Source organism: Novosphingobium album (ex Hu et al. 2023) (assembly GCF_022832385.1).
Taxonomy (GTDB): Bacteria; Pseudomonadota; Alphaproteobacteria; order Sphingomonadales; family Sphingomonadaceae; genus Novosphingobium; species Novosphingobium album.
In genome coordinates, this window is sequence record NZ_JALHLE010000011.1 from 1 (window position 1) to 57,671 (window position 57,671).

The 57,671-nt window shown below is 61.3% G+C and carries 50 protein-coding genes (1 of these 50 running past the window's edge); 23 read left to right on the forward strand and 27 right to left on the reverse strand.

Annotated elements, in window-relative coordinates:
- The first annotated feature begins 254 nt into the window (after positions 1-254).
- The 9 genes from MTR64_RS08945 to MTR64_RS08985 all read left to right on the forward strand — a co-directional run bounded on the left by MTR64_RS08945 (position 255) and on the right by MTR64_RS08985 (position 10,670).
- The gene (locus tag MTR64_RS08945; protein ID WP_243992975.1) at positions 255-917 is read left to right on the forward strand and encodes a TetR/AcrR family transcriptional regulator; all 663 of its coding nucleotides are present in this window, start codon (positions 255-257) and stop codon (positions 915-917) included.
- A 184-nt stretch (positions 918-1,101) separates the two neighbouring features.
- Positions 1,102-2,175: an MFS transporter gene (locus MTR64_RS08950; RefSeq protein ID WP_243992977.1), complete on the forward strand. Its 1,074-nt coding sequence runs from the start codon at positions 1,102-1,104 to the stop codon at positions 2,173-2,175.
- 438 nt (positions 2,176-2,613) lie between these two features.
- Positions 2,614-4,329, forward strand: coding sequence for a quinohemoprotein amine dehydrogenase subunit alpha (peaA, locus tag MTR64_RS08955; RefSeq protein ID WP_243993290.1), 1,716 nt, complete (start codon positions 2,614-2,616; stop codon positions 4,327-4,329).
- Entirely contained in the window at positions 4,326-5,792 is a 1,467-nt protein-coding gene (gene peaB, locus MTR64_RS08960; protein ID WP_243992979.1) for a quinohemoprotein amine dehydrogenase maturation protein, read from the forward strand. Before peaA ends, peaB begins: the two co-directional genes overlap by 4 nt.
- Entirely contained in the window at positions 5,789-6,121 is a 333-nt protein-coding gene (qhpC, locus tag MTR64_RS08965; protein ID WP_243992981.1) for a quinohemoprotein amine dehydrogenase subunit gamma, read from the forward strand. Before peaB ends, qhpC begins: the two co-directional genes overlap by 4 nt.
- A 50-nt stretch (positions 6,122-6,171) precedes the next feature.
- On the forward strand, positions 6,172-7,257 hold the full coding sequence (locus MTR64_RS08970; protein ID WP_243992983.1) for a hypothetical protein: 1,086 nt from the start codon (positions 6,172-6,174) through the stop codon (positions 7,255-7,257).
- Positions 7,258-7,259: 2 nt separating this feature from the next.
- Positions 7,260-8,255, forward strand: coding sequence for an NAD(P)/FAD-dependent oxidoreductase (locus tag MTR64_RS08975; RefSeq protein WP_243992985.1), 996 nt, complete (start codon positions 7,260-7,262; stop codon positions 8,253-8,255).
- A complete protein-coding gene (locus tag MTR64_RS08980) occupies positions 8,255-9,961 on the forward strand; it encodes an ABC transporter ATP-binding protein (protein ID WP_243993292.1) in 1,707 nt (568 codons plus the stop codon). Before MTR64_RS08975 ends, MTR64_RS08980 begins: the two co-directional genes overlap by 1 nt.
- 1 nt (position 9,962) lies before the next feature.
- Positions 9,963-10,670 carry a S8 family peptidase gene (locus tag MTR64_RS08985; RefSeq protein ID WP_243992987.1) on the forward strand — a complete coding sequence of 236 codons (708 nt, stop codon included), beginning with the start codon at positions 9,963-9,965 and terminating at the stop codon, positions 10,668-10,670.
- Positions 10,671-10,748: 78 nt separating this feature from the next.
- Here the strand turns inward: MTR64_RS08985 and MTR64_RS08990 are convergent, their stop codons facing one another.
- The gene (locus MTR64_RS08990) at positions 10,749-13,361 is read right to left on the reverse strand and encodes a TonB-dependent receptor (RefSeq protein WP_243992988.1); all 2,613 of its coding nucleotides are present in this window, start codon (positions 13,359-13,361) and stop codon (positions 10,749-10,751) included.
- Positions 13,362-13,968: 607 nt separating this feature from the next.
- Between MTR64_RS08990 and MTR64_RS08995 the strand changes: the two genes are divergently transcribed.
- Positions 13,969-16,002, forward strand: coding sequence for a tetratricopeptide repeat-containing sulfotransferase family protein (locus tag MTR64_RS08995; protein ID WP_243992989.1), 2,034 nt, complete (start codon positions 13,969-13,971; stop codon positions 16,000-16,002).
- Between the two features lie 124 nt (positions 16,003-16,126).
- On the opposite strand, the gene MTR64_RS09000 is transcribed toward MTR64_RS08995, so the two are convergent.
- Both MTR64_RS09000 and MTR64_RS09005 read right to left on the reverse strand, forming a co-directional pair.
- Entirely contained in the window at positions 16,127-17,857 is a 1,731-nt protein-coding gene (locus tag MTR64_RS09000; RefSeq protein WP_243992990.1) for a sensor histidine kinase, read from the reverse strand.
- 304 nt (positions 17,858-18,161) lie between these two features.
- Positions 18,162-18,785: a response regulator gene (locus MTR64_RS09005; protein WP_243992992.1), complete on the reverse strand. Its 624-nt coding sequence runs from the start codon at positions 18,783-18,785 to the stop codon at positions 18,162-18,164.
- A 334-nt stretch (positions 18,786-19,119) separates the two neighbouring features.
- On the opposite strand from MTR64_RS09005, the gene MTR64_RS09010 reads away from it, so the two are divergent.
- Positions 19,120-19,833: a helix-turn-helix transcriptional regulator gene (locus tag MTR64_RS09010; RefSeq protein WP_243992994.1), complete on the forward strand. Its 714-nt coding sequence runs from the start codon at positions 19,120-19,122 to the stop codon at positions 19,831-19,833.
- Positions 19,834-20,304: 471 nt separating this feature from the next.
- Complete coding sequence (locus MTR64_RS09015) at positions 20,305-21,210, forward strand: hypothetical protein (RefSeq protein WP_243992996.1); 906 nt, start codon at positions 20,305-20,307, stop codon at positions 21,208-21,210.
- A 255-nt stretch (positions 21,211-21,465) separates the two neighbouring features.
- On the opposite strand, the gene MTR64_RS09020 is transcribed toward MTR64_RS09015, so the two are convergent.
- From MTR64_RS09020 to MTR64_RS09070, 11 genes are all read right to left on the reverse strand, one after another.
- On the reverse strand, positions 21,466-23,103 hold the full coding sequence (locus MTR64_RS09020; RefSeq protein WP_243992998.1) for a helicase HerA domain-containing protein: 1,638 nt from the start codon (positions 23,101-23,103) through the stop codon (positions 21,466-21,468).
- 356 nt (positions 23,104-23,459) lie between these two features.
- On the reverse strand, positions 23,460-23,930 hold the full coding sequence (locus MTR64_RS09025; protein ID WP_243993000.1) for an A24 family peptidase: 471 nt from the start codon (positions 23,928-23,930) through the stop codon (positions 23,460-23,462).
- Positions 23,931-23,969: 39 nt separating this feature from the next.
- Positions 23,970-24,713, reverse strand: coding sequence for a tetratricopeptide repeat protein (locus MTR64_RS09030; RefSeq protein WP_243993002.1), 744 nt, complete (start codon positions 24,711-24,713; stop codon positions 23,970-23,972).
- A gap of 37 nt (positions 24,714-24,750) precedes the next feature.
- Complete coding sequence (locus tag MTR64_RS09035) at positions 24,751-25,722, reverse strand: type II secretion system F family protein (protein ID WP_243993005.1); 972 nt, start codon at positions 25,720-25,722, stop codon at positions 24,751-24,753.
- A 1-nt stretch (position 25,723) separates the two neighbouring features.
- Complete coding sequence (locus MTR64_RS09040; RefSeq protein ID WP_243993007.1) at positions 25,724-26,725, reverse strand: type II secretion system F family protein; 1,002 nt, start codon at positions 26,723-26,725, stop codon at positions 25,724-25,726.
- Positions 26,722-28,107, reverse strand: a complete 1,386-nt coding sequence (locus tag MTR64_RS09045) for a CpaF family protein (protein ID WP_243993008.1) — start codon at positions 28,105-28,107, stop codon at positions 26,722-26,724. Before MTR64_RS09045 ends, MTR64_RS09040 begins: the two co-directional genes overlap by 4 nt.
- A 2-nt stretch (positions 28,108-28,109) precedes the next feature.
- Positions 28,110-29,177, reverse strand: a complete 1,068-nt coding sequence (locus MTR64_RS09050) for an AAA family ATPase (protein WP_243993010.1) — start codon at positions 29,175-29,177, stop codon at positions 28,110-28,112.
- Positions 29,178-29,318: 141 nt separating this feature from the next.
- Positions 29,319-29,639: a hypothetical protein gene (locus tag MTR64_RS09055; RefSeq protein ID WP_243993012.1), complete on the reverse strand. Its 321-nt coding sequence runs from the start codon at positions 29,637-29,639 to the stop codon at positions 29,319-29,321.
- The gene (locus MTR64_RS09060; RefSeq protein ID WP_243993014.1) at positions 29,629-31,176 is read right to left on the reverse strand and encodes a type II and III secretion system protein family protein; all 1,548 of its coding nucleotides are present in this window, start codon (positions 31,174-31,176) and stop codon (positions 29,629-29,631) included. The genes MTR64_RS09055 and MTR64_RS09060 overlap by 11 nt, the downstream gene beginning before the upstream one ends.
- A 1-nt stretch (position 31,177) precedes the next feature.
- A complete protein-coding gene (cpaB, locus tag MTR64_RS09065) occupies positions 31,178-32,059 on the reverse strand; it encodes a Flp pilus assembly protein CpaB (RefSeq protein WP_268740831.1) in 882 nt (293 codons plus the stop codon).
- Between the two features lie 82 nt (positions 32,060-32,141).
- Entirely contained in the window at positions 32,142-32,321 is a 180-nt protein-coding gene (locus MTR64_RS09070) for a Flp family type IVb pilin (RefSeq protein WP_243993018.1), read from the reverse strand.
- A 551-nt stretch (positions 32,322-32,872) separates the two neighbouring features.
- On the opposite strand from MTR64_RS09070, the gene MTR64_RS09075 reads away from it, so the two are divergent.
- The 4 genes from MTR64_RS09075 to MTR64_RS09090 all read left to right on the forward strand — a co-directional run bounded on the left by MTR64_RS09075 (position 32,873) and on the right by MTR64_RS09090 (position 36,172).
- Entirely contained in the window at positions 32,873-33,694 is an 822-nt protein-coding gene (locus tag MTR64_RS09075; RefSeq protein ID WP_243993020.1) for a DUF2569 domain-containing protein, read from the forward strand.
- Between the two features lie 163 nt (positions 33,695-33,857).
- Positions 33,858-35,255 (forward strand): pilus assembly protein TadG-related protein, encoded by a 1,398-nt coding sequence (locus MTR64_RS09080; RefSeq protein ID WP_243993022.1) that lies wholly within the window; start codon positions 33,858-33,860, stop codon positions 35,253-35,255.
- 59 nt (positions 35,256-35,314) lie between these two features.
- Positions 35,315-35,773: a hypothetical protein gene (locus tag MTR64_RS09085; RefSeq protein WP_243993024.1), complete on the forward strand. Its 459-nt coding sequence runs from the start codon at positions 35,315-35,317 to the stop codon at positions 35,771-35,773.
- 3 nt (positions 35,774-35,776) lie between these two features.
- Positions 35,777-36,172, forward strand: coding sequence for a TadE/TadG family type IV pilus assembly protein (locus tag MTR64_RS09090; RefSeq protein ID WP_243993026.1), 396 nt, complete (start codon positions 35,777-35,779; stop codon positions 36,170-36,172).
- A 13-nt stretch (positions 36,173-36,185) separates the two neighbouring features.
- Here MTR64_RS09090 and MTR64_RS09095 read toward each other — a convergent pair whose 3' ends face one another.
- The gene (locus MTR64_RS09095) at positions 36,186-36,923 is read right to left on the reverse strand and encodes a M23 family metallopeptidase (RefSeq protein WP_243993028.1); all 738 of its coding nucleotides are present in this window, start codon (positions 36,921-36,923) and stop codon (positions 36,186-36,188) included.
- A gap of 440 nt (positions 36,924-37,363) precedes the next feature.
- Here MTR64_RS09095 and MTR64_RS09100 point away from each other — a divergent pair, with 440 nt between their 5' ends.
- Together MTR64_RS09100 and MTR64_RS09105 are read left to right on the forward strand one after the other, a co-directional pair.
- Positions 37,364-39,016, forward strand: a complete 1,653-nt coding sequence (locus tag MTR64_RS09100; protein WP_243993030.1) for an FAD-binding protein — start codon at positions 37,364-37,366, stop codon at positions 39,014-39,016.
- A gap of 32 nt (positions 39,017-39,048) precedes the next feature.
- Positions 39,049-40,392, forward strand: coding sequence for an aromatic ring-hydroxylating oxygenase subunit alpha (locus MTR64_RS09105; RefSeq protein ID WP_243993032.1), 1,344 nt, complete (start codon positions 39,049-39,051; stop codon positions 40,390-40,392).
- 30 nt (positions 40,393-40,422) lie between these two features.
- Here the strand turns inward: MTR64_RS09105 and MTR64_RS09110 are convergent, their stop codons facing one another.
- The 9 genes from MTR64_RS09110 to MTR64_RS09150 are packed head-to-tail and all read right to left on the reverse strand — an operon-like array spanning position 40,423 to position 49,569.
- Positions 40,423-41,487, reverse strand: coding sequence for a phosphotransferase (locus tag MTR64_RS09110; protein WP_243993034.1), 1,065 nt, complete (start codon positions 41,485-41,487; stop codon positions 40,423-40,425).
- Positions 41,484-42,722, reverse strand: a complete 1,239-nt coding sequence (locus MTR64_RS09115) for an acyl-CoA dehydrogenase family protein (protein WP_243993037.1) — start codon at positions 42,720-42,722, stop codon at positions 41,484-41,486. Before MTR64_RS09115 ends, MTR64_RS09110 begins: the two co-directional genes overlap by 4 nt.
- Positions 42,722-43,288, reverse strand: a complete 567-nt coding sequence (locus tag MTR64_RS09120; protein ID WP_243993039.1) for a VOC family protein — start codon at positions 43,286-43,288, stop codon at positions 42,722-42,724. The genes MTR64_RS09115 and MTR64_RS09120 overlap by 1 nt, the downstream gene beginning before the upstream one ends.
- Positions 43,285-44,718: a 2-oxo acid dehydrogenase subunit E2 gene (locus MTR64_RS09125; RefSeq protein ID WP_243993041.1), complete on the reverse strand. Its 1,434-nt coding sequence runs from the start codon at positions 44,716-44,718 to the stop codon at positions 43,285-43,287. The genes MTR64_RS09120 and MTR64_RS09125 overlap by 4 nt, the downstream gene beginning before the upstream one ends.
- Before the next feature lie 13 nt (positions 44,719-44,731).
- Complete coding sequence (locus MTR64_RS09130) at positions 44,732-45,745, reverse strand: alpha-ketoacid dehydrogenase subunit beta (RefSeq protein WP_243993043.1); 1,014 nt, start codon at positions 45,743-45,745, stop codon at positions 44,732-44,734.
- A 17-nt stretch (positions 45,746-45,762) separates the two neighbouring features.
- On the reverse strand, positions 45,763-46,752 hold the full coding sequence (locus MTR64_RS09135; RefSeq protein WP_243993045.1) for a thiamine pyrophosphate-dependent dehydrogenase E1 component subunit alpha: 990 nt from the start codon (positions 46,750-46,752) through the stop codon (positions 45,763-45,765).
- 50 nt (positions 46,753-46,802) lie between these two features.
- The gene (locus MTR64_RS09140) at positions 46,803-48,011 is read right to left on the reverse strand and encodes an acyl-CoA dehydrogenase family protein (RefSeq protein WP_243993047.1); all 1,209 of its coding nucleotides are present in this window, start codon (positions 48,009-48,011) and stop codon (positions 46,803-46,805) included.
- 5 nt (positions 48,012-48,016) lie between these two features.
- Positions 48,017-49,177, reverse strand: coding sequence for a thiolase family protein (locus MTR64_RS09145; protein ID WP_243993049.1), 1,161 nt, complete (start codon positions 49,175-49,177; stop codon positions 48,017-48,019).
- On the reverse strand, positions 49,174-49,569 hold the full coding sequence (locus MTR64_RS09150) for a Zn-ribbon domain-containing OB-fold protein (protein WP_243993051.1): 396 nt from the start codon (positions 49,567-49,569) through the stop codon (positions 49,174-49,176). The genes MTR64_RS09145 and MTR64_RS09150 overlap by 4 nt, the downstream gene beginning before the upstream one ends.
- A 139-nt stretch (positions 49,570-49,708) precedes the next feature.
- Between MTR64_RS09150 and MTR64_RS09155 the strand changes: the two genes are divergently transcribed.
- Positions 49,709-51,334 (forward strand): GMC family oxidoreductase, encoded by a 1,626-nt coding sequence (locus MTR64_RS09155; RefSeq protein WP_243993052.1) that lies wholly within the window; start codon positions 49,709-49,711, stop codon positions 51,332-51,334.
- 8 nt (positions 51,335-51,342) lie between these two features.
- Here the strand turns inward: MTR64_RS09155 and MTR64_RS09160 are convergent, their stop codons facing one another.
- Positions 51,343-52,110, reverse strand: coding sequence for a helix-turn-helix transcriptional regulator (locus tag MTR64_RS09160; protein WP_243993053.1), 768 nt, complete (start codon positions 52,108-52,110; stop codon positions 51,343-51,345).
- Positions 52,111-52,257: 147 nt separating this feature from the next.
- On the opposite strand from MTR64_RS09160, the gene MTR64_RS09165 reads away from it, so the two are divergent.
- Entirely contained in the window at positions 52,258-53,376 is a 1,119-nt protein-coding gene (locus tag MTR64_RS09165; protein ID WP_243993054.1) for an acyl-CoA dehydrogenase family protein, read from the forward strand.
- An 80-nt stretch (positions 53,377-53,456) separates the two neighbouring features.
- On the opposite strand, the gene MTR64_RS09170 is transcribed toward MTR64_RS09165, so the two are convergent.
- Together MTR64_RS09170 and MTR64_RS09175 are read right to left on the reverse strand one after the other, a co-directional pair.
- Entirely contained in the window at positions 53,457-54,152 is a 696-nt protein-coding gene (locus tag MTR64_RS09170) for a ThuA domain-containing protein (protein ID WP_243993294.1), read from the reverse strand.
- 104 nt (positions 54,153-54,256) lie between these two features.
- Positions 54,257-55,690 carry an aromatic ring-hydroxylating oxygenase subunit alpha gene (locus tag MTR64_RS09175; RefSeq protein ID WP_243993055.1) on the reverse strand — a complete coding sequence of 478 codons (1,434 nt, stop codon included), beginning with the start codon at positions 55,688-55,690 and terminating at the stop codon, positions 54,257-54,259.
- A gap of 147 nt (positions 55,691-55,837) precedes the next feature.
- On the opposite strand from MTR64_RS09175, the gene MTR64_RS09180 reads away from it, so the two are divergent.
- The 3 genes in view from MTR64_RS09180 to MTR64_RS09190 are tightly spaced (at most 25 nt apart) and all read left to right on the forward strand, a layout consistent with a single transcriptional unit that may run on beyond the window.
- Complete coding sequence (locus MTR64_RS09180) at positions 55,838-56,620, forward strand: SDR family NAD(P)-dependent oxidoreductase (protein WP_243993056.1); 783 nt, start codon at positions 55,838-55,840, stop codon at positions 56,618-56,620.
- A 4-nt stretch (positions 56,621-56,624) separates the two neighbouring features.
- A complete protein-coding gene (locus MTR64_RS09185; RefSeq protein WP_243993057.1) occupies positions 56,625-57,443 on the forward strand; it encodes an SDR family NAD(P)-dependent oxidoreductase in 819 nt (272 codons plus the stop codon).
- 25 nt (positions 57,444-57,468) lie between these two features.
- On the forward strand, positions 57,469-57,671 hold the 5' end (the start) of the coding sequence (locus MTR64_RS09190) for an SDR family oxidoreductase (protein WP_243993059.1). The gene runs 577 nt beyond the window's last position; only the first 203 of its 780 coding nucleotides appear in the window; its start codon is at positions 57,469-57,471; its stop codon lies off the right edge, out of view.

Here is a 57,671-nt window from a genome sequence, read left to right on the forward strand (position 1 = left end):
GCCTCTAGTCCGCCAACTTATCGTTCAGAACATCTGCAGGCCACCGACGTGGCGCGGCTCAACCTTGACCTCTTGCCTGGCATTGCCGCTCCTCAAGGATGGGGGCTGAACGCAATGCAAAAATAGGACGATCATCAAGATTTGGTCAAGACGCAATTGTCAAAGGCCGCCCCATCCATACGGAACGTCATGGTAGGGTGTGTGTGTGTGGGGGGGGGGGTGGTCCGGGAGAGGAATAGAGAGTAGTAGGCGTTATGGCCGATACCGAACTTGCGCCGACGCGCCCGGGGATCTACTCGCGCGGCACCGAAACAGTCGATGCCATTCTGAAGGCAGCGCACGATGTCCTGATCGAGGAAGGCGCCGAGGCTTTTACCGTCAGGCGCATCGCGACCGAATGCGGGCTTCGTGTCGGAAACGTCAGCTATCACTTTCCGAAAAAGGAAATGCTCGTTCAGGTTCTGCTGGACGATATCATGGAGAACTACAACACCAAGCTGGACGTCAACGTACGCCAGCCGGACCTCTCCGACGAAGAACGCCTCCGGCTCGTCATTGTCATTTGCCTGGACGACATCTGCTCAAAGCGAACCACGCACCTGTTCACGGAACTGTGGGCGCTGGCCAATCACAACGACTTCATCGCGGAACGGGTTCGAGGTTTCTACGCCAAGGTCCACGACGTCATCGGCGAATATGTCCAGCGGATCAATCCCGCCCTGAGCCCCGACGAAGTCCACACGCTTTCGCTCTTCATCAGCGCCTCCATGGAAGGCACGACCCCCTTCCTCGGCTACAAGAAGCCCTGGAACGACAAGATGGCGGCCATCACAGCAATTTCAGCATCGTGGTTCATCGACCTTGTCAAATCGACAAAGCCGGGTGACATTGCCGACATGACAAGGCGTTCATCCTGAACGAATCGGAGGGGAGTCCTGCAGGGTCCGCGCCTTGAGCGCGACTGATCTGCTGTGGGGGTGTCCAGTGTTTCGATCGTCTGGGGAACGTCTCGTCCTTTCTGCCGTAGTTCTGGCCTGTGTCGGATGCCTGCAACCAGGCATAGACCCCGTCTTCCTCACGCTGCTGTCTTCGGTTCACGGCATGGCTCCGGAATTTCACGGCTGGATCGTCAGCGCCACGCAGTCCGGCATGGCCATCGGCTCGCTGCTGACATGGCGCTGGGGGACACACATTCCCCGTGCCGGATTTACACTTGCAGCCGGATTCGCAGTGATTGCAGCGCTGGCAACACCTCATGCCACGCCGTTCGCAGCCCTACTGGCAGTGCGCGCCATCTACGGGGCCGCGATGGGCATGCTTTACACCCAGGCTATGAGCAATGCGGCGACGAATCGCCCGCACGGTGCCTATGGCGCAGTCTTCCTCTGCCAGTTGATGCTCTCGACCGGCATAGCCGTGGGTCTCCCGGCCATAGCGAGTGTTTTCGGCCCGGCCATGGCACTGACGACATTGGCGGCAGCTCCTCTTGGCGCCCTGATGCTTGTCGTATTCTCGGAGTCCACGGCTCAGTACCAGCATCACGCCGAGCCCGCTGACCTGCTGGAACGAGAGGAAACGACGTTCCGGGCCTGGGCAACAGCAGGCGCGACCCTGCTTTTCATCTGTTCCACGATGATGGTCTGGACTTTTTCCGGCGCGCTGGCCGTAGAGGCCGGCATTTCGGAAGCCGTCATCGGCCAGGCGGTGGCACTTGGATCGCTGGCGGGCGCAGGCACGGCGTTTCTCGTCATGCGGGAGCGGTCCATTGTGCCTCCGCCGATCACCGGGCTGCTGGCAGGCCTTTCACTTCTCACTCCGATCGCCGCGACCCATAGCGGTGGCGCCACGGCGTTCATTGCAGCCATCGTGCTGCTCAACATCGGATCAACCGCCATCATCGTGCGCAGTTCGGGTCTCGCGAGCGCCGCCAGCCGCGACAGCCTGTTCCGCCGCTTCGTCGCCTGCACGCATGCGCTTGGCATGATCATGGGCCCGCTCACGGGATCGCTGGCGTCGGGAATCTTCGGTCGCACCGGCTTGCTGGCAGCCGCCGTTCTGGCGATTGCGGCCGCGTGCCTGATGCTTCTGTTTGCGGAGGCAGGATCGCTGAAGCCACGTCTTTGGCCGATACGCCGGGAAGCCCGGGACGGCTTCCTGATAAACGCGCAGTTCTGACTGCAAGCGCCTCTTGCAAGTGGCCCAGGACACCCACCTGAGGATAGAGGCCCGATACAAGACGGCGCCAAGAATCGACGGATGGCAGTCCATTCCATTGCCCCCCGAAAGAACGGCTCACAGGTACACCTGCCGGACCACGGAAATTCGCGCATCAAACAGTTGCAAGCAGTCGAAAAACAAGCCCGTCCAGCATTTCGCACTCGCACAAAAATTGTCGCTTGACCTAATTTTGACAATCGTCCTATATTTCGATTCACCGGATCGAAAGTCCGCAGATTTCTGGTCTTTGGGGGCATTTCAAACATGACCGCTGCACACGACGATGGTAACGGAAAAACGTGCGGCGGCACAGCATACAAGCAACCTGCCCCAACTTCTCGGCAAGCACTTCTGCACGGTGCCCGGCACTATGCGAGCAAGCGCAAACTCTTGCTCATGCCATTGCTCGCCTCGACCATTTTTTCCGCATCGATCGTCGTCGCGCAAGTCAACACGGACAATGAGCTGGACCTCGATCCGGCGGACTGGTCCGAGAAGGATGCGGGTATCCCGGTGACCGATCCTTTGACCCTCGAGAAGTGCGGTTCGTGCCATGCCCCCGACGAAAAGGGTAATCTCTCGCGCATTTCCTGGATCCGCGCGACGCCTGAAGGGTGGTCGCAGGCAATCAAGCGCATGATCAAGCTCAACGGCCTGTCCATCACGCCCGAGGAAGCACGATCCGTGGTCAAATACCTCGGCACCTGGCATGGTCTGGCACCGGAAGAGGCCAAGCCGGTCATGTACTTTGCCGAGCGCCGGATCCTGGATGAGACAATCATCCCCAACGAAACCATTCACCAAGGCTGCGCTTCCTGCCATGCCTTTGCCCAGCCGATGTCGTCGCGCCGCAGCCACCGTGAATGGGGCCTGCTGCAGAACATGCACAAAGCGCTCTACTCTCAGGCCGAAGTTCAGATCGATCATGCGGCGGAAGGTGAAGCTGCCAGCGCAGACTCTTCGAAAAAGCCCGCCACCCGGGGCCAGGTCGCCCTTGCTTGGCTCACCAAGGAAGCCGGTCTTCACAGCAAGGCATGGGCGGACTGGCGCCCGCGTATCCGCACCCCGAAACTGGCAGGTAAATGGCTGATTTCCGGCAAGCTGCGCGGACAGGGCCGTTTTGTGGGCGAGATGACGATCGCACCTGCTGGCGACGACTTCACGACCACCACGACGCTGCGCTCGCTCGAAACCGGAAAGACCATGACGCGCTCTGGTAAGGGCCTCGTCTATTCGGGGTATTCCTGGCGCGGCACCTCCGCCGGCGGCACCCAGCCCGCAACGCCCGCCGACATGACGGGCACCTTGCGCGAAACGATGTGGTTTGCCCCCGACCAGTCCAGCGCCGAAGGCCGCTGGTACTGGGGCGAATATCACGAGTTCGGTCTGGATGTGAAAATGACCCGCGTCACCGGTGGTCCGGTGCTGGCTGCAGTTTCACCCCTGGGCGTCAAGACCGGCACCAAGGCCATGGGCCTGCACATCTACGGGGCGTCGCTTCCCGCGGACCTGTCCGCAGCAGATCTGGACTTCGGCGGCGGCGTCACGGTGCGCAAGGTTGCCGTCCTCTCCCCAAGCGAAGCGGTGGCGACCATCGACGTTTCGGCAGAAGCCATCGTCGGTCTCCATGACGTCGCTCTCAACGGCGTCGTCCTGCCCAAGGCTTTACCGGTCTATGGCTCCGTCGATTACATGAAGGTCACGCCCGAGACCGCTCTCGCCCACCTCGGCGGCATCAAGTACGGCAAAGGGTACGAACAGTTCGAAGCCACGGCCTGGTCCGCCGGACCGGATGGCAAGACCGGCACTGACGACGATTTCCCCATCATGACGGTCGACGCCGACTGGGCCATGAAGGAATTCCCGACCGTCACTTACGACAATGACGTCAAATACGTCGGCCAGCTCGACAAGGTGGGCTTCTTCACGCCGAACGTCGAAGGGCCGAACCCGGAACGGCGGTTCAGCCGCAACAACTATGGCGAAGTCTGGATTGTTGCGACCGCCAAGACGCTGAAGGATAAGGAAGGCAAGCCGATGAGCGCGCAGGCCTACCTCGTCACGACCGTGCCTGCCTACAAGCGTTGGGACCAGCCGGAGGTTTCGCAATGAACGATATGACCGTTATCCCTTCGGGTCGCTACCGTCTGGGTGAAATGCATGAATTCAGCGCGGCCGATCAGCCATTCATGTATCTGGTTTCAGCAGGTGCCATCTTCGCGCTCGACGAAGGCGCCCATGCCGTCCTGCGCAGGCTCGAAACCGAAGAGCTGAGCCACGGCGAACTCGTCGAGGCGCTGCTGGAAAGCGGCTATACCCGCCAGGATGCCGAGGAGCTGATCCGCGAACTGCTGTTCGTGCAGGGTATCGTTTCGGACAAGGCGCGCCTTTCGCCCGCCCCCGCGCCGAGCGCTCCTCCGGCCGATTTCCCGTTGCAGGCGCTGGTGCTCAACATCACCAACCAGTGCAACCTCGCCTGCACCTACTGCTATGAGTTCGGCGCGGACAAGATCGCCACGCCGCAGGGCAAGCCCAAGTTCATGTCGCTGGAAACGGCCAAGACCTCGGTCGATTTCCTGCTGCGCAAGTCCGGCGGCAGGCAGGCCGTCCACATCACCTTCTTCGGCGGCGAGACGCTAATGAACTTTCCCCTGCTTCGCGAGGTCGTTCTCTACGCCCGCGAACAGGCGAAAGCTCAGGATCGCGGCATCGGTTTCAGCCTGACGACCAATGCCACGCTCCTGACCGACGAGATCATCGCATTCCTTTCGGACAACGAGATCGGCGTCACCGTCAGCATGGACGGCCCGCCCGATCTTCAGGACAAGCGTCGCGTCTACAAATCGGGCAAGGGCAGCTACGCCGTCATCGAGCCGCGCCTGCGCAAGCTGATCGCCAACCACAAGACCCGCGCCATTACCGCCCGCGTGACGCTGACCGATGGCGTGACCGACGTGATCCGTATCTACCGCCACCTCAAGGAAGACCTGGGCTTTCACGAGGTCGGCTTCGCGCCCGTCACCAACTCGGGCGAGCGCGACTACATGATCGACGACAACGGCATGGACGAAGTCCTGCGCCAGTTCCACGAACTGGCCGACGAATGGCTCGAACATGCGCTGCGCGGCGAGATGCACGGCTTCTCGAACGTCAGCGAGACGATCGGCGAACTGATCCAGGGCGTGAACAAGTCCCATCCCTGCGGTGCCGGGCTCGGCCTGCTCGGTGTCAGCCCCTCGGGGGATCTTTCACCCTGCCACCGCTTCACCGATGCCGATACCCATACTCTGGGCCATATCTCTACCGATATCGACATGGAGAAACGCGAGGACTTCCTGTCGCGTGGGCACGTCGGTGCCAAGTACGAGTGCCAGAGCTGCTGGGCGCGCCCGCTGTGCGCCGGAGGATGCCATCACGAGGCCTTCGTGCGCTATGGCGACACCGGCCACGCCAACCTCCATTATTGCGACTGGATCCGCGAATGGACCGACACCTGCCTGCGCATCTACGGCGCGGTCAGCGTGCTCAATCCCGAATTCCTGGAACGCTTTGCAGCACGAAAGGGCCTGTCATGAAGCATCTTCGCCCCGTCAACCGGAAGGCAGCCCGGATCGATGAAACCGCATCGCTGATGGAAGAGGACGTCGTCGCCCTCCAGCAGCCGACTCCCAAGCCGCACGTCCCGATGGGCTGCACCCTGTCCTTCTCGCCCGGCTGGGAAGTCGATGCGGGCGGCGGCACGGCAGGCCTGTGCCAGCCCGTCGAGCGCGACATCTACGACTGCTACGTCACCTGCTTCTGGCCGGTGCAGGTTCCCGACCACGTCAACTACTCGCCCGACTGGGCCAGCAACTGCGCCGTTGCCACCAAGGACTGGCGCAATCTGGATCTCGTCTTCCCCTGACCGGCACGCCCCGCCCGCCCAGACGCATTTCTCGAGGAAGAGCCCTCAGCATGAAGATGTTTCGCCTTGCACTCGCGGCCCTTTGCGCCACCACCGCCGCAGCGTCCGTTCAGGCCTCCACGATCGTGCTTGGTGGCTATCCCGACCAGATCCAGATGGTGGACGATGTCAGCGGCAAAGTTGTCCAGAAGGTGGATCTCAAGTCCGGCCTTCCCACGAACCTCCAGTTCTCGGCCGACGGCAAGCGGATCTACATCACCACGCTGACGACGAGTGGCATCGAAGTGATGGATGCGGCGTCACGCAAGATCATCTCGAGCCTGAGCCTCAACACGCCCGTGACGCGTTACCGCTTCAGCGGCGGCGTCCCCGATCCGAGCGGCCGCTACTTCTACATTGTCGGCACCCGCATGGACAAGGAAGCGGACCTCTACCGCTTCAGCAAGCCGCGCTTCATGAAGGTCGATCTCAAGACCGGCCAGATCGTCAAGTCTGTGGATTTCGATCCCAAGGATGAAGGGCCCGGCTATCGGACCCGGTTTGCCATGGCACCCGACGGCAAGTCGCTCTACATCTTCCAGAAGAAGATCCTGATCGTCGACACAGCCTCGTTGAAAGTCGTCGACCGGATCGACCTCCAGAAGCCGGATTTCCCTGGCATGCAGGACGTCGGCATTGGCGGGGGACTGGAAACGCTCAAGGAACCCGGGGTCTATGTTTCGGTGTTCAATTCCGAAGACCCCTACATCCACAACAAGGTGTTCGGCATCGCAAGGTTCGACCTGACGGCACGCACTTTCAATTTCACACCGATCGGCCCTGCCCCCGAGCAGATGGCGGGGCTGGAAGTGACGCCCGACGGCAAGCACGGCTACACCGTCGCCGTCAACGGCAAGCTCGGTGCCAAGCGCTGCGAGTTCTGGCATTTCGACCTGACGACCAATGCCGCACTCGACAAGGCGGAGTTCCCCTGCCGCTCCCGCTTCTATTTCGGCATGTCGCGTGACGGGCAGAAGCTGTATATTTACGGCGCCGGCTATGACATAGCCGTCTACGACGCGAAAACACTGAAGTTCGAGCAAGATTGGGAACTGACGAACGACATCACCATGGCCGGGCTGCTGACCCTGCCCTGAGCGTGCGCTGGACGGTAGAGATCACCGGAGGCGGCGTCGCGGCGGCGTGTTGCGATCATCTGCTGACACAGGAAGGTGCCGCTATCCGCCGCACAGCCAATGCGCGCAATGCCGTACCCGCACTCATGCTGAGCGATCCCGCGCGCGCGCTCGTCAGGGATTGCCTTGGCCAGCCTTCGCTCTTCTCCGGCAAGCCCCGCATAACCCGCCGCATCGTCGCCTGGGCGGGACAGGATCCCGTCCCCCTGCCCCATCAGGCGGTAATGCTCGGAGCTGGCGATCTGGACTTCGCGCCATCGACCAACACCCCTGCCGCCGACGATCCCGCATTCACCATCACCACCATGCGCCCTGAACGGGACGATCAGACATGGCGCATTGGCGACCGTGTTGGCGAGACAGCCCCGGTTCGCCTGACCCAAGCGGACGATGCCGATGCTTGCTGGATCGAAGCCGTGGAAGACGGCTGGCTGTTCATGATCCCCTCCAGCGCGGAGAGCGGCTGGTTGCTTGCCATCGGCGCACCTTGCAGCCAACTGCTGGCCCAGAGCCGCTTCCTCGCCCCTCGTATCGAGTTTGACGCTGACAAGACCGCGCAGTTCGACACCACCCCGCGCATGTTGCGCACCATGGCGCGCGATGGCCTGCTCGCCTGCGGCTCGGCCTCGATGGCGTTCGACCCGATCTGCGGCGACGGCACCGCGCTGGCCGTGAGGCAGGCGATCCTGGTCTCGGCGATCGCAGTGGCCATCCATGACGGAGAAGACCCGGAACCGCTCCTTGGCCATTACCGGGCCATGATGATGGCATCCATGCGGCGCCATTTGCGCCTCTGCTCCGAATTCTATGCTTCGGGTGGGAACGGGCCCTGGTGGCGTGCCCAGCAGGAAGCGCTGACCGAGGGCTTCGCCGCCTGCAGCGCGCATCTCGAGCGCGAGCCACCTCCCCGCTACGAGTTGCACGGTTTCCGCCTTGTGCGGCGGGAGCTGGCGGCGTGATGCAGCCCGCGGACGAAATCCCGGGCTGGTCGAGCTATCGCAGGCTGCTACCGTTCCTGAGGCCCTATTACCGGCAGCTGGCGCTGGTTCTGCTACTCAGCCTGCTATCGACCTCGCTCAACCTGATGCAGCCCTATCTGTCGAAGCTGATGATCGACAAGGCGCTGCTGCGCGGAGACATGCAGGCGCTCATCCAGATCGCGGGCGCCATGGTCGCCGTCTCGCTGGGCGGATTTGCCCTGAACATGCTGGCAAGCTACCGCTATGTCTCGGCGTCAGCCGACATGCTGTTCGATATCCGCGCGGCGCTGCTCCAGCATCTCCAGCGGCTCTCCCCGCGCTTCTACGCACGCTTCCGGCTTGGCGACCTCATGTCGCGGATCAACAGCGACGTCAGCGATATCCAGCGCGTAACTGCGGACTCCCTGCTTTCGGTGCTCAGCAACGTATTGATGCTCGTCGGCTGCGTGGTGATGATGCTGTGGCTCGATCCGGTGATGTTCGTGATCGGCGTCGTCATCATTCCGGTCTGCATCGGCCTTTTCCTCCACTACCAGCGCAAGCTGACCGCCCTGACCCGGGTGATGCGAGAAAGGGGCGCGGATCTGGGCAGCCTGCTCGTCGATACCGTCATGGGTATGCGAACCGTGACTTCGCTCAACGCCGAGGCCCACGAGATCGGCCGGTTCCGCAAGCGCAACGATGCTTTTGTTTCAGCGATGCTGAAGATGCAACTCACCTCGTTCACCGCAGGCGCCTTGCCCGGCACCCTGCTGACTGCCTCGACGTCCGCGATCATTCTCTACGGCGGCGCACAGATCTTCGCGGGCAAGATGACGATCGGCACGCTGGTGGCGTTCATGACGTACCAGTCCCGCCTGTTTTCTCCGATCCAGGTGCTGATGGGGCTGGTTTCGGGGTTGGCATCCGCGCGCGTCTCGCTCGGCAGAATCTTCACCCTGTTCGACACTCGCCCCGACGTTATCGAAAGCGCCGATGCGCTGCCCTTCGACGGCCTTCATCAGGGCCTTCATTTCGAACAGGTCTTCTTTAGCCACGACGACCGGACAATTCTCGACGGGATCGACCTGTTCATCCCCGCAGGCCGGTTCTGCGCCATTCTGGGGCCCAGCGGCACAGGCAAGTCCAGCATGGCCGATCTGATTGTCCGTCACCTTGACCCCGACGCAGGCAGGATCACGGCGGACGGCATGGATCTGTGCACCTTGAAGCTGAACGACCTGCGCCGTGCGATCCTGCTTGTCGATCAGGCACCGCACCTGTTCAACGACACATTGGCCAACAACATCGCCTTTGCCTGTCCTGAAGCAAACGACGATGCCATTGCCGAAGCCGCGCGGCTCGCCGGCCTTGCGCCGCTGATCGCCCGCCTTCCGGAAGGTCTGGCGACACGCGCCGGCGAACGGGGCCTGGCCCTGTCCGCCGGCGAGCGGCACCGCGTTGCCCTCGCCCGCGCACTGCTGCGCAGGCCTTCGGTGCTCATACTCGACGAGCCGACCGCAGCGCTCGACAGCGACACCGAGCGTCTGGTTGCAGAAGGCCTGAGGCAGGCCTTGCCATCCGCCACCATCATCGTGATCACACACAAGCCGGCTCTGGCCGAACTGGCCGACATGACGATCACTCTGACCGACGGGAAAGCGGAAGTCCGGCAGGCCGCAGACTTGATCGGCCTGCCCCTGTAACATGAGCGATCCGGCAACAGGGCGCGGCATTCGCATCGCCGTTATCGACAGCGGCGTCCATCCGCAGCACGATCACATCGATGCATCCCGGCTGCTCCCCGGCGCATCAATCGGCGGCAACGGAACGATTGGCACGGCTCCGGAAGACACGCTCGACCGGCTGGGGCACGGCACAGCGGTCACTGCGGCGATTCAGGAAAAGGCGCCGGAAGCCTTCTGCATGCCTATTCGCGTCTTCCATGACGGGCTGAAGACCACCGGCTATGCCCTGATTACGGCGATAGACTGGGCCATCGCGCAAGGCGCAGACATCATCAACCTGAGCCTGGGATCGACCAACCCCGCTCACGCCCCGGCCTTCGCCGCCACAGTTGAACGGGCATGCCATGCAGGCTCGATAGTCGTGGCCCCGCGTGCTGTCGAAGACACTCCCTGCTATCCCGGAGCGCTGGATGGCGTGCTTTCCGTCTGCCTTGACTGGGATTGCCCCCGCGCAACCTACCGCCCGGCACCGGATGGCTCCGGGCAGTTTTTCGCCTCCGGCTTTCCGCGGCCCATTCCCGGTGTCCCGCTTCGCCGCAACATCCACGGGATCAGCTTCGCGACCGCGCAGATGGCCGGCTTTGCGGCATGCGCGCTCGAAGGCCTCGACACGACGGATCGCAGCCACGGACGGATCGAGGCGGTACGGGCAGCACTCTGCGGTTAGCCCGCTTTTCAAGCTCCCCAAAAAAGAGACCCGCTGCGGAACATCCGCAGCGGGTCGAAGGGTCTTTCCGTCAGGAACTTAGAATTTCTGTCCGAACTTGATGCCCATGAACTGCGGCTTGACCGGGAACGTGCGCGACGAGCCCGAGCAGAACGTGATCGAACAGAACGTGTTCATCGTCAGAGGCCCGCGCTTGTCGAACGCATTCTGGATAAACACATCGAGATGCCAGTTGTCCTTCTTGATGCCAGCCGAGAAGTCGAAGGTGACAAATCCCTTCGTGGCACAGGCCGTCGTGCGGGTATCCGCCTCGTCCGGACATACCAGCAGGTTGTTGTTGTAGACGTTCAGATTCTGTGTCGCTCCGGTCTGATAGAGCGCGGCGCCCTGGAAATAGGCATCCATGTCGCCGAGCATCGTCTCGTAGCGGATCGAGGTCGTGCCTTTGAACTTCGGCTGACGAGGCAAACGCGTGCCGTCAACTGCCGCCACCTGCGCAACCGCCGGGCTGCCGAACGTCTCACCGACCGTACAACTGCTCAACTGGCTGATCGCCAGTGTCGAGGTATCAACCGCAAAGTTGCAGAAGTTACCGGACAGCGCGGCATCGTTGTAGGCGCCGGACGAGGAGATGGTGACGTTGCCGAGCTTGAGATCGGCATCGTATTCCACGCCCTTGACCTTGGCCTTGCCAGCATTGCCAGTCATGCCCGCACCCTGTGTGCCTGAGATCACGACGGAATACTGAATGTTGTCCCAGGTTTCGTAATAGACCGCCGCGTTGAAGCGGAAGATGTTGTTCCAGGTGGTCTTCACGCCCAGTTCGAAATTGGTCAGCGTTTCCGAATCATAGGCCGGAGCAGCCGCAATGCCGACACCACGGATACGCAGCGGACGATTGAACCCGCCCGGGCGGAAGCCGGTCGAATAGTTGAAATAGACCATTTTGGTCGGCGAGAACTGCCAGTCCAACGCGACTTTGTGCGTTTCTCCGTCTTCCTTGTAACGCCCGACCTGATCCGCTGCCGTCACGTTGGTGTTCAGGCACTGCAGGCGCTTGTCAGGCAGAGGCACCGGGCAACCGAATTCGCCGGTCGGAACATAGAGCGAAGTGGAAGTGCTCCTGGCAGAGGCCATCACGCCGCTGAAGCCTACGGTCGCAAACTCCGTCCAGAAATAGCGGATACCACCGGTGATCTTCAGTGTCGGGGTAATGTTGTAATGGCCCTCGGCGAAGATCGCCTTGTCTTTCCAGGTGTTGTTCCGCTCACTCAGGTAGAATGCGTCACGTTTCACGGCCGGTGAGCCAAGAACCATCGTGCCGCCATATTCGACCGGCACGCCATAGCCGTCGGGATAGTTGGTGTCTCCGCCACCCGCCATCGTGTAGCCCGCAATCGTATCAAGACCATGGATGGCGTAGTCGCTGTTGGTTTCCTGCTTGCGGTACTGGTAGAAACCGCCGGCGGTTATATCGAACGGCCAGCTTTTCGGCGTGGACAGGCGCAGTTCCTGGGTGAACTGCTTGTCCCTGGTCCAGCCCTCATAGTACTGCTGCGGATTGATCAATGTGGTGCAGTGATAGTCTGCACCTGTGCCTGAACAGCCACTGGCATCGAAGAACTGCAGGTAGTTTTCGTAACCCGGCCCGAAGCCATCATACGTCACGGTGTAGTAGGTGTAGTCGTTACGCAGGTGGACCTTGCGCTGGTAATAGCCGGTCGCCGAGACCAGATCCCAGTCGCCGATATGGCCGTGGATCGCCAATTGCGCCTGGTACCACTTATCGTCCTGACGCGTCAGGTCGTAGTCATGAACCTCAAGGTCGCCGACGCGCGGGTCATAGCCGAAGTACCCGTAGGCGATCTGCCGCTGCGCGGTAAGTTCGGGCTTGATTTCCCAGTCCGGTGCCGGCTCCCACAAGAGCTGCACGCGGCCGCCATATTCGTAGATCGGGTTGTAGTCGTCCTTGGCGATGTCCGAGTTGTCCAGGGTGTAGGACGTAGCCGGATTGTCGTCACCGAGGCTGAGCGTCGATGAAGAACCATTGGTGAACGTGCCATTGTTCGGCTTGTTATCGACGTAGCCTCCATCGCGCCGGTAATACCCCATCGCGCGGATCGCCACGGTATCGCTCACCGGAACGTTGACGTAGGATTCGAACTGACCGCCGAAAGCGCCGTCGCCGTACTTGTTGCCCTCTACGTCATAACCGAATTCGAACTCGCCGATCTTCGGCTTGTTCGAAATGAAACGGATCGTGCCTGCTAGCGAGCCGGCGCCATACAGCGTCCCCTGAGGGCCGGAAAGCGCCTCGATGCGTTCAACGTCGTAGACGTGAATGTCGGGCAGGCCGGTGCCGGCAATGGGGATGTCGTCAAGATAGTAGCCGACCGATGCATAACTGCCACCGGCCGGGACAATGCCGCGAAAATAGGGAGTTTGGCGGCCTGGCCCGAGCCCGGCGATACTGACCGAGGGCAACAGGGTGCTGAAGTCGGACAAGCCTTTCACCTGCCGCTCGTCCAGCTTCGCAGAAGCCAGTGCCTGCATCGAGATCGGCACCTTCTGCACGCTTTCCGACGTACGGGTCGCCGTCACGACAATGTCGCCAAGGCCGCCCTGGCTGCTGTCCGCATCGCTCGCTTCAGCCGCTGCTTCAGCTTCGTCCGCGAGCGCCGATGCCGGCATCAGCAGAGGGGTAATGATCGCGGTCGTTGCAAGCAGAGAAATCAAGCACGATTTTCGTGACCCGTCGGAAATTCTCATGATCTGAATGCCCCTAAATTACCTGTTGACCCCCTCCCTTCCCCGACCGTCCGCCAGTTGCGGATCAGCTCCGATCAACGCCCCGTCGCCCGTTTTCGGGCTCTCGAAGACGCACACCTCCTGCCCCGAAGGAACACCCTCAGGACCGCCGCCAACAGAACGGGCGACGCCGAACAATCAAACTTCGAATCAGACGGTTTTTCGCAGATGCAGCATCCAGAACGACCGTCCTAAATTGGATAGTGCCATTCGAAACGGCGCTGTCAAGCGCCTTATTCCTGTGATTTTGAAACTTTCACGACAAGCCGACTCGACGAAACCTAACGACCGTCCTAAGTTGTGTGTGCACTGCAAAAAGGAATCTCATGGGGATCGCACCGGCAGTTTCAAAACCAGTCCCGGCCCGGAACGCGCTGGCGCAAGCAGCGCGGCCATGGGGTCCTTCACCTGAATTCGCGCAAATGACCGCCGGTGCAATTCAGGTCGGGAACGCGCGCTGCATTCCATGGTCATGAAGGTTCATTTCGGGATGAGCGGTTCCACTGTCAAAACACAAAAATCACCTGCGCAATCCTCTGCGCTGGCTGCGGCGGCCTCCTTGCTCGACGGCCAGCCGGAAGCGGCTCTCGCGCAAGCCGAAACCATGCTGCAACGCATGCCCGGCTTTCCGGCTGCGGAATTTCTGGCCTGTCAGGCGTTGCGGAGAATGGGCAAAACCGCTGAAGCCTTGGCGCGTCTTGCCGCATTGGCCCGCACCCAGCCCCGCGTCCCTGCCGTGCTATGGGAACTGGCGCAGACCGCAAGCGAAGCGGGCGACACCGGCGCCGCCATCAGTGCACTCCAAAACCTGACCCGGCTTCAGCCCGCCGTGGCAAGTGGCTGGTTCCTGCTTGCAAGAGAGCTGCGCAAGTCTGGCCGCGACGACGAGGCCTGGCGCACCGACCTGTCGGGCGTTCATGCATCGGCCGGCGATCCCGAATTGCTCAATGCCGCCATGGCAATGAACGAAGGCCGTCTGGACGACAGCTCCTCCGCCCTGCAGGCACGCCTCAAGCGGCAACCCGAAGACCCGGCCGCTTGCCGCCTGCTGGGGGAAGTAAACTGGCGGCGTGGCGACATGACCGAAGCCTTGGCATGGGTAGAACGAGCTCTGGAAATCGCCCCCGGTTTCGACCTGGCCCGCGATTTCCTTATTCGCCTCCTGCTCCAGAACAACCGCTTGCCCGAAGCGTTGGAACATGCCGATTTGCTTGGTGCATCTCCGGTCAAGAGCCCCGGCCACGACCTCATCAAGGCGTCGGTTCTGGTCAGGCTGGGGCAGCAGGATGAGGCGAAAGAAATCTACGAACGGTTGCTGGCACAGCAGCCGAACCAGCCTCAGGTATGGCAAAACCTTGGCCATGTCCTGAAGACGCAGGGCAAGCAAGCCGATGCCGTTCACGCATACCGTCAGGCGGTGTCACACCAGCCGACGATGGGCGAAGCGTGGTGGAGCCTCGCCAACCTCAAGACAGTAAAGCTCGGGCCTGACGATATCTCGTCGATGACGCAGGCTCTCGCCTCTCTGGAGCAGAACGAAGCCGACAGGCAGGAAGATATCTTTCACCTCCATTTCTCGCTGGGCAAGGCCCTGGAGGATGCCCGGGACTACGCGGCCTCTTTCCGTCATTACGATCAGGGCAACCGCCTGCGTCGCGGCCTGATCCGCCACGACGCCGACGATTTTTCCGCCGAAGCAGCAGCCACAGCGGACACGTTCACTGCAGCGTTTGTCGCCGGGCTGGGCAAAGGCGGCTGCACAGATCCCGATCCCATCTTCATTGTCGGCCTGCCGCGCTCCGGTTCAACTCTCGTCGAACAGATCCTCGCCAGCCACAGCCAGATCGAAGGAACGATGGAACTGCCGGAAATGATGATCATTGCCGGCCGCCTTCAATCGCGACTGGATGACGGCGAATTTCCCGATTTCAGGACCATGATCGCATCCCTATCGCCCGCTGACCGCAGGCGTCTTGGCGAGGAATATCTCGAGCGCACGCGCGTCCATCGCCAGACGGACAAACCACGCTTCATCGACAAGATGCCCAACAACTGGCAGCATGTCGGCCTGATCAGACTGATCCTGCCGAATGCGAAGATCATCGACGCCCGGCGCCATCCGGTCTCGTGCTGCTTTTCAGGCTGGAAACAGCACTTCGCCCGAGGGCAGACCTTCTCCTACGACCTCTCCGACATCGGCCGTTATTACAACGACTATGTAGGACTGATGGCAGCTTATGATGCGGCCGTGCCCGGTGCAGTGCACCGGGTCATCTATGAAGATATGGTCAAAGACACCGAACGTCAGGTGCAGCGCATGCTGCACTATCTCGACCTGCCGTTCGAACCGGCATGCCTCGAATTCTACAACAACGACCGAGCCGTAAGGACGGCAAGTTCCGAACAGGTCCGCCAACCCATTTTCACCGATGGCATCGATCACTGGAAAAACTATTCGGAATGGCTGGGCCCGTTGGTGAACGCCTTGGGTCCAGTAGTCGACAGCACAACAGCGACGTCTTGAAGGCGCATTAAGCAGGCATAGCGACTGCGCATATGTACCGTCGCCAAGGGTTCAGCCTGGCGACGTGCTGCAAACGGGAAACGCGTCGCTTTTCAGGCAAGCACAGTTGTTCTCACACCGCAGCTCACAATCTGGGATCCGCGTGCGACGGAAGACTCATCTTCAACGTTGTCGAGCCGAATGCTGTCACAATTTCCAGGCGCCCCCCCAGTTGCTCGAGCCGTTCGCTGATTGACCGCGGGAGGGACGGACTTTGCGGATCAGCAAACCCCTCCCCGTTGTCCGTCACCTCGATCTGGATCTCGCGGGCACGCTTCCTGCATTTGATCGAGATCTGCGAGGCCTTCCCGTGACGAACGCCATTGGAAATGGCTTCGCGCACGATTTGCTGGACTTCCAGCGATAGCCACAAGGGCAGCATGACGCGAAAATCGGAATCGACGAGACCGACCTCTATTTGCCATCGCGACGCCAGTGTCGGACAGATAGCTTCAATATCCCCGATGAGGTTGTGGAATTCCGCATCAGAAGCGGTCTGCCGCAGTTGCTCGATCAGGCCCCGAACATGAAGGTATTCCGCTTCCAGCGCATCCTTGATGGCATTGATATCTTCACCAATCTCGGATTCTGCGCCCGCCTTCGCTGCCAGAGCTGCGAGCAGAAACTTTGCGCCCGCCAGCGAGTGCGCCACGCTATCGTGCAAATCGCACGCCAATGTTTGGCGCAGACGGGATATTGCCTGACTCACCGCATTTGCCGATTCCTCCTGCCTGGCAAGGCCCTGCGCCACCTCGCTGCATATCTCATCGGCCAGTCGCAAGTGGCCCCAGCCAAGCATCGGGATCCCGGTCAGGATTATCCAGTTGCGCCCTTCACCGCTGTCCACGGGAAGGCAAATTCCAGCGGTGACTTCCAACTCCTTCAGCAACGCCTGCCCGGGCAAGGCGGAAGCTGAATGGGCGGCCAGTTTTCCGTCTTTTAGAACGACAGCCCAATTCCGATCACTATCGAACACCATCGGCACGAACTGTTTATATGCGTCAGCGCCCGCAAAGCTCAATTTGATCGGCGGCAGCTCATCGTCGATGGCAGCGGCACTGCAAGCGAAACTGCCCCTTCCATCGCCATCCATCCAGCAAAGAACCGCGTCAGAGGCTCCGGCGACCTCCATCGCGTAGCTGACAGTGGACGCCGCCATCGGCAATCCCTGCCCTGGCGCTTCACCGACGTATCGTGGCAATCCAGTCCTGGTAGCCTGTACGCAAGCCCAAAGGACAATCATGGTGCCGAGCATGGCGAAAACGCTCCAGCGCAGCACCCATGACTCGCCGGGACTTCCGTGTAACAGGTGGAACAGGACAAGATTGGCGGTCCACACGACATTCAGGATAACAGCAGTCACCACGCCCCAGCGCAGTTGCCAGCGCATGACACTGCTGAACACGATATGTGCGCCCAAGCTCAGTGCCATGACAACAAATGCAGCATCCAGAAATCGACTGAAAGCCAGAAACACTAGGAATGCAAATATGTCGGCAACGATGCAAATCTGGGAAAGGGTGTAGTGCAGGTACCAGTTCGCCAGAGACACAATCAGAGTCGCAATCGCAAAGCCGGTATAAACGATCGCGAATATATCGTTGAAATCGCCCCTGAATGCGGGGGGCGTCGTCTCCGTCATCGCAAAGAGCAGCAGGACAAGTGAAAAGAACGACCGGCTGACCGGAACCAGATGATTGGCGTGCGCAGCATACGGTCGCGGCCAGAGTATTCTTCGAGCGGTGACCGCCGACCGAACCATCCCTCCGTCAGCCATGCCTCGCACCAGCCCGGCAACAGAAATCTGGCGCGTCATGACCGGAACTGCAGCCAGCATGCCCCCATGCAGGCAATCTGGCCCCCTGCACCACCCGTAGAGATCGCCCGGGGCATGATCTCGCTACCGGCAGACGGCATCGCCAACGAGGCCCGAAAGGCATGTCTCATGCACTTTGACTTAGACATTTCCGAAAACCGCCCCAGCGCAACCACACAAACAGGTTAACGGCTACCCATCGTGCAAGCCAGTTAACTAACTTGCAATATCTATCGTAAGTTGGTGCGGTTCGTCAGTCAACTTTGCGACTTTTGCCAGACCGGCATCATAAAATCATGATCACCTAATCACCGGCCTCATTCAGCCGAATTGCCAGTTCCGTCCGGTTGGAAAGCCCCATCTTGGTGTAAATGCTGTGAAGATAAACTTTAACAGTCCCCTCCGTCGTTCCCAGCAATGTTGCGATTTCCCGGTTGCGCAGACCACGCGCCACGTGCTGGGCGACTTCCCGTTCCTTCGCTGAAAGTGCCATCAACCGCGTGGGAGGCCTCACTGCGCTGGCCAGCGTAATAGCCTTGTCGATCAATTCATCGTCAATGTAGCGCCTGCCGTTGTTGACGGCGTCAATCGCCTTCAGCAGCCTGTCCTCTGCATCATGCTTGAAAACGATGCCACTGACCTTGGCCCGGATCGCGGCCAACAGTTGATCGTCGGTCATTTCCACGGTGAGAATGATAACAGGGCGGTTGTCGCCACGTTCACGCATGGTTCTAAGTGTCGAAATCCCATCGCCATCCGGCATCCGAACATCGAGCAGCACAATTTCCGGATCATCGCGCTCTAGGGCCGCCAGCGCCGCTTCGCCATTGCCTGCCATGGCCACCACTTCGTGGCCGCCCATCTTGAGCACGGCATCGACACCTAAACGAAAGAAGGGGTGATCATCAGCAACAAGAATTCGCGACACAGCCCATACCCCCGCCCGAATTACAAACGAAACGCCCCCATCTGCGCTCCTGCAAGCCCCACGTACAAGCAAGCAATATTCAATTCTTTCAGAAAGGGTTATCGGTGAATGGCCCATCTGGCAACCTGCTATGTTACCATGTTAACCTGCACGCGAGGCAAAACCACCCAGCCTGGCATAGATTCACGAAAGCAAACTTCACACCACTTGCGTGACACTTATATATCGAAGGATATTGACATTAACGCATCATTAAGCAACTTTAGATATTGAGCAGCAGTAAGCATAACGTACCACTGTTAACCACCCCGCTGACTGCAGATGGAGTTGCCCAATGACCGTCATGAGGCGGATCAATGCCCGCAGCAGCGTGGACCGTCTGCATGACAGGCCGATCAGGCAGCTGAATCTTGACGGCTCCAACGCGTCTTTCGGAGACGAGGACCACACGGTGCACGTCGTCAGACTGTCGACAACCGGCATGTTGCTGGAAACACACGCCCAGTTGGCGGTCGGCGATCTCCTCCAGGTACGGTTGCCAGGCACCACCCCCCTTGCAGCGATCGTTGTATGGGCCAGTGAAGCCCTGTTCGCGTGCGAATTCGAACGGTCACTATCCGCTGCAACGTTCGGCAAGATCAAACTTGCCGACACACCCGAAGGCCGATCCGGACAATTGTTGTCCGCAATAGGCCCGGAAGACGGAACTTCAGAAACCCTCGGTGAACGCATCAGACGCCTGCGACGCGAACGTGAAATAGGTATGGAGCATTTTGCCAGCCGCATAGGCGTCAGCAGACCCACACTGTGGAAGTGGGAAAAGGGTACTGCATTTCCGCGAGCAAAGAAGCTGCAGGCCATTGCCCGGGCCCTCGGGGTGTCCGAAAGGGAACTCCTCCATGGAAACGAGCAGCCAGGCAGCCGTGGCGATCAAACCCGATCGATCAGCTTTCAAAAGCGAGACGCAGCAGTTGCCGCCAAGAAGGAAGAGCTCGCCCAACTCTTTGGCGTCAGTTCGTCAAACATCGAAGTGTCGATCAAGGCCTGATTGCTATTAGAGGAACTGGCCTGCCACACCCGCGAGGCCGCACGTGGACGCCGTCATCATGAACTTTTCCAAAATCATGTCGAACACTGTTCGGCACAGCCGCGCGCTCTCTGAACCACCCGAGATTCCTGCACGCCCCTAGGGTCAGGACCTATCATTTACGCCATCGAGGTTTGATGGCAAAATGACTTAGCGCGAGGAGAGAAGGCAATGGAATATTCGATATTTCAAGACTTCTCGACGCGGCGCTGGGCCATTTTGGTCAAATCCCTGCGGGACGCCCGATGGCGTTAATAATGGGTCCTGAGCCTAGTCCTGACATTGTGGACTGGAGGCGATTTGATGGCGGAAAGCATCTGGAATACCAGCCTCTATTCATGCAATAAATGCACGACACTTGATGCGCTGAAATATCACATGCCTTCTCGTGGTAAAATCATGGCTCGTTAATCATATATCGCTACAGGATCCATGTTGGCTCAGTTCCTGCTTCAGGAAAGTCCGAGACTTGAGCACAAGCGCATATCAGGAGGTGTTGCCATTCACTGCTTTGTCATCAAGGCGATGGAGCTACCTGCACTAAACTACTTGGCATCGGGTTATCCAAAGCCAGTCACACTCGAATGGATCAATCGCGGCACCGACGTGAAGCTGAAGCCTTCGAAGGTGGAGCAATTGCTCCGCACCATGTTCAAGCCCAACATTTCGGATAGCATCGCCAAGGATCAAGCAAATGCCGGCCTCAGGGTCGGCTTCGATTCCGAAAGCGACCGCAACAGATTTGCGGCGGAATTCAGGAAGGCACTTATCCTTCAGGACAACTCTACGGCCAACGTCGTCTCGGGCGTATTTCCGGATCGGACCAGTGCGGAAGAGGCCGTGCTCTGCCTGCAGGCGAACGGGGTCCCCGGGAATGCGATCTCCCTGATGTGGCGAGCCGGACAATTCATGGAACCCGACGGCGAATTCCCCAAAGGACACAGCAAGATGAGCATCGCTGGCGCGACGATGGGCGGTGGTATCGCAGGGGCTCTAGTTGGCATAACGTTGCTGGCTGTTCCTGGCGTAGGCGTCCTTGCCACGGCAGGAGCAGTGGCTGCTTCTGCGGTTAGCAGCATCGGCGCAATCGGCGGCGCTATCGGGGCTACGGGCGGAGCCATCGCTCGCCTGTTGACGGATATCGATATCGAAGGCCGCGAGGCGGAATATTACGCCGAACGCGTCGTGAAGGGCATGGTATTCGTTGCGGTGGACTTGCCCGAAGCCGGACTGGACCGTGCATTCATTCAGGACGTGCTTCAAAAACAGGGCGCCAGCCGGCCGTTTATTGCACCTTGGACGCAGCTCGAGCCCGTTGAAACAGCGGTTGGACACTGAGAAAGCAGGGTCGCCGGCCACCCCACGCGTTCACGAATACATCAGCGAGCGCTTGTTCTGAGCAGGAGTTTGGCCTGCCAGATCTATGGCAATCCTTCTGGAAGTACATACAGGAGACTACACTTCGGTGAGCGGCTGCTTTTTCACCGCCTTCGGGACCAAAACCGATATCGCGATCATCGGGCACCTGCCCCGCGCGTGCCCGCCAGCACGCCTTCAACGCCCCCTGCTCCAACGGCGTCGAAGGAAAATGTCTCAGCGCCCTGCCCTCCAGCGTTGCACGACCTCCTCAAGTGCCTCATCCCCTTCGATCGGGTGGCGCCAAAGTTTGCTGAATTGCGGGTCATTTGATGCGGGCCGAATTCCCAAATCGACATCATCGATGCGTATGCGGGCAGGCACGCGAGCCCCTTCCCCCGCAATGATGCATTCACGGTTCTTCAGAGCGGGAAGGACTTGCGCAAGACTGCGCGAGGCTTCCGGGAGTGTAGCCTGCACCTGCGCCTGATCGTAGGAATTGGTCAGACGCAGCGAAATAATCGTACCACATTGCGATAGTGCCGTTGTCGACAGCTCCGATGGGCGCTGCGTAATAATGCCGAGCGCCACGCCATATTTGCGCCCTTCGCGCGCAATGCGCTCAAGCTGGCGCTCCGCCGACATCGCCTTGTCGGGATGAACTGCAGGTAAATAGCGCTGCGCCTCTTCACAGACGAACAGCATGGGGGCTCGACTATGCGATGGCGTCCAGATCGCAAAATCGAGAATGATGCGCGACAGCAGCGACACCACGACCTTGACAATCTGCGAGGGCGCCCCGGAAAGGTCTAAAATGGAAATGGGTTTTCCATCCCCCGGCATCCGAAGCAACGTCTTCAAAAATTCGGTCATCGACTTTTGCCGCAGGCTATCGTCGAACATGAACCGGTAACGGGGATCGGAAAAGTACTGCTCGATATTGAGCTTCAGCCGCATGTAAGTCTGCAGTTCCGCCTGTCGTTCGAGCCTGCCCATTTCATCGACAAGCGCATCGACGAGGTCCCCCTCGGAATAGGGAACAGGGCTGTCCACCGTGATTTCGCCAAACCCCTCAACCACGGATGTTCGCAAACGCGCCGCGAGCAGGCACTTTGCCATGACATTGATGTCGACCTCCCGGTTTGCTTCCGTTTCCGGGATGAAAGCCTCGCAATGTTCCTCGAGGTTCATCATCCAATACGGCAGTTCCAGGTTGTCTACATTGTACACCTGGCCTGTCTCGGCGAATGCCGCTGCATACTCGCCGTGAGGATCGATTACGACGATGTGTCCTTCCGGTGCGGCCTCCATGATCCGGTGCAGGATGAGCGAAACCAGCGTCGATTTGCCGCTGCCCGTGGATCCGAGCACTGCGAAATGGCGGCTGAGCATCTTGTCGTAGAGCAGCGATGCCCGAACGTCCGTCGTGGGATGAACCGTTCCGATCTCGATGTGCGGCTCGTTGTTTGTGGAGAAAATGCACGCAAGATCTTTGTTCGATGCGGGATAGATGTCATCACCGGCAAGCGGGAAATTCGTCACCCCCCTCTGGAAGTCTGACAGTCCGCCGTCCGCGCCTCGATGACCTTCTCCCAGCAAATCGACAACGACCGAAACAAGATGAGAATTGCTCCGAATTGCAGACATGTCGCTAATTGATCCGATCAGCCACTGCTCCCCCACGCCAATCTTGACGTAACAGCCGATCGACGCGGGCTGAACCTGAGCCCCACCTTCCCCACGCAATTGCCGCAACACATCGATTTTAAGAACGCACGTTGCGCACTCGCCGTTAACATCCAGTACTGTTCCCAGAACGGTCTGCTCTACACTGGCATTGGGCATAACGTCTCCCAGCTTGCCTTCTCCGTTCATTCCATTCGGAAAAGAAATTGCTTCCAAAGACTTTCCCCGGATCAACGAATTTCAAAAATCCGGAAAAAGATCCAGGTTATCAAAGTCAAGACACCGAATATCGGCCAGGACCAATCAAAATTGAAATACAACAAGTTCAGCGGTTCTACGCGCAGGAATACAGCATAGGGCCCATAGGGGCTGATATTGAGAGCAGCAATAAGTGTTAATGCAACACTAAGCGGAAGTGCCTTGGCTAACGCTATCACACCAAACCCCCAACACACTAAATATAGTCAACAACACCCCTGAATTTTAAAATAAATCTATAATTCAATATAACTTATCCACAATTTTCAGTAAAATATAACAATATTCTACAAAACCATTACGAAATACTGCAGCACGCCACCAACGGCGATCGCTATCCCGTAGGGCAACTTGTCACTGTCCGACGCCGAAGCGGATCCACGGATGGGCTTCTTCGTCATTCGTCTCCACGCGAACCAGCCAAGGAAAATCCCTATGCCGGAAAGGGATACCGCCAGCAAAAGGCCAGCGGCCTGCGACCAGCCGAACCATGATGCGATTGCTGCGTAAAACTTGGCATCGCCGCCGCCCACAACGCCGAACCGGAACAATATCATGCCCACCAGCAGCGCGGCCGCAGCATGAGCCATATGACCGCCGATCGCACTCACCCCGGCGCTGAAACCCGTTACGAGCAATCCAGCTGCAAGCGTCAGCAGACTCAGCCAGTTAGGCAATCGCCGGCTGGTGATATCAAGCCAACTCGCGATCACCCCCAGGGCAACAATGGCCAACTTGCCAGCGAGAGCGAACGTCACGAGTATTGATCCAACCATGAGCGTGGGAGCGGGCTTACGTCAGTCATTTTGCTCCGACGACTGCGGCCCCTTGAGGTTGAAACGAACGATCGGTTTGAAAGACGGATCGACAGCTGCGGCCGCCCGGTTCAGATGCGGATTGGAGACCACGGACTTGCCCGACGAATTGGCCTTGAATGCATCCGGCTTGCTGAATTCAATGCGGACGAGCGGTTTGAACCGGGAATCCAGAGTCTTCCGATCAATCAGTGGTGCCGCCGACGGCGCAACCGTGCGAACCTGATATTCGTTACGCGATACGCGTGAAAGCCTGGAAGGCGGTGGAGCCACTGCAGCGACCGCCTGGGTTGTTTCGGCAACGGGATCTGCTGCGGTACCGCTCACTACTGCCGCCGCCAGGTCCCCTTCGTGTCGCATCGCAAAAGCCGGCGAACGGGTAAGGCGAGTCAGGTTCGCGGCATAGCGCTCGTTCGCAGGATCGAGTGCGGCAGCCTGCGAAAAATAGTGGCGAGCCAATTCATATCGGCCAAGGCGCGCGAAGGCGACGCCCATGCCATTTAGCGTCGTTGCAGTCGGGGCCCCAAGCGACAATGCCCGGCGGAACGATTCCACGGCGAGCCCCGTTTCGCCACGATCCAGATGTTGACGCCCTTCCTCTTCCGCCTGCGCCATCGCAGTCTGAGGCTCTGCGCTGCCCGCCATGCGCACTTCGGGCATTCGCTGCGAATGGATGCCGAGGATGGACTGCATCGTGCCGCATCCCGAAAGAGCGATGGTGGACACTGCAAGCAACGTCACACGCGGGTACATATTCGTCATGTCATCCTCCTCCGGACATGGCTGGCATCAACTGGCGAACGATGAGAATTATGGCGGGCAGCATGAGCACCCCGATCATGACCGGGAGCATGCAGACCACGAGCGGGATCGAAATGAGAACCGGAATGCGATGCGCTTTCTCTTCGGCGCGCATCCTGCGTTTTTCGCGCATTTCCGCGGCATAGGTGCGAAGCGCGGTGCCAATGCTTGTGCCCAGTTTGTCTGTCTGGATCATGAGCGTCGAAAAAGCACGTATCTCGTCCACGCCCGCCTCGTGGGCCATGTTACGCAAGGCATCCTCACGCGTGGCGCCGGCCCGGATACGCAATGTCGCGGACGTAAGCAGTTCCGCCACGAGCGGGTGCGAAATCGTCATTTCCTTGCCTACGCGATTGAGCGCCGCTTCAAGCCCAAGCCCTGCCTCGACGCAGACCAGCAGGAGATCAAGACAATCGGGAAAGCCGCGAACGATGGCCTCGCGGCGCCGGTCCGCCTTGGCGCGTACGAACAGAGACGGCACATACAATCCCACAACCGCGGCGATCGACCCGAACAGGTAGAGCCGCATGAAGGAGATCTCTTTTCCGCCTCCGAGGGACAACAGGACAAACAGGCTCGGCAGGGCAATGACGAGCAACAGCCGGATCAGGGTATATATCCTGGGGGCGGCCGGCGACGTATAGCCTGCGGCCTTCAACCGATCTCTCAGGACATCGGCCTTCGTGTCCCCCAGATTGAGCCCGGCCTTCTCGATGCGGTCCACCAGGCGGGTCCAGGCATCGTTGCGGCGCTTCGTCAGACTCTCGACCGGCAGGTCCCTGCTATAGGCTGAAATGCTCTTCAATTCGCTGCGAACCGAAGCGCGACGGCCAATCAGCGTCAGTACCAAAAGAACCAGGCCCGCGACCGCGGCAAATGCTGCTAGGAGCACCAGCACCCTCAAATACGGACTGGAGGCGATGATCTCTTCCAAGTCAGACCTCCAGATCGATGATGCGGCGGATGATATACACGCCGATGAAGTACAATACGATCAGGCCGGTGAACCCGTATGTGAACATCGGGTCCCCGGCCACGTTGAGGTAAAACCGGGGACTGAGGAGGAACACGCCAACGAAGGTGAGAATAGGCAGGACAGTGAGCATCCAGCCACTCATTCGGCCTTCGGAACTGAGCGCCCGCACTTTCATGTAGAGCGACTCCCGATCACGGATGACCTTGTTCAGGTTTTCCAGCACTTCGGCGAGATTCCCGCCCGTCTCGCTTTGCACGGACAGCGAAATGACGAACATCCTGATATCGTCGAGGTCCCATCGCTCTGCAAGGTCGAGCAGTGCGTCATTGAGTTCGGCGCCGTAGGAAACCTCGTCCGAGACCATGCCGAATTCGCTCCCGAGCGGGTCCTCGACTTCCTTGGTCACAAGATCGAGAGCGGATGCGATCGGGTGGCCGGCCCTGAGTGCGCGCGTAAAGATTTCAAGCGCTAGCGGAAACTGGCGTTCCATCCGGGTTCGGCGCTTCTCGGCCATGCGGCTGATCACCAGAAGGGGCACGCCGACCGCAATCGCGATCGCCAGCCCAAGGATCAGTTCGATGACCCCCGCCGTGACCGGGATGGGAGAGTGCCAAACGAGGAACAAAAGCAACAGCCCCACGCCCACGGCACCGAAGCCCATGTACAAAACCGCCGTTTTCGGTCCCAGGGTGATCCCCGCCATGACGACCGACTGCTGGAAACGAAAATACGCTCTCCCGAGCGGGCCCGCTCCTTCAGGCAGGCGCGGCGGGGTCCCGCGCCGCAGGATTGAAAGAACCTCATCGGTGTCGCGCCCCGAGCGCAACAGGCTGAGGCGCTTGTTGACCGCGCGTTGTTCGGCGCGGCGATTTACCATGAAACCTATGACAATCTGGGAAACCAGGAATACCGATGCAAAAATTCCAATGAGGATCAGCAGCCTGGCGAAGAGCGGTGTCATGACGCGTCGAACTTCGCGTTGGGCCTGAACAATTCCGCATCAAGGTGAATGCCGTGTGCGGCCAATGCATTCGCGAACTTGGGCCGGATCCCCGTCGCCTCGAAATGGCCGAGGACGTTGCCATCGGCATCGCGTCCGGTCATGACGAAGCGATAGATCTCCTGCATCGTGATCGTCTCGCCTTCCATGCCGGTGATCTCGGACAGGCTCATGAGCTTGCGCTTGCCGTCGCTCAGGCGCGCGATCTGGATGACGACATGCAGCGCCGATGCAATCTGGGAACGGGCCGACTTCGGCGAAATATCGATGCCGCTCATGCCGATCATTTGCTCGACGCGCGAAAGGGCGTCTCGCGGCGTATTGGCGTGAATGGTGGTCATGGAGCCGTCATGGCCGGTGTTCATGGCCTGAAGCATGTCGAACGCCTCGCCGGAGCGGCATTCGCCGACGATAATCCTGTCTGGGCGCATTCGCAGCGCGTTCTTGACGAGATCGCGCTGCGTAACCTCACCCTTGCCCTCGATATTGGGCGGTCGGGTTTCCAGACGGGCGACGTGATCCTGCTGCAGTTGCAGTTCGGCGGAGTCCTCGATCGTGACGATGCGCTCGCGCGGGCCGATATAGCTGGACAGCGCATTCAGCAACGTCGTCTTGCCCGAACCTGTGCCGCCCGAAATGAGAATGTTGTAGCGCGCCTCGACGATGGCCTTGAGCATTTCGGCGACCTGACGGGGAACACTGCCCAACTCGATCATCCGGTCCATGCTGATCGGCTTCTTGGAGAACTTGCGGATCGAGAGCAGCGAACCGTCGATCGCCAGCGGCGCGACGATCGCATTGACACGCGATCCGTCTTCCAATCGCGCGTCGACAAAAGGCGAGGACTCGTCGATGCGCCGCCCTACCCTGGCAACTATCTTCTGGATGATGCGCAGGAGATGCCGTTCGTCCTGAAACCTCGTCGGGACCTTCTCAAGCAAACCGTAACGCTCGACAAACACGCTCTTGTGGCCGTTGACGAGAATGTCCGTGATGGTTTCGTCCTTGAGCAACGGCTCAATTGGCCCCAGCCCCAGCAACTCGTCGAGAATTTCCGTCTCGAGCGCGGACTTCTCAAGCTTGTTCAGGACCTCGCCATCTTCGGCGAGGATTTCAGAGATAATCGCGGAAATCTGCGCTGTGATCTGTTCGCGCGACAGCTTGTCAAGAGCAGTCAGGTTGACACGATCCAGCAGTTGCTGATGGATTCGCATCTTGAGTTCCGACCGGTGTTCCCAGCCGGACGGCCTGCTCCCGTCGGCCAGAAAGCTCGACGGAAGATCCTGCACTCCCTGATCGGTCTGTGCGTCAGGCGACTTCGAGTTTCTCTTGACTTGCCACATGGTCAGGATTGTCCCCCAAGGCGTCCTGCCAGAAGCGCGTCGGCAAGGCTCGCGATGCCGGCACCAAAGCGGCTCTTGCGGTGCACCGCGGAAACGAGCCGTCCCTGGTCCTGCGCCGAACTCACTGTGGGATCGTCAAGAGGAATGCTCGCAAGGACCGGATGGTGCAGCGTCTCGGCGACGTCATCCAGGCTGATCGTTCGGAACAGGCGCTTCTCGAAGCGGTTGACGACCACCACGATATTCGAGGCGGGGATGCCCACCGATCGGAACAGTTCAAGACGTTTCTTCGCCTGACGCAAGCTGCGGATCGTCATTTCGACAACCAGAACGACCACGTCCGCGGCGGCCGCAGCCGAAAGGGTCCAACTCGTCCAGTTCGCAGGCAGATCGAGCACAACGGGACTATACTTGTGCCGCAGACCGTCCAGCACCTTGAGAAGACGGTCGGTATCGATGCTTTCCAGAGGCACGATATCGTCTGGTGCCGAAATCACGGCCAATCCGTCCTCCGAATGCCGCGCCACCGCATTGATCAGCTCTTCGTCGAGCATTTTGCCGGTGTCGAGCAAATCGACGATCGTGCCCCGGCCACTGGCACCGAGCACGTCGGCGACACTGCCGAACTGCAGGTCGAGATCGACTACGGCGGGGACACCTTGCGGCGCTCCTCGCCGGCCAAGTTCCGCAGCGAGATGGGTCGCGATCGAAGTCGCGCCGCAGCCGCCGATCGAGCGTGCCACCGCGATCATGGGTGCCAGCCGGACACTGTCCACAGCCGCTGCAGAGCGGTGGGCAAGAGCGTCAAGAGCTGCGTCCAGCAGTTCTTCGGGCACGACAGGCAGCGAGATCACGTCGGCCACACCCTCGCGCACGAGTGTACGCACCAGCGACACCGAGACATCCGGAACGGCGGCAATGATCGGCGTGTCGCCGTTGACGCGGTGAAGCTGGACAAGCCGCTCAAGCGAACGCGGATTGGCGGGGTCGACCTCGATCACCGCCACCGATGCAGACCGTACCTGCGCTCCGGGAATGTCCTGCGAAGGCTCGGCCTCCGCTACTCTCAAGCCAGGAAAAGCATTGCCCGCGAGGGTGCGGGACAACGCCCCGGAAAACTTTGAGGAGACGACAACGAGAACATCAGCGCAGGATCGCAAATCCAGATCCTTTTCGAATTGCGAAGATCCAAGCTTTCCCATCTAACCTACTCAGTTGCCCGATGCACCAGAACCTCCGCGGCCACTCAGCATGTTGGAGGTCTTCATGCGCTCGGGGCGCGTCACCTTGTCGTTGCGATAGCGGTTGATGGCATTCGCAACGTGCTCCCCGCTGGTTTCTGGCACGGCAGTGTCATACTGCGGCGCGGGATCTATGATCTGCGCAGCCATGGTCTGGCGGTTGGCCTCGCCCCATCCCTTCAGGTCGTCGCCATAGGTCATCGAGGACGATGTGGTGCACCCGCCCAGGACCGAGGCAGCGAGCGCAATGGCGAAGCTGGGCGCCGCAAATCGCGAAAGGTCAGTATTCATAGCCGTCTCCCTTTGCTGCCGGGGCTGCCTTGTCGCCGGTGTCACTGCCGGCCGCCGGGGCAGCCGGTGCAACCGGTGCAACCGGGGGTAGTTCCACAGGATCATAGGGCTGCCCCATCAGGAAGGTGGATGCCTCGTTCGGGTCCTTGATGCGATCGGTCGGCAGCTGCACCTGCCCGGCCTGCAGCGGCGCGACGAGGTGCGGAGTGACGACGATCAGCAGTTCGGTCTCGCCCTTCTGGAATTGGGTGGACCGGAACAGCGCCCCCAGGATCGGGATCGAACCGAGCAGCGGCATCTGCTGGATGTTGGTCTTGAAGTCCTTCTGCAGCAGCCCGGCGATGGCGAAGCTTTCGCCGTCGCGCAGTTCCAGCGTGGTGCTGGCACGGCGGGTGCGCAGGCCCGGGATGGTGATGCCGTTGAGCGTCAGCGACGCGCTCGGGTCGATCTCGCTCACCTCCGGCTCGACGATCAGGTTGATCGTCTTGTCACCGAGCACAGTGGGGGTGAAGCCCAGGCTGACGCCGAAGGGCTTGAATTCCACGGTGATCGCCGTGCCATTACCGCTGCCGACGCCACCCCCGCCGCTCGACTGGGCCACGGGCACCGGGAATTCGCCGCCGGCCAGGAACGAGGCCTTGTCGCCCGAAAGCGCAATCAGCGTCGGCTGCGCCAGCGTCTTGGAAAGGCCTCGCTCCTCCAGCGCATTCAGCATGGCATCGATGCTGACATTGCCGATGCTGAAGCTCTTGCGCAGGATGCCGAACATGCCCGTAATGCCGGTGGAACCGAGATAGGCCTCGGTACCACCATCCACAGTGCGTGAAAGCAGGTTGCCGGCCGCATCGAAATTGTCCGTAATCGTGCCGGGTGTGCCTGGCACATATGCGGAGCCGCGCCCCGTAATTCCGGAGAAACTGCCATTGCGCGACACGCCGAAACCGTTGACGCCGATCTCGCGCCCGGCAGTCCGGTTCACTTCGGCGAAGCGCACTTCCAGCATGACCTGCTGGCTCGACCCCACCGACATCAGGTTCACCACCTTGTCGCCGGCGTAGGTTCTGGCGATCTGCACCGCACGGTCGACCGCACCGGAATCGTTGACGACACCGGTAAGCACGATCGAATCGTTGGAGATGCGCGCCGAGATCTGCTCGTTCGGGATCAGATCATGCAACTGGCTTTCCAGCGCTTCCACGTCCGGCCCCACGGCAATATCCAGCACCGACAGCACGCGGCCCGCGCTATCGTAGAGCGTAAGGCTGGTGGTGCCCATTTTCTTGCCCAGCACGTAGATCGAGCGGTCGGTAACGGGCAGGATGTCGGCGATTTCGTCGCTGCCGATCATGGCCTTGGCGATCGGCCGGTCGGCGCTGACCACCTGGCTCTTGTTGAGCGGCACCTGCAGGGTGCCTGCCCGCAGCGAAGAGCCGTCATAGCCTGCGGCATGCGCGGCCATCGGACCCGCCACCGTCAGGCCCGCGGCCATGGCACAGGACAGGGCGAGCAGCGCAAGGCGCTTCATCGGTTGGTTCATCTCAGGACCCATGGCGCACCTCGTATTCGGTCGGGCTAACACCGCGCACCACGGTCATCGAGGGACCGGTGCGGCGGGGCGGCGCGAAGACACCGGCAGGACGCGCGGGCGCGCCTCGCGGGGCCGCGTTGGCGTTCTTCGCGGGAATATAATATTTGCTGACCGTCAGGTCGCGCGGCACCACCGTCTTCGGCAGCCCCTGCGTCTGGTCCGCCACGTTGCGCAGCGCCAGGTCGAGCGCGCCGACCTTTGTGGCAAGCGCCAGTTTCTGCGCCTGCTGGGTGGTGACCTGCAGCGTTGCGGTCTTGCCCACCTGAGCCTTGGTCTGCTGTTCGTCTGAAATCAGGTCGATGCCCAGGACCGGTACGGCCTGAAGCACCACGTCGGTCATCTTGTCGTCGCCATCGGCGCCGTCGCCGGGGATCTGGCGCGTCAGCAGCACGTCGACAATGTCGCCGGGACGTACATACCCGCCCACGCCAGAATCGGCGGAGATCTTGACCGTAAACGCCAGCATGCCCTCGGGCAGGTTGGCCGAGAGCGTCGCGCGCCCGTTGGCGCCGGAAACCTTGGACGCGAGCACCGGCTCGCCGATCACGATCGGACGCAAAGCAACCCGGTTCTTGGTCACCTCATCGATCGAGGTAAAGGCGCCCTGCGGCACCGAGTCCGCCGGCCAGGCAGCCAGGCGCACGTTCTGCTGGGTAATCGCGCTGCCGAAGGCCATGTCCTGCATCGCCACAACGACGCGCGCCATCTTGGCTTTTTCGGCGGCCTGCTCGGTTCGCTTTTCAACGCCGCTGAAATAAGCGTTGCCCATGATTACTGCTATCAGGCCGACAAAAATGGCCACCGCAGCAATAATGATATTGCGCCCCCGCATTTACTCGCCCCCTTTATTTCCACCTGACAGAAAACTCCCGCCACCGAAGCGACGGGAGCTTACCTGGTAAGATCAACGATTATCAGCCATAGGTATAGCCGCCGATAACAGTAGCAGCAGACTGAAGAGCAGTACCGATCGCGTCACCCAGAGCGATCGCGCCGGCAGCGATACCCGTGCCGATAATGGCAAGGATCAGAACGTATTCGGCAGCAGCTGCACCCGATTCATCACGAACGAAAGCGTTAAGGAACTTGGTCATGGCAATTCACCCACATTGTTGCCCGAGCCCGAACCGGACGCGGAAAGAGAGAAGGATCAGGCACCACAGAAACCCCTCTGCAAGCACCCGTCCCGGGAAGGAGAGAAAACCGGAAGTCCGAAAATAAACCCCTCACTTTCAAGAGCTTGAAGGCTTGTTTCGAGTTCCATTCATTCCCCCTCGGGATGCCTGTAGTGTCGCCATTGCCGTTAGTTAGGTCAACTAATTACAGCGACCTTCGTATAACCATTGGTTTACAGTACGTTAAACGACCAGCATGTTAAGTCAATTGGTTAATTGCTAAAAAAGATTACATTTTCAGACATCGCAGCACTGCGATTCTTGCAGGGAAAATACCGGAATGTGCAAAATTGCACTTAACATGATTCGCCCAAGTTAACCTGGGCAACCAACTCTCCCGGTCCGCAATTTCCGTCTGTAATGCTTGCCGGGGAGCAGAAATGACAAAAACAGCCTCAAAGCAGCCTTTAGCTGAAACTTAACCCTGTTGTGCGACGTTGCATTCACGACGACAATGTGAAGGCATGTACATGACGCAGATCGCAGACATGATCGCACGAGCCACGGCCCCATGGCGCGCCGCGCTGCACCGGCGCACCCGCAGCGCGGTCGGCTTTCTTGACCTGCGCATGGAACTGCTGATCGCCAACTGGATCGCGGTGATGTTGCTGGCAGGCGCCGTGAAGGTGGCCGCCGCGCCCGTGGGTGCCCGCAGCCCGGCCGGCTGGGCGATGATGTTCCTGCCCTTCCTGCTCGTCACGCTCGCCCCGGTGGCCGGATACCGCGTCGCCGCCGGCAGCTTTCCGCGCGGACTGCTTTCCGCCCAGCCTTTCTTTCGCCTCGCCCGGCTCGGCCAGTGGCGCCAGCTCGACGTGGCCGAGGCGCACCGCAACCCTGCCTTCGGCCCGCTGGGCTTCATGACCTCGCTGCTGATCGGCCTGCTGCTGAACGTTCCGGTGCGCACGGCCGAATACCTCGTGACGATACCCGCCATCGCCCCCGGCGCACCGCAATGGGCACATGTTCTGGTACACGCGATGACGCTTGACCTGATCGTGATGAATTTCTTCTACATGGTCTGCTTTGTCATGGCCCTGCGCTCCGTGCCGATGTTCCCGCGCATGCTGGCCTTCGCCTGGCTGATGGATCTCACGCTGCAGTTCGCGATCGCCGGACAGGTATCCAGCGCCCCCGGCCTGCCGCCCGCCGTGGGCGACGCACTCGCCTCCCTGCTTCACGGCAATATCCAGAAAGTACTGATCAGCGTGGTCGTCTGGCTGCCCTACCTGCTGGTCTCCGAACGGGTTAACGTGACCTTCCGCCGCCGCACCCGAATCAGCATCGCCAGCTGATCCTTACAAGGCAATGTTTCGTTCCGAATTGGGGCAACCGCATCCGGCACCGGCTGTTAACATACATAGCTGATTGACCCTCCGGCGGTTAACATGCGATAGTTGAGGTGTAAGAAGTTACGCTTCTTTTGTACTTTCGCGTGACTATCCCCGGGGGCGGCCCATGAATGTTTTCCCAGCCCTGGCAACTTTTGTTAACCGGTTCGCCCGCTGCACCTCGGGCGCGACGGCCACGATGGTTGCGCTCATGCTCATCCCGATTCTGGGTGCCACGGCCCTTGCGGTGGACGCGGGCTACTGGTTCTACAAACAGCGCGACATGCAGAGCGCCGCGGATTCCGCCGCGCTCGCTGGCGCCCGTACGCCAGATGAGGCGAGCGACCCCAACGACGACTTCATCAATGTCGCGCGCGGCACGGCCGCCAAGTATGGTTATGTCAACGGCGAAGGCAGCGTGACAGTCGATGTCAGCCGTGTCACCTGCCCTTCGGCCGATCCAACCGCCGCGCCCGGCTGCACGCAAGTGGTGATCGGCTACGACTCACCCCTGTTCTTCTCGCCCATTGTCGGCTTCGCTGGAAACAAGAGCGGAAAGCAGGGCGTGGCCGCGATGGCCGTCGCGGGCGACCAGGCAGGCGACGCCCCGGAATTCTGCATCGTGACGCTGGGACAAGATCTCGGGTCCAAAGTCAACGGCCTCGAGGCGAACGGCGTGCCGGATGCGGACCTGAACGGATGCGACATATTTTCCAACGACAATGCAACCTGCAACGGACACAATCTCAATGCGGGAACCGTTTATACCGTCGCCGTCGATGGCAAGGACAACAGCGGTTGCGGCACAGACCATGTCTATGACGTGGATCCCTTTGAAGACCCCTATGCCGAACTGGCTGACAACATTCCGGCCGACACCTGCACCGGCTATGCGCAAGCGGCCAAGAGCGGCGGTAAGCTATCGATTGGCAACACGGCCAACACCCTCTCGAACGCCGCCACGCTGAGCGGTACGGTCAAGATCTGCGGTGATGTGCTGCTTACGGGCAATGTCACGCTGAACGACGTGAATCTGGTGATCTATAACGGCCGCCTGATCACGCAGAATTACACGTTCAAAGCAAACAGCTCTACTGTCGTGTTTTCCGGCTCGCCCACCGATTCCAAATATTACCACTTTCCGACTGACACGGTCCCCACGCCATCGAACACAAGCAATGGCATACTGGACATAACGGCACCGACTTCGGACGCCAATCCGTGGCACGGTGTCGCCGTCTATCAGGACCCTGCCCTCAAGACCAATGTCGACATTGCACAGGCCGGAAATTCTCCCGCCTTCAATATAACCGGGTTGTTCTATGCGCCCAATTCCAACATCGACTTGCGGGGCATCGTCAACAAGCTGGGCACCGGCTACAAATGCTTCGTGCTGGTGGCCTACACGGTACAGGTGAGTGGCACGGGTGACATATTCAAGGATGGCGCGCTTGATGAATGCGACGCGGCAGGCCTGGAAACGCCTACTGTCGGCGTGGCCAGCCACAAGTGGCTCGTGCAATGACCCCGCGCAGCTTTCTTCGTGACTGCTCCGGCGCAGTAGCTGCGGAAACCGCGCTTGTCTTGATTTTCCTTGTAGCACTGATCGGGCAAGTGCTTGATTTCGGTTGGTATACCTATTGCTCGACTCAGGTTAAGATGGCTGCGCAGGCTGCTGCAGCCGAAGCCGCAGTAGTCTGCAGCGACGAAACGAAGCTGCCGGCCACGGTCAATTGCGGCTCGGACCTGATCGACAAGATGACAGCCGCGGCCAACACGGTTTCGATCGGCGGCTCCATCACGGTTACCAATCCGATCAGCGAAGGCTATTTCTGCCACGACGACACCACCGACAAGCTTGTCGAAGTGGGCACGCTGGACGCCAGGCCGGACGATTGTACGGCGCAGGGTTCGTCGGACATACCCGGCGACTATGTTTATGTGACGGTCAACTACACCTTCACGCCGCTGTTCCCGGGGCTGTCCGCGGTTTCTCTGGCCGATACCGCGATGACCTCGGAAGGCTGGATGAGGGTTGGATAGGCCATGAACACGCTCATCCGTCCGTTCCTGCGCAACGAGTCCGGGGCCTCTGCGTCCGAGTTCGCACTCGTCCTGCCCCTCGTCCTCATCGTGATATTCGGGGCCATCACTGCTGGCGCGCTGGGCTACACGATCGTCAATCTGCAGCAGGCGACTGAAACATCGGCGCGGTGCCTTTCTGCCAAGCGCTCCGACTGTTCGCTGGATAACATCACCACATTCGCGCAAAACCGCTATTCCGGCCCTTCGCTGAACGGGCTGGCATTCACCGCTGAATGGAATGCCGACTGCAACGGCTACAGGGTCACCGGCAGCGGGACGTTCGGTTTCTTCATGGGTTCGGGCTTGCTTTCAGTGCCCCTCTCCACGCAGGCCTGCTATCCCGGCTTCAATTCCTGACTAACGCCGCGATTTACTTCGCCTTCGTGCGCAAGGGATCGACGGCTTGCCCGTTCACGCGAACCTCGTAGTGAAGATGAGGTCCGGTCGAACGGCCGGTAGAGCCCACATAGCCAATGACATCGCCCGGCTTTACGCGCTGACCGGGAACCACATTCAACCGTGACAGGTGGCCAAAGCGGGTCTGGACCCCGTTGTTCCTGACGCCGACAAAAAGGCCGTAGCCGCCACGCCAGTCTGCCTCGTCCACGACGCCCCCCGTGGTGGCGACGACCGGCGATCCGTAAGCCGCGGCAAGATCAACGCCCGCGTGCGCGCGCCATCCGCCGAGAGTCGGGTGGATGCGGTAACCGAAACCGCTGGAAACACGCGCGTTGACAGGCAGGCGGGAAGGAAGATTGCCCGGACCAGCCACTCCTGAGCCAATCGGCCTGAAGATGTCCAGCGGTTGCCCGACAAAATCCGTCGTCCGGGATGCAACGACCGTGGCCCCTTCCAGCATTCTCGCTGGCGTCAGCGTGGCAACACCGCGAGCGCCGCCAATGCTCATCCCGATTGCGGCAAGGCCAGTATCAACTTCCAGCCTCGTGCTGCCGGTCTCCCGATAAACGGCCAGTTGCGTTTCAGCGTGCGGATGTTCGGGAGTACCGGCATCACGTCCTGTGGCCGGTTCGATCAGGTGACGACCCTCCGCGCTTTTCTGGTCAGGCAGGTCGCGGGCGCTGACTGGCAGGCAGTTAAGGTACAGCACGAGGAATAAGTAAAATGGCCGTGTGACCATTCCACCTGCGCGTGAACACAGCCATGCCCACGTGTTCGAACATTGCCGCAGTGGCCCGTCGAACTTGATTCCACTCCCTTTCCTCATTGCGTTATTTTGGCTGATTTCCATGCTTTATTGAAGCATAAAAATGCCGGTCTTCCCGGCACAGTACCGGTTTGGGATCACCTGTCTCGATATGAACGCGGACCATCACGTCGCGCTTCCGGTTCGAAGGTGCGTATTCCGGCGGTTATAACCTCGCGCCCGCGCCTCCGGCCGGCCGCCATCGCCTACTGTCAGTCCCGACCTAGGACTTTGCCGAGTGGTCATCTGCGTCACGCATTTTATCACCCGTGATGAAAAACAAGCTCGGAGCGCAGGCGATGGTCTGACGGTCCAGACAGAACGATCTGCATGGGAGACGGGCATTGGCCGACGACTTGAAATGGGATCTGGAGGCTGACGTTGTCGTGCTGGGCTCCGGCGGGGCTGCGATGACGGCAGCGATTGCCGCGCACGATTTCGGCGCGAAGGATGTCGTCATACTGGAAAAGACGGGCATGGTTGGTGGCACGACCGCCATGTCCGGCGGTATGCTCTGGATTCCGGGCAATCATCACCAGCTGGAAGCCGGCATCGAGGAGGACGACGAGGATGTCGTAGCCTACCTGGACTCGATCGCACCGGGTCAGCTCGATCCCGATACGCTTATGGCGTTCATGGAAACCGGCCCCGAAATGATCCGCTATTTCGCGGACAAGACCCCGGTCCGTTTCACCGCCTTCACCGACTTCCCCGACTATCAGCCCTATATGCCGGGCGCCAAGCCAGACGGTGGGCGCTCGCTGGACAATGAGGCCTTCGCATTCGATCGGCTCGGAAAATGGGCGACACGGGTCAACCCCAGCAAGATGGCCTATCCCCTGCGCGGCAGCCTGATGGAGGCCATCAGGGGCACACTGGACGAAACCGCGCTCGCCGAACGCGAGGCGCATGACTACCGAGGCCTTGGACAGGCGCTGGCCGGCTCGCTATTCCTTGCGGTCATCGACCGCGGCATCCCGGTCGAATTCGAAAAGCGTGCCCGCAAGCTGGTCAAGGACGGCAGCCGGGTGATCGGTGTTCTCGCCGAGGACGCCGATGGCAACGATTACCGGGTGCGCGCACGCCGTGGCGTCGTCATCGCCACCGGCGGCTTCGAATGGAACGAAACACTGGTCAAGACGTTCCTGCGCGGCCCCCTCACCGGGCCCGTGAGCGTGCCCGAGAACGAGGGCGACGGCCTGCTGATGGCGATCGAGGCCGGGGCCCAGCTGGGCAACATGCAGAATGCCTTCTGGATGCAGAGCGTACTGGAATTCAAGCCCCAGCACCGTAATGCCAAGCCCAACTACCTGCTCGGCTCGGACGAGCGCGCACGCCCCGGTGCCATCCTCGTCAACCGCGCGGGCAAGCGGTTCGTGAACGAGGCCGCGAATTACAACGCGCTCGGCAAGGCGCTGCACGCGTTCGACGCGGGCACCCACGCCTATTCCAACCTGCCCTACTGGCTGATCATCGACCAGCGCTACCGGGACAAGTATCACACCTTCAACACGCCCCCGGGCGGCCCCGTCCCCTCCTTCATGATCCAGGCCGACACACTCGAGGAACTGGCCGAAAAGGCCGGGATCGACGCCGAAGGCCTGACGGCGACGATTGCGCGGTTCAACGGCATGGTCCGCAAGGGCCACGACGACGACTTCCAGCGCGGCGACAACACCTACGACAACTTCTACATGTGGGGCGACATGGACTTCGATCCGCCCTACCGCACTCTGGGCATGATCGATCAAGGGCCGTTCTTCGCGGTCAGGATGGAAGCTGGCGCCCTCGGTACGGCTGGCGGCCCCCGTACGAATGCCGACGCGCAGGTCGTCGACTGGGACGGCAACCCGATCCCGGGCCTCTATGCCGCGGGCAATGCCATGGCAGCAGTGCTGGGCGAGGCCTACGGCGGCGCTGGCGGGACATTGGGCCCCGGCATGACCTTCGGATACATCGCCGGACGACATCTCGGAAGCCACCTTCCGAACCACTGACCCGCGTCCCTAACGATACGAGAGGATCTTTCATGAACAAACCCCTGACCGTACCACCGCCGATGGACGGACGTGATCCGTCGAACCTGCGCGGGGACAAGATCACCGGCGACCGCTATTTCTCGCAGGACTTCGCGCAGAAGGAGTGGGATCACCTCTGGACGCGAATCTGGCACATCGCCGGTCGTACCGCCGACATTCCCGAAGCGGGTGACTTCATGGTCCACAACTTCATGAAGGAATCGGTGATCGCGGTACGGCAGGAGGACGGTTCGGTCCGTGCCTTCTACAATTCCTGCGGGCACCGCGGCATGCGCATGGTTGACGGCATGAGTTCGGTCGAGGCGTTCCACTGCCCTTACCACGGCTGGCAATGGGGCATCGACGGGGTGCTGAAGCACGCCCAGGATGCCGAGGTCGATTTCAGCCGGGGCAACCCTTGCGGCAAGCTCAAGCTCAATGAACTGCGCTGCGACATCTGGGGAGGCTTCGTGTGGTACTCGATGAATCCCGATGGTCCGAGCCTTGAGGAATTCCTCGAGCCAATGCCCGCGCTTTACAAGAACTACCCGATGGACACCGCGGTGCGCGTCGCGTGGTACCGGATCGAGCTGAATGCCAACTGGAAATTCGTCACCGACAACTTCTCCGAAAGCTACCACACCCGCACCGCGCACCCGCAGGTGCCGCCATGGATCGATCAGGACGTCGATTCCGCCCGCCATGAGATGTGGCCCAAGGGCCATGGCCGCACGGTGCAGCCGATGCGCCCTTCCCTCTCCGATCGGCCGGCCGGTGGCGGCAATGCCATGTTCGAAGGCGAACTGCGCAAGTGGGACATCGATCCCGGCCAGTACGCCACTTACGAGGACTTCGCGCTGCAGGGCTGGAAGGACCTCAAGGCGGCCAAACACAGGCTCTGGAAGGAAAAGGGCTACCTCCACTACGAGCAGATGGATGACGAGGAAATCACCGACAGCCCGCACACGGTGATGTTCCCCAATGTCACCATCAGTTTCCTACCCGACAACCTGATCCTGTTCCGCTCCGAGCCGCATCCGGAGAACCCGGAAAAATGCTATTTCGACCTGTGGTGCATGGCCTTCCCGGTGGAAGGACAAACCGAGGTGGAATCGATCATGGCCGGTATCCGGCCGCTGCGTGAAGCCGCCGAATGTGAGCACCGCGTGTTCGACGCGGGGCGCGGCATTCCCGAACTGGCGGGGCAGATCGTCTATCAGGACATGGAACTGGCCGAGGCCATGCAGGCCGGAATGCATTCACGCGGGTACAAGGACGCTTACCTCTCCGATCAGGAGACACGCATCCGCTTCTTCCACGAAGTGCTCAACGACTGGATCGAGGGCAGGCGCTGAGCGCCTGCCCCTGTTCCGAAAGGCCGCCAATCAGCCCTTGGTGAACCCGAGGGCGAGTTGGGCGAGTTCGGGGAAAGCCTTTGCGCGTTCCTTGGCCTGGGCATTGGCGGCGGTGCCGCGGATGACGCGGCCCTTGATGCCGTGGAAGATCGCGGCGAGGCGGAAGAAGTTGAAGGCCATGTAATAGCGGTAGTCGGGCAGCCCCTCGCGGCCCGTACGGCGGCAATAGGCGGCGACGTAGTCGTCCTCGCCGGGAATGCCGAGCGCAGCGATATCGGCACCGCCGAGGCCCGCCACGATGTGCGGGGGCATGTGGTACATCATCGCGTGGTAGGCAAAGTCCGCCAGCGGATGACCCAGCGTCGAGAGTTCCCAGTCGAGCACGGCAAGGATGCGCGGCTCGGTGGGGTGGAAGATCATGTTGTCGATGCGGAAGTCGCCGTGGATCACGCTGGAAGCGCCATCGTCCTCGGGCATGTTCGCCTCGAGCCAGTCGATCACCGCGTCCATCGCCTCGTCGCGGCCCGCGGCCTCGTCTTCGCGGTACTGGCGTGACCAGCGGGTGACCTGCCGCGCGAAGTAGTTACCCGGCTTGCCGTAATCGCCGAGGCCGATCGTCTCGGGATCGTAGGAATGCAGCAGCGCGATCGTCTGGTTCATCGCGTCGAAGATCGCCGCGCGCTCCTCGTTCGAGACGCCCGGCACGGTCGCATCCCAGAAGATGCGGCCCTCGACCATTTCCATCACGTAGAACCAGGTGCCGATCACGCTCTCGTCGGTGCACAGGCCGTAGACCCTGGCGACGGGAAAAACCTGCGCATGGAGCGCGGTGAGGACCCTGGCCTCGCGCTCCACTGCGTGCGCGCCCTTGAGCGTCGCGCCCGGCGGCTTGCGGCGCAGCACATAGGCGCGCGTCGGCGTCACCAGCTTGTAGGTCGGGTTCGACTGCCCGCCCTTGAACTGCTCGACCGTGAGCGGCCCGGCGTAGCCTTCCACGTGTTCCTTCAGCCAGCCTTCCATCGCCGCCGTGTCGAAGGCATAGCCCTCGCGCACGGCGCTCGTTCCGGTGTTGGCCTCGGCGATCGCGTCGCTCATGCCGGGACCGCGTCCTTTGCCGCTTCTGCCTCCTGCGCCTTGCGCCAGTTGCGGCGCAGGCGCTTGGCGAGGCTCCACTTGTGGACTTCGGTCGGGCCGTCATAGATGCGGAAGGCGCGGACCTCGCGGAACACCTGCTCGACGATGGTGCGGTCGGTCACACCGGTGCCGCCCATCACCTGCACGCAGTTGTCGGCGATCTTCATCAGCGCCTCGGATACCGAGACCTTGGCCATCGAGCTTTCGACCGTGCCCAGCGAGCCGGTGTCGAGAACGGAGGCGCACCAGTCGATCATCAGTTCGCACTGCTCGATCAGGATCTCGTTCTCGGCAAGCATGAAGCCCACGCCCTCGTGCTCGATCAGCTGCTTGCCGAAGGCATGGCGGCGGCAGGCATAGTCGACCGCGATTTCCTGCGCGCGGATGCAGGCACCCAGCCAGCGCATGCAGTGCGACAGGCGCGCGGGGCTGAGGCGCACCTGCGCGTACTTGAAGCCCTCGCCCGGCTGGCCCAGCATCTGGTCGGCGGGAATGCGCATCTCGTTGATGGTCAGCGTGGCGTGGCCACCCGGCATCGAACTGTCGATGGTATTGGGAATCTCGTCGATCACGATGGCCGGATCGGGCAGGTCCACCAGGAACATGCACGCGCCGCCCTTGGTGTCCTCTTCGGCCGAGGCCGCCATGAGGATGCCGACCCTGGCCCCTTGCGCGCCGGTGATGAAGGTCTTGCGGCCGCTGACGATCCAGTGGTTGCCGTCCTTGCGGCAGGTCGTCTTCATCATCGAGGGATCGGACCCCGCCCCGCCCCATTCGGCAGGCTCGGTCATGAAGAAGGCCGAACGCGCCGAGCCGTCGACCAGCTTGTTGAGGAAGCGCTCCTTCAGCTCGAGCGAGCCGACATGACCGATCAGGTACATGTTGCCTTCGTCGGGCGCGAAGGTGTTGCAGGCGAGCGGCCCCAAGGGCGAGAGGCCCGACTTGATCAGGATATAGGCCGTCTCGCGCTGCGTCACATGCGATCCATCGTCACGGATATGCGGCGTCAACACGCCGGCCGCGCGCGCCTTGTCGCGCATCTCCATGACGAGTTCATCGGTCGGCGCGCCGTGGTGATCGCGGCGCGGGTCCTTCTCGTAGGGCACCACCACTTCGCGCACAAAGGCCTCGACCCTGGCCCCCATATCACGGGCGTAGTCGGAAATCGCAGAGGGGTTGGTCTGAAGTACGGTCATTACTGGAGCACTCTCACAGGATCGGAGCCATCCCAGTCACGAGCGGCATCCTTCATCATCTGGAACAGGCCCTCGGAACCTGCCATCGGCTGGAGATATTCGATCACGTAACCCGGACCCTGGCCCGGATCGACGTAGATCACTTCCCCGTCTTCCCCAACTTTACCTTCAACAATTACTTCCGCGCCCGCTTCGGCACAGGCCGCTCGAACGACCTTTATGTCATCGACGAACACGCAGATATGGTGCAGACGATCCCGCACCGCGTATTCACCGTAATATAGCGACGGCTCCGTGCTGTCTGTCTTAATCAGCTCGATCTGGATGTCCCCCCAGTAACCAATCGCCATTGTGAACACGGCATCGGTAGGCGCACCCTTGTACTTCATCTCGCCCAGTTTCACGTCATTGAAGACGTAGAACGGGCCAACGCCGACCGTTTCGATCCAGTATTTCATGGCCGCATCGAAATCGGTCGGGAAGAAGGCAAGCTGGATGACCGGCCCGAGCGCCTTGAGCGGACCGGGAACGGCCTTTGCCATAACGGGTGCGACAGTGCCGGTCATGCGAACAATCCTTCCGGCTTCTCGATCAAGTCCTTGAGCGTCTGCAGGAACTGCGCGCCCGCGGCTCCGTCGATCGCGCGATGGTCGACCGAAAGCGTGAACGAGATGCGGGTCTCGAACGTAATCCCCCCGGTGGCAGTCTCGACCGGCTGGCGCTGTGCCGCGCCGACGGCGAGGATCGCCCCCTGCGGCGGATTGATGATGGCGTCGAAGTTCTCGATGCCGAACATGCCGAGATTGGAGACCGAGAAGGTGCCGCCTTCCATATCCTCCATCGACAAGCCCTTGCCCTGCGCCTTATCGATCAGGCGGCGGGCTTCCGCAGCCAGCTGATCGATCCGCATGAGGTTTGCCTGACGCACAACCGGAGTAACCAGCCCCTTGGGGCTGGCAACCGCAATCGAAACGTCGGCATGCGGGAAACGATGGATTTCCTGGCCGTGGACCTGAACGTTGACGTCCGGGTGCCTGACCAGCGCCATGGCCGAAGCCTTGACGATCCAGTCGTTCACCGAAGCCTTGCAACCCAGCACGAGGTTCGCGGTTTTGCGCATTTCCAGCATGGCATCGGCACTGGCCGACATGCGCAGGTAGAAGTGCGGTAGCTCCTGCTTGGCCTGCGTGAGGCGCTGGGCGACGACCTTGCGGATGCGGTCGAAGGGCACGACTTCAGGGCGGTTTGCACCGGGCACGAACTCGGGCGTGCCGACGTTGCCTGAAGTGGGCTTCGGCATCAGCGCCAGCACGTCCGCCTTCGAAATGCGACCACGAGCACCGGTTCCGGTCACGCCGGAAAGCGAAATCCCGTTCAGCGCGGCGATGCGGCGTGCGAGCGGCGAAGCGAAGACCTTAAGATCATCCTCCTGCACCGCGACAGTGCCCTTCAGCGCAGGCGATCCCGCACCGCGCAGGGCCTTGACCACGTCCTGATGGGTAATACGCCCGCCCCGGCCCGATCCCTCGATGCCGGAGATGTCCACGCCTTCCTCTTCCGCAAGGCGCAGGGCCTCGGGGCTGATCGGGCGGTTGGTCTCGATCTTGATGCGCGTCTTTTCTGCGGCTGGGGCAGCAGCGGCAGGTGCCGGCGCAGGCTCTGCCTTGGCTTTCGATGTGCCTTGCGCAAGGCCGCCTTCGGCAGGCTGGAAGCCAGCAACAAACGCCTCGATGTCGGCGTCCGAATTGCTACCGTCATCGAAGACCGCCAGCAACGCGCCGACTGGCTCGGCATCGCTGCCGCCACCGACGACAATCTTGCGCACGGTGGCGTCGTACTCGGCTTCGACCTCGTTGGTGATCTTGGCGGTTTCGATCAGGCACAGCATGTCGCCGCGCTTGAACGAATCCCCTTCCTTGACCATCCATTCGGCAATTGTGCCCTCGGTCATCTCGATGCCCCACTTCGGCATCGTGAAGGCGCGGATACGGCTCATGTCCGACCCCTCCTCAACGGTATTCGAGTGTCTTGCGAACCGCAGCGGCAACCTTGACCGGGCTCGGCAGGTAGGCGCCTTCCAGTTCGCGCGCGAACGGCACCGGCGTATGCGGCGGCGTGACCATCTCGATCGGCGCCTTGAGGCTTGCGAAAGCCTTGTTGGCGACGAGAGCGGAGATGTCGGTCGCCAGCGAGCAGCGCGGCGGCGCTTCATCGACAATGACGAGACGGCCCGTCACCTCGACGGAATCGAGGATCGCTTCCTCGTCGAGCGGCGAAGTCGTGCGCAGGTCGATGACGTCGCAGCCGATGCCATCCTGTGCCAGATCGTCAGCAGCGGTCTCTGCGTAACCAACCATCATGCCCGAGGCGACGATGGTGACGTCCTCGCCAGCACGGGCAAGGCGCGCGTGGCCGAAGGGCACGCAGAAGTCCGGATCCTCGTTCACCTCGCCGGTCATGCCGTAGAGGAACTTGTGCTCGAGAAAGACCACCGGGTCATCGTCACGGATGGCCTGACGCAGGAGGCCGCAGGCGTCCTCGGGCGTCGCGGGCATGACCACCTTGATGCCCGGCATGTTGGTGACGAACTGGCTGATCATCTGACTGTGCTGAGCCGCCGCGTTGTAGCCCGCACCACAAGGCATGCGGATCACCGCAGGGCAGATCGACTTGCCGCCGAACATGTAGCGGAACTTGGCGATCTGGTTCCAGAGCTGGTCCATGCAGACGCCGATGAAGTCGGCGAACATGATTTCGGCCACCGGACGCTTGCCGGCGAGGGCAAGTCCACCGGCCGCGCCCATGATCGCGCTTTCGGAGATCGGCGTGTCGATCACGCGCTCGGGTCCAAATGCCTCGTAGAAGCCGGTCGAGGTTGACCAGATGCCACCGATGGCCTCGGGACCGCCAGCCGTGCCCATGCCGCCTACGACATCCTCGCCCAGGACAACGACACGCTCGTCGCGCTGCATTTCCTGGAAGATCGTGTTGCGAATGGCGTCGCGGTAATTCATTTTTGCCATGTCTTCGCTCCCGCCGTTCAGTAGCTGATGTAGACGTTGTCGAGGACGTTCTCGGGCTGCGGACGCGGCGCCTTGCGCGATTCCGCAACCGCCGTCTCGATGGCGTTCAGGGCGTCGGCGTCGATCGCATCGAGATCGGCGTCCTCAAGCAGCTTCGCTCCGGTCACGCTGGCGCGGAATATCTTGATGCAATCGCGCTCAGCCCGCAGGCGATCGAGTTCGCCCTTGCCGCGGTAGCGCTGCGGATCGCCTTCAAAGTGGCCGAAGAAACGCTCGGTGTCGAATTCGACCGCAGCCGGGCCATTGCCGGGTACGCGCACGTAATCGAGCACTTCGCGCATGCAGTCGTAGACCGAGAAGAAGTCCACGCCGTTCGCGCGCCACACCTTCATCCCGAAGGCTTCAGCGCGGCTGGCGATGTCGTTGTTGGTGCCCACCGCATAATCGACGCCGGTGTGTTCGGAATAGTGGTTGTTCTCGAACACGAAGATCGCCGGGGCCTTGGTCACGACCGCCAGGTTCATCGCCTCGAACGTGGTGCCCTGGTTGCAGGCGCCGTCGCCCGAGAAGGCGATCGAGACGGCCAGCTTGCCATCTTCGTCCGGCCCGTCGATCTTGTTCGAGATCGCTGCACCGACCGCGATCGGCGCACCGGCTCCGACGATGCCGTTGGCACCCAGCATGCCCTTGTCGATGTCGGCAATATGCATGGAACCCGCCTTGCCATTGCAAAGGCCGTCCTGGCTGCCCCAGATTTCCTTCATCATGCCCGTCACGTCGCAGCCCTTGGCAAGGCAGTGGCCATGGCCGCGGTGGGTGGAGACGATCTTGTCGCGCGGGGTCAGGTGCTCGCAGACGCCCACGGCAACGGCTTCCTGACCGCAATAGAGGTGCGTGAAGCCCGCGATCTCGCCGGTCTGGATCTCCTCGTGGAGACGTTCCTCGAATTCGCGGATCAGCTTCATCTGCCGGTAAGCGCGGGTCAACGCCTCGCGGTTCAGCTGCATGGGAGCGTCCTCTCTTGGTTAGTGTTTACGTCTGTATGCGGCATGGTTCGTCAGAGGCCCAGCACTGACTTGGCGATGATCGTGCTCTGCACTTCGTTTGTGCCGCCAAAGATCGTCCAGGCCCGGCTGTTGAGATAGCGCGCGGCAGCGACCTGCGCGGCCTTGGAATGGATATCCTCGGGCGCGTTGTCGCCGTAGAGCGGCCGGGTCATGTCGAGTTGCAGGCCGGCGATCCCGAAGGTGTCGACCGCCAGCAGATCGATCTCCTGACGCAGGTTGGAGGCGAGCAACTTGGTCAGCGAGGTCTGCGGACCGGGCTTGGAGCCCTTGGCGATGTCGGCGATGATCTTGAGTTCGATCATGTCCAGCGCATTGACGCCCAGCCGCGCCTTCGCGACGCGCCGGCGCCAGTCGGTCTGATCGGCGAGTTTGCCCCCCTTGCCGTCGCTCTCTTGCTGTGCGGCCGCCTCGATCTGATCGAGGTCGTAGCAAAGCTTGGGCGCATGGCAGGAACCGCCGCGCTCGTTCTCAAGCAGGAACTTGGCGATCGTCCAACCCTGCCCTTCCTCGCCAACGAGGTTTTCGGCCGGAACGACGACGTCTTCCAGAAACACCTGATTGACCTCGTGATCGCCCGCGTTGGTCAGGATCGGGCGCACCGAAACACCGGGCGTGTCAAGATCGATCAGCAGGAACGAGATACCCGCCTGCTTCTTCACCTCGGTGTTGGTGCGCACCAGCGTGAACATGCGGTTCGCGTGGTGGGCATGGGTGGTCCAGATCTTGGAACCATTAACGACATAGGTATCGCCATTGCGGACCGCGCGGGTCTTGAGGCTGGCCAGATCTGAACCGGCGCCCGGCTCCGAGAAGCCCTGGCACCAGTAATCGTCGCCCGAAAGGATACGCGGCAGGTAGTAGGCCTTCTGCCCGGGATTGCCGAAGGTCCAGAGCACCGGCGCCAGCAGCTTGAGACCGAGCACGGTAAGATTGGGCGCACCGGCGGCAGCGCATTCCTTTTCGAACAGGTAGCGGCGCAGCGGCGTCCAGCCGGTGCCGCCATGCTCGGCAGGCCACTGGTACCCCAGCCAGCCTTTTGCGTGCAGCACGGCATTCCATGCCTGGCCGATTTCCGGCTCGACGAAGACCGAAGGCGTGGACGCCGCTCCTGCCTTCACATCCTGCGGCAAATTGTCGCGCAGAAAGGCGCGGACGTCATCGCGGAACGCGGCATCTTCGGGCGAGAGATCGATATCCATTGTTCTTATCGTTCCAGAATCGTCACCGCCGAGACGCCCGGAGCACCATAGACATGGCTGTATGCCGTCTTCGGGTTGCCGGGAACCTGACGGTCACCTCCATCACCGCGCAGTTGCACGACGTTTTCGTAGACCTGACGCAGGCCCGAGGCACCAATCGGTTCGCCGCAGGCGAGACATCCGCCATCAGTGTTGACCGGAAGGGCGCCGCCAATTTCGGTACGCCCCTCGGCCAGCCATTGCTCCTGATCGCCGTTCGCGCAAAAGCCGTTCTCGGCCATGTGCATGATCTCGGCACCGGCCTCGGTGTCCTGAAGCTGGGCGACGTCGATGTCTCCCGGCTCCATCCCTGCGAGGCGGAAGGCATCGCGCGAGGCGATCTGCGATGCCGTGCCGCGCGGGCCGCTGTCGTCCTCGACCACGTCGATGGAAGGAGCAAAGACCTCGAAGCTGTGCGGCGGGCGCGTGCGCATCGTCGCGGCCTTGAGCCGGATCAACGGCTTGCCCAGCTCGCGCGCCTTCTTCTCGCTGGCAAGGATCAGCGCAACGCCGCCCTCGCCCGGCGAGCAGAACATATATTTCGAATAGGGATCGCTGATCATCGGCGCCTCGAGGATTTCCTCGATGGACACCGGCTGGCGGCGCCAGGCATGCGGCGTCTTCGCGCCGTTGCGGAAGGCCTTTTCAGCCACACGCCCCAGCGTTTCGCGCGAAATGCCGAACAGCGACATATAGCGCATGATCTTGGCCGCGAAGAACTGCGTCGTGACCATGTAGCCGGCATCGCCGTACCAGTCAGGCAGGTTATATTCGGCAGGCTTAGCGTCAAAAGCGCCGCGCGGGTGCTTGTCGAAGCCGACCGCAAGACCGATGTCGAACTCGCCCGACTTGATCGCCATCTGCGCACTGAACAGCGCCGAACCACCGGCCGCACAGCCATTGCGCACGTTGATGAACTGGACCCCGGTCAGGCCAAGCCGGTCGACCATGGTATCGGGATTGCCCGCCGCGTCAGAGCTTCCGTAGGCAAACTGGATCTGCGGCCAGTCGATTCCGGCGTCGCCCAGCGCCTGGCGGACCGCAAAGACTCCCTGTTCCACACCCGACATGCCGTCGGTGCGCCCGAAGGGATGAATGCCGACGCCGACAATGCAGACATCGCTCATGCTGCGTCTCCTGCTGGTGCGTACGCCGGAATGAGAACGCTGTCAGGCGCATCGGGATCCAGCGGAACCGGCTTGAACCGAAGCGGCATGCCGATCTTGACGTCCTCGAACGCCACATCGACCAACCGCGCCTCGACAATCACCTGGCCCGGCAGCTCGACATAGGCGACGATCCACGGTGCAAAGGCTTCTGGCCCGGCATAAGGCGGTGTCTTGGGACGGAACCGCTGCACGGTATAGGACCATAAGACGCCATCGCTCGAAAGCGGCATCGCTTCGTAATTACTGCTGTCCGGACAGGGAAAGACCACGCGCCCGGTCGCCCGGTCACAGCCGCCGACCAGCCTTGGCGGCGTCTCGTCGGTAAAAAGGCCGTCTGCAATAGCGCGCATCTCACTCCCAATCCTGTTCCGGTATTCGAGTCCGGGCATGGGAGTCGTTTAAGCCCTCTCCCCGCAGCATTTTGACTCACTAAAACGCTAGGGTGTTCATTCAGCTAGGTCGTGCAAGGCATTGTGCAGGGAGAACACGATGCCTGAAACCTGGGACTACATCATCGTAGGCGCCGGATCGGCCGGCTGCGTCATGGCCGAGCGGCTGAGCGCCGACGGGCGCTCGCACGTGCTGGTGCTCGAAGCGGGCGGCGAGAACGACAGTTTCTGGGTCACCTTGCCCAAAGGCGTCGCCAAGCTGGTGCAGAAACCGGAGCACATGTGGGCCTATCCGGTCGCCCAGCCGCGTGAAGAAGGCACGCAAGGCGGCGGCGAGGTCTGGATACGCGGCAAGGGCCTGGGCGGTTCGTCCTCGATCAACGGCATGATCTGGAGCCGCGGCGAACCGGCGGACTATGATGCGTGGGAGCGCGATGCCGGCGCCACCGGCTGGAACGGCGCCAGCATGACCGAAGCTTTCCTCCAGCTTGAGGATCATGCCGCCGGTACCGGCCCGATGCGTGGCAGTGGCGGGCTCGTCCATGTCGATCCGGCCTGTTTCACTTACCCGCTCGCGGACAAGATGATCGCATCAGGCGAGGCGCTTGGCATGAAGCGCGTCGATGATCTCAACGGCACGGCCGGTCCGCGCGTCGGCCTCTACAGCCACAATATCCGGGGCGGCAAACGCGAGTCTTCCGCACGGACCTATCTGGCAAAAGCGCGCAGCCGTCCCAACGTGAAAGTCATGACCGGGGTCATGGCAGAACGTATCGTGTTCGACGGCACCCGCGCCACCGGCATCGACACGATCGTGAACGGCCAGCCGCACAGGTTCGATTGCGCAGGCGAGATCATCGTGTCCGCCGGTGCCATGGAAAGCCCCCTGCTGCTCCAGCGCTCCGGTATCGGCGATAGCGACCGGCTTCGCGCAGCCGGAATCGCTCCTCTGATCCATTCGCCAGACACAGGCGAACGGATGATAGAGCACTTGTCACTGTCGATGCCCTTCCGGCTCAATCATGGCAAAGGTACGAACAAGAGCTTCTTCGGCATTGGTGCCGCGCTTGCCATGCTGCGCTATCTGGTCCGGCATGACGGGATCATGGCGACCGGCCCCTTCGAAGTGGGCGCGTTCTGCAATGTCGCTCATCCCGACGGGTGCACAGACGCGCAGTTCTACCTCGGCGGCTACACCTTCAAGGTAGGCGACGACAACGATCCGGTCCCGCTCGACAAGATCGACCCCAGACCCGGCGTCACCATCTATGGTCAGCTCCTGCGCCTGACGAGCGAAAGCTCGGTGCGGGCCAGTGGCCCCACAGGCAGCGATCTGCCGGACATCCACCACAATTTCCTTTCGACCGAACACGATCAGCGTTCAGCGGTGGCGCTCATCCGGAAGATGCGCGATTTCATCTCCGCGCCGCCTTTGGGCACCATGGTGGGCGAATGTGTCGTTCCGGCGATGATGGTGGAAAGCGACGAGGACATCCTCGCCATGTTCCGCCGCCTTTCGAGCTGCGGCCTCCATGCCATCCGCTCTTGCCGGATGGGCAACGACGACAGGGCCGTGGTCGATCCCCAGCTTCGCGTGCGCGGCGTTCAGGGCGTGCGCGTGGCGGATTGCTCGGTCATTCCGGGCCAGGTCACCGGCAATACCAATGCGCCCGCGATGGCCGTGGGCCTGCGCGGCGCCGCAATGGTGCTGGAAGACCGCCCCTGAGGGCAGGCTCAAAGTGAGATGTAGCCCAGTTGGGCCGCCTTGAAGACGGTCTGGCTGCGGTTCACCGCGTTCAGCTTGGTTGCGGCATTGTGGATATGGAAGCGCACCGTCGCACGGCTGCGCGACATGATCATGCTGATTTCCAGGTCGGTCTTCCCGATCGCAGCCCAGCGCAGGCATTCCACTTCGCGCTTGGACAGGCGCGATTCCGGCGGCAGGGCCTGTACGGATCCCATGACCTGCACGTAGGTCGCGATGAAGGTGCGAGCATAGAGCCCCAGCGCGTCGGAGAGCCGCAGGAAATCCTCGGAAAGGTCAGTCTTGTCCCGGTCCAGCGGATTGAAGCTGACGGCGCCGATCTGGCCGAAAGGCAAGTGCACCGGCACGCCAATCGCGGCACGGGTCATCGCGCGCTGTTCGAAATTGGTGATGTCGATCGACTGGAGATAGGCGTTGGGCTCGCGCGTGCGGAAGCCTTCCGCATTGGCCCAGAACGGCTCCCCTTCGAAACGGCACGCCGTCGTCAGGGGGGAGTCCAGGGCGATGCGCGAATTGCGCCACCAGACACGCTCGTCGTCCCCCCACTCGAATACCTCGGTGGCAAGGATATTGCCCTCGGCATCAACGGGCGTGCGCTTGTCGGCAATATCGTGCGCAGGGGCGGCACGCATGCCTACCGACAACGCAATCCGGTGCAGCGCCTCTGCAGCGGATCGAATACCCTCCGGAGATGCGACCCGGACTGCATCGATGTTCTCTTGTGATAGCAATTGCATAAGTTCCTCTCCCCCCTTTCCTTAGCCTGACCCGATAGGTGGCACAATTGTTGGATTGGCCGAAACCTTGGAACATTGCCTATTCTTTTGCCCAGCGGAGTGTCTGCGCCCAGAATGATAAAGCCGCCCGACAGACGGGAGTGGATTGTGAATTTCGACCTCAACGAAGACGAGGAAATGCTCAAGGCCCTAACCGAGCGCTTCGTCACTGACCACTATGATCATGAAAGCCGGCGCACGTTTCTGGGTGAAGCAAACGGCTTTTCGTCCGCCAATTGGGAACTGCTGGGCGAACTCGGACTGATCGCGGCGCCTTTCCCCGAGGAATTCGGCGGACTGGGTCTGGACGCAACAGGCATTGCGACCGTTTTCGAGGCACTTGGACGCGGGCTTGTAGTGGAACCGCTAGCCGAAACCGTCGTGCTGGCCGGTCGCCTTTTCGCGCTGACGGCTCCGGAATCGCTTCGCGACGAATGGATCGAACCGCTCATAACCGGCGAGAAGCGGCTGGCACTCGCCCATGCCGAACCTGAATCCCGCGGCCGCCTGCCGTGGGTACAAACATCGGCACAGGTTGAAGGCGACACCTTCATCCTCTCCGGCACCAAGCCTTACTGCATCGCCAGCGGCGGCGTGGACGGCTTCATCGTCACTGCCCGCAAGTCCGGAAATCCGGGCGACAGGGATGGCATAGGACTGTTTCTGGTCCCCGCTGATGCCGCGGGCCTGTCTGCGCGCACATGGCAACTTGCGGACGGCAGCCTGGCGACTGCGCTCACGCTGGACTCCGTCTCCATCCCCGCCGGAAACCAGCTCGAAGGCGGGCTGGACGCGCTGGACGGCGTCGAAGTGCTCACCGCGCTGGCGCGCAGCGCCGAAGCGCTGGGCATCATGGAACGGCTGTTCGCCGAAACGCTCGACTATTTGCGCACACGCGATCAGTTTGGCGCCGCGCTTGGCTCGTTCCAGGCGATCCAGCATCGCATGGTCGCACAGTACGCCTCGATTGAACAAAGCCGCGCCCTGCTCAACCTGGCACTGGTCAACTGGGGTTCGGACGGCTTCGAACAGGCCGTCTACGGCGCACGTGCCTACATCGCCGATGTTTCGCTGACGCTCGGCCACGAGATGATCCAGTTCCACGGCGGCATGGGCGTGACCGACGAACTTGCCGTGGGCGGCGGGCACAAGCGCCTTCTGGTGCTCTCGCGTTGGCCCGAGGGCCCGCAGGCCGCACTCGATCGCTACGCGGGTCTGCTCAACTAAAGTTCCCTCCAACCTCAAAAAAGGGGCGATCGGATCGACCGGCCGCCCCTTCTTCGTGTCCTCATGGGGAGAGGGAAATATCAGGCCGTCTCGCGGTGCTTGATCCATGAAATGCCCCGACGCAGCAGGTCGTAGAAAACCGGCAGATCCCAGGCGCAACGGTCGACCGTCGGCCACCAGTCCAGCATCGGCTGCAGGTCGTAGTGCCCGCGGCAATGCCCCAGCGTGTTGTAGAGCACCGCGCCCTTGCCGTGACGCTTGATGTACATGACCGGGTGCGTCCCGATCGCATCGGCCGCCTCGACGAAACCGGTGCCCTCTTCGGTACATTCGGTTTCCAGCAGCACGTGCAGGTCGCCGTGGCATTCCATGTGATAGAGTTCGTCGGTCGTCTCGAACGGTTCGATGCCCTGCGTCAGTTCGTGATCGGGATCGGCGACCGTAACCGTATAAGGCGCGATCGGCGGATGCGTGAGGAACTGCGTGCCCAGCAGGTCCATCATCAGCGGCGCCCATCGCGGAGCATCCCACAGGCCGTTCTCGAGCAGGCGCAGAACCGAATTGGTGCCATGCAACGCATACCAGCGCCCACCTGCCTTCAACCAATCCCGCAACACCTCCTGCGCTGCCAGCGAAGGCGTGACGTCACAGGTGTACGTGATGAGGATATCGGCCTCGCGGATCGCATCGAGCGTCTCGTAGTTCTCGAACACCCGGGTGCGCACGCGCGAGTCCTCGGCCAGCAATTTCAGCAGTTCCAGCCGCGCGAAATCCATATCATGCCAGACGCCGCCGCAGATCAGCACGCAGTTGATTCGCGGCGGGTGCTCCGGCTCCTGCTTCGGCGGCGGGATTTCCCCGCCGTATGCACCTTCTCCGCTCACGCCTGACCATCCTTCCAGCCGCCGAGTTCACCGGCGATGTACTTCGTCATCGTGTCCTGGAACTGGCGGATACGGATTTCCTGATAATTGCCGAGCTGGACCTCACCGTTCTTGGAAGCGTGAAGGCCTTGCTGCACGAACGGAAGGTTGTCCATGTCCTGCTCGAACACGTCGCCCAAGCCACCGAGTTCGGCCGCCTCGGTCCACTTCTGGTCGAGCCGCAGGAACTTGCGCGGCGCGGCATGCGGGATGGGTTCGCCCTTCTTGACGCGCGCGAGGATGCGCACTTCCATGATGCAGGTGTCGGGCGTGGCGCCCGGCTTCCAGCTGTAGACGATATTGGGCATGAACCCGCCCCACGGCGCGAAGGCCGGGAACACGTTGTAAACCAAAGCGTCCAGCACTTCGGCATCGGTCGCATCCGAATGATCGTAGCCGGTCTGCGCGGTGTAGACTTCGCGCATCCGGTTGCCGAGCGCCTCGCGGGCCTTCTGCCCCTCGGGCACCTCGATCTTCATCGGATCGGCATCGGGATCATAGTTGTCCGAGCTGCGGCCATTGTACTTGATGAATTCGTCGACGATCCACTGTTCGCCCTGCCCTTCCTGGATGTGCGGGCTCATCACGCCGAACGGCACGAGGTTGACGTTCACGTTGTCGCCCCAGGTCCAGTAGGCAGCATTGGAATCGCCGGTGAAAGGCAGCAACTGCGGGTGCGTGACGATCGTGTGCCAGGCCTCCATGAAGGCCTCCATGCACACCTTCCAGTTGGACGGAACTTCCTTGGCGACGTGCATCACGGTTGCGCACTCATCGTGCCGCCAGCGCTTGAAGTGCTCCGGCAGCGGCGCGAGGTATTCCTCGAGGCTCGGGCCGCCGCTTTCCTCGCGGATGAAGACGTAGCCCTGCCAGCGGCCGACCTCGGCCTGCGGCAGGTCCATCTTGTCCTTCTTCAGGTGCGGGAAGTCCCACTCGCACGGCATCTTGTTGAAACTGGCGTCCTTGTTCCACGAGAAGGCGTGGAACGGACACGTGAAGGTATCGGCGTGGCCGTCCTCTGTCCGCAGCTTTCGACCGCGGTGGAGGCAGACATTGTGAAAGGCGCGGATCGAACCGTCGTCCTGCCGGCTCAGGATGAAGCTGCGCCCGGCGTTCTCGAAAACGACGAAATCGCCGGGCTCAGGCAGTTCCTCTTCGCGCGCGGCGAACTGCCACACGTAAGGCCACATGCGCTCACGTTCGAGCTTCGCAAATTCCTCGCTGGTGTAACGTTCGGCGGGGATCGGGTCGGAGCCGCGGTAAGTGTAGCTCTCGTCACGCAGGAACTGCGGCGGCGGAACCGAGTCACTTGCCATCAGTTCAGCCCAGCTGATTCCCTCGCTGCGGTCCTCGCCCAGCTGCGACGTGATTTCGGGGTCCCGGTCGGCCATTGCTCTGCATTCTCCCAAGAATGGAATTTCCGTCTTTGGGTCATGTCTGCCCCCTGACAAGCGCAGAGTCACCTTGCCGAAATCATAGGTTGCTCCAGCCCGCCGATGGGCCATGTAGAAGGCCAATAGGTCATTTGGGAGATTGCCGTGACGGGACGGCTTGAAGGCAAGGTAGCACTGGTTACCGGAGGAACCTCCGGCATCGGCGCGGGCACCGTGGAACGTCTGAGCGCGGAAGGTGCCAAAGTCATCTTCACCGGCTCGAACGAGGCTGCAGCCGAGAAGGTCTGCGCCGCGACAGGTGCCGAATTCGTCAAGCACAACGTGACCGATGCTGCCGCATGGGACGGGCTTATGGCCCATATCCTCGAAAAGTACGGCAGGCTCGACGTGGCTTTCGCCAATGCCGGCACCGAGAACGGCGACGGTTCGATCGAGAGCATCTCGATCGAGGGCTGGAACAACATCATGGGCGTGAACCTGACCGGCGTCATGCTGACCGTGCAGAACGCGATGAAGGCCATGGCGAAGAACCCGGAAGGCGCCGAGGGCTCGATCGTCGTCAATTCCTCGATGAACGCGCACCGCGCGATGGGCAACTTCGTCGCCTATTCGGTGTCGAAGTCGGCTGTGATCGCGCTGGTCAAGGCCTCGGCGGTCCATGCCGGCAACCAGAAGTACAAGATTCGCGTCAACGCCGTGCTGCCCGGCGTGGTCGAAACGGCCATGATCGTGAACCTGATCGAGAAGTCGGGCGATCCCGCCGCCACCCGCGCCGCTTACGAAGGCCTCTCGCCGATGGGCCGCATGGCTGCTGTCGATGAAGTGGCCGGGATGGTCGCCTGGCTGGCCTCCGACGAATCGAAGTTCTGCTCAGGCAGCGAATTCACCATGGACGGTGCCACCACCGCCGGAATGAACGGAGTTTGAGACGATGGAAGATCTCGGTTCCCAGCGCCTCAAAGGCCGCGTCGCGCTCGTCAGCGGGGGCTTGCGCGGTATCGGTCTCGCCTGTGTCGAACGCTTCCTCGCCGAAGGCGCGGAAGTCGTCCTGACTGACCTCGATGCACCGGACAGCCCGCTCGTCAGCGAGACCCTCGCCCGACTGGGACAGGCCGCCAGCTTCGTGCGCGCCAATGTCACCAGCGAGCAGGACTGGGCCGCCGTGCTCAAGGCCGTCGAGGAAAGGCATGGCAAGCTCCACATCCTCGTCAACAATGCTGGCATCGACCTCACCGGCCCTGTGGCCGAGACCTCGATGGAGGGATGGCGCCGGATCATGAGCATCAACGTCGATGGCGTATTCCTCGGCGTGCGCACCTTCGTGCCGTTGATGGAAAAGAGCGGCGCCGACGTGAAAGGCGGCGCCTCGATCATCAACGTCAGCTCGATCATGGGCCTTGTCGGCATGAGCGAGGTTTCCGGCTACAACGCCAGCAAGGGCGCAGTGCGGCTCTTCACCAAGTCGATCGCTCTGGAATTCGCCGAAAAGCGTATGCCGATCCGCGCCAATTCGCTTCATCCCGGCTTCGTCGTCACACCGTTGCTGAAAGAAGGCTTTCAGCGCTGGATCGATAGCGGGGTTGCCGACGATCCGCAGGTTCTGGTGGACATGGTGGCGGGCAAGACGCCGATGGGCCGCCTCGCCGACCCGTCCGAGCTGGCCAGCGCGGTGTTCTTCCTGGCCAGCAGCGACAGTTCTTACATGACCGGCGCGGAGCTGGTCATCGATGGCGGCTGGACTGCACAATAATTCCCAAGCGGGAGAGGAATATATAATGACCATTGCCCTTCCCGGCGTCATCGCCGTCGTCACCGGAGCCGCAGGCGGCATCGGTCAGGAAATCGTCAAGGCCATGAAGGCCGCCGGTGCGACCGTGATCGCCACCGACCTCAGGGACAGCGCCGAGATCGAAGGCGCTGACCATTACCTGAAGCATGACGTCACCAGCGAGGCCGACTGGCGCGCGGTCGAAGCGCT

Excerpts from the sequence above, each read along its gene's own strand:
- MTR64_RS08970 (WP_243992983.1), top strand. The coding sequence starts at position 6,172 with ATGAAGATGTTTCGCCTTGCACTCGCGGCCCTTTGCGCCACCACCGCC.
- MTR64_RS09175 (WP_243993055.1), bottom strand. The coding sequence starts at position 55,690 with ATGGCCGACCGGGACCCCGAAATCACGTCGCAGCTGGGCGAGGACCGC.
- MTR64_RS09090 (WP_243993026.1), top strand. The coding sequence starts at position 35,777 with ATGAACACGCTCATCCGTCCGTTCCTGCGCAACGAGTCCGGGGCCTCT.
- MTR64_RS09010 (WP_243992994.1), top strand. The coding sequence starts at position 19,120 with ATGACCGTCATGAGGCGGATCAATGCCCGCAGCAGCGTGGACCGTCTG.
- peaB (WP_243992979.1), top strand. The coding sequence starts at position 4,326 with ATGAACGATATGACCGTTATCCCTTCGGGTCGCTACCGTCTGGGTGAA.
- MTR64_RS09045 (WP_243993008.1), bottom strand. The coding sequence starts at position 28,107 with ATGTGGCAAGTCAAGAGAAACTCGAAGTCGCCTGACGCACAGACCGAT.
- MTR64_RS08980 (WP_243993292.1), top strand. The coding sequence starts at position 8,255 with ATGCAGCCCGCGGACGAAATCCCGGGCTGGTCGAGCTATCGCAGGCTG.
- MTR64_RS09040 (WP_243993007.1), bottom strand. The coding sequence starts at position 26,725 with ATGACACCGCTCTTCGCCAGGCTGCTGATCCTCATTGGAATTTTTGCA.
- MTR64_RS09135 (WP_243993045.1), bottom strand. The coding sequence starts at position 46,752 with ATGCAGCTGAACCGCGAGGCGTTGACCCGCGCTTACCGGCAGATGAAG.
- MTR64_RS09130 (WP_243993043.1), bottom strand. The coding sequence starts at position 45,745 with ATGGCAAAAATGAATTACCGCGACGCCATTCGCAACACGATCTTCCAG.
- MTR64_RS09115 (WP_243993037.1), bottom strand. The coding sequence starts at position 42,722 with ATGACCGTACTTCAGACCAACCCCTCTGCGATTTCCGACTACGCCCGT.
- MTR64_RS09075 (WP_243993020.1), top strand. The coding sequence starts at position 32,873 with ATGACGCAGATCGCAGACATGATCGCACGAGCCACGGCCCCATGGCGC.
- MTR64_RS09110 (WP_243993034.1), bottom strand. The coding sequence starts at position 41,487 with ATGAGCGACGCGATCGCCGAGGCCAACACCGGAACGAGCGCCGTGCGC.
- MTR64_RS09000 (WP_243992990.1), bottom strand. The coding sequence starts at position 17,857 with ATGACGCGCCAGATTTCTGTTGCCGGGCTGGTGCGAGGCATGGCTGAC.
- cpaB (WP_268740831.1), bottom strand. The coding sequence starts at position 32,059 with ATGCGGGGGCGCAATATCATTATTGCTGCGGTGGCCATTTTTGTCGGC.
- MTR64_RS09060 (WP_243993014.1), bottom strand. The coding sequence starts at position 31,176 with ATGAACCAACCGATGAAGCGCCTTGCGCTGCTCGCCCTGTCCTGTGCC.
- MTR64_RS09160 (WP_243993053.1), bottom strand. The coding sequence starts at position 52,110 with ATGCAATTGCTATCACAAGAGAACATCGATGCAGTCCGGGTCGCATCT.
- MTR64_RS09145 (WP_243993049.1), bottom strand. The coding sequence starts at position 49,177 with ATGAGCGATGTCTGCATTGTCGGCGTCGGCATTCATCCCTTCGGGCGC.
- MTR64_RS08950 (WP_243992977.1), top strand. The coding sequence starts at position 1,102 with ATGGCTCCGGAATTTCACGGCTGGATCGTCAGCGCCACGCAGTCCGGC.
- peaA (WP_243993290.1), top strand. The coding sequence starts at position 2,614 with ATGCCATTGCTCGCCTCGACCATTTTTTCCGCATCGATCGTCGTCGCG.
- MTR64_RS08995 (WP_243992989.1), top strand. The coding sequence starts at position 13,969 with ATGAGCGGTTCCACTGTCAAAACACAAAAATCACCTGCGCAATCCTCT.
- MTR64_RS08990 (WP_243992988.1), bottom strand. The coding sequence starts at position 13,361 with ATGCCGGCATCGGCGCTCGCGGACGAAGCTGAAGCAGCGGCTGAAGCG.
- MTR64_RS09020 (WP_243992998.1), bottom strand. The coding sequence starts at position 23,103 with ATGAACGGAGAAGGCAAGCTGGGAGACGTTATGCCCAATGCCAGTGTA.
- MTR64_RS09125 (WP_243993041.1), bottom strand. The coding sequence starts at position 44,718 with ATGAGCCGTATCCGCGCCTTCACGATGCCGAAGTGGGGCATCGAGATG.
- MTR64_RS09120 (WP_243993039.1), bottom strand. The coding sequence starts at position 43,288 with ATGACCGGCACTGTCGCACCCGTTATGGCAAAGGCCGTTCCCGGTCCG.
- MTR64_RS09155 (WP_243993052.1), top strand. The coding sequence starts at position 49,709 with ATGCCTGAAACCTGGGACTACATCATCGTAGGCGCCGGATCGGCCGGC.
- MTR64_RS09140 (WP_243993047.1), bottom strand. The coding sequence starts at position 48,011 with ATGGATATCGATCTCTCGCCCGAAGATGCCGCGTTCCGCGATGACGTC.
- MTR64_RS09015 (WP_243992996.1), top strand. The coding sequence starts at position 20,305 with ATGTTGGCTCAGTTCCTGCTTCAGGAAAGTCCGAGACTTGAGCACAAG.
- MTR64_RS09070 (WP_243993018.1), bottom strand. The coding sequence starts at position 32,321 with ATGACCAAGTTCCTTAACGCTTTCGTTCGTGATGAATCGGGTGCAGCT.
- MTR64_RS09150 (WP_243993051.1), bottom strand. The coding sequence starts at position 49,569 with ATGCGCGCTATTGCAGACGGCCTTTTTACCGACGAGACGCCGCCAAGG.
- MTR64_RS09080 (WP_243993022.1), top strand. The coding sequence starts at position 33,858 with ATGAATGTTTTCCCAGCCCTGGCAACTTTTGTTAACCGGTTCGCCCGC.
- MTR64_RS08945 (WP_243992975.1), top strand. The coding sequence starts at position 255 with ATGGCCGATACCGAACTTGCGCCGACGCGCCCGGGGATCTACTCGCGC.
- MTR64_RS09055 (WP_243993012.1), bottom strand. The coding sequence starts at position 29,639 with ATGAATACTGACCTTTCGCGATTTGCGGCGCCCAGCTTCGCCATTGCG.
- MTR64_RS09105 (WP_243993032.1), top strand. The coding sequence starts at position 39,049 with ATGAACAAACCCCTGACCGTACCACCGCCGATGGACGGACGTGATCCG.
- qhpC (WP_243992981.1), top strand. The coding sequence starts at position 5,789 with ATGAAGCATCTTCGCCCCGTCAACCGGAAGGCAGCCCGGATCGATGAA.
- MTR64_RS09170 (WP_243993294.1), bottom strand. The coding sequence starts at position 54,152 with ATGGATTTCGCGCGGCTGGAACTGCTGAAATTGCTGGCCGAGGACTCG.
- MTR64_RS09185 (WP_243993057.1), top strand. The coding sequence starts at position 56,625 with ATGGAAGATCTCGGTTCCCAGCGCCTCAAAGGCCGCGTCGCGCTCGTC.
- MTR64_RS08985 (WP_243992987.1), top strand. The coding sequence starts at position 9,963 with ATGAGCGATCCGGCAACAGGGCGCGGCATTCGCATCGCCGTTATCGAC.